The 56667-nt window shown below is 68.5% G+C and carries 50 protein-coding genes, 1 tRNA gene and 1 riboswitch (2 of these 52 cut by a window edge); of the genes, 28 read left to right on the top strand and 23 right to left on the bottom strand.

The window, feature by feature from the left end; genetic code table 11:
* A protein-coding gene (locus AB7M35_RS12645) for an aspartate-semialdehyde dehydrogenase (protein WP_453960724.1) crosses the window boundary here: on the bottom strand, positions 1-467 show its start. 568 nt of this gene lie to the left of the window's left edge; 467 of the gene's 1035 nt are visible here — the first part of the coding sequence; it begins with the start codon at positions 465-467; its stop codon lies beyond the left edge, outside the window.
* Between the two features lie 444 nt (positions 468-911).
* Between AB7M35_RS12645 and typA the strand changes: the two genes are divergently transcribed.
* From typA to AB7M35_RS12610, 7 genes are all read left to right on the top strand, one after another.
* Positions 912-2735 (top strand): translational GTPase TypA, encoded by a 1824-nt coding sequence (gene typA / locus AB7M35_RS12640; protein WP_453960722.1) that lies wholly within the window; start codon positions 912-914, stop codon positions 2733-2735.
* A gap of 182 nt (positions 2736-2917) precedes the next feature.
* Positions 2918-3463, top strand: a complete 546-nt coding sequence (locus tag AB7M35_RS12635; RefSeq protein WP_453960254.1) for an N-acetyltransferase family protein — start codon at positions 2918-2920, stop codon at positions 3461-3463.
* Between the two features lie 335 nt (positions 3464-3798).
* The gene (gene ppa, locus AB7M35_RS12630; protein ID WP_453960252.1) at positions 3799-4344 is read left to right on the top strand and encodes an inorganic diphosphatase; all 546 of its coding nucleotides are present in this window, start codon (positions 3799-3801) and stop codon (positions 4342-4344) included.
* 152 nt (positions 4345-4496) lie between these two features.
* Positions 4497-5084, top strand: coding sequence for a TetR/AcrR family transcriptional regulator (locus AB7M35_RS12625; protein WP_453960250.1), 588 nt, complete (start codon positions 4497-4499; stop codon positions 5082-5084).
* Between the two features lie 83 nt (positions 5085-5167).
* Positions 5168-6373: an efflux RND transporter periplasmic adaptor subunit gene (locus AB7M35_RS12620; RefSeq protein WP_453960248.1), complete on the top strand. Its 1206-nt coding sequence runs from the start codon at positions 5168-5170 to the stop codon at positions 6371-6373.
* Positions 6374-6386: 13 nt separating this feature from the next.
* The gene (locus AB7M35_RS12615; RefSeq protein ID WP_453960246.1) at positions 6387-9560 is read left to right on the top strand and encodes a multidrug efflux RND transporter permease subunit; all 3174 of its coding nucleotides are present in this window, start codon (positions 6387-6389) and stop codon (positions 9558-9560) included.
* A gap of 530 nt (positions 9561-10090) precedes the next feature.
* Entirely contained in the window at positions 10091-11017 is a 927-nt protein-coding gene (locus AB7M35_RS12610; protein WP_453960244.1) for a CHAD domain-containing protein, read from the top strand.
* 81 nt (positions 11018-11098) lie between these two features.
* Here the strand turns inward: AB7M35_RS12610 and AB7M35_RS12605 are convergent, their stop codons facing one another.
* From AB7M35_RS12605 to AB7M35_RS12590, 4 genes are all read right to left on the bottom strand, one after another.
* A complete protein-coding gene (locus tag AB7M35_RS12605) occupies positions 11099-11587 on the bottom strand; it encodes a copper chaperone PCu(A)C (protein WP_453960242.1) in 489 nt (162 codons plus the stop codon).
* A gap of 82 nt (positions 11588-11669) precedes the next feature.
* The gene (locus AB7M35_RS12600; protein WP_453960240.1) at positions 11670-12314 is read right to left on the bottom strand and encodes a cytochrome c oxidase assembly protein; all 645 of its coding nucleotides are present in this window, start codon (positions 12312-12314) and stop codon (positions 11670-11672) included.
* A 160-nt stretch (positions 12315-12474) separates the two neighbouring features.
* Complete coding sequence (locus AB7M35_RS12595) at positions 12475-12897, bottom strand: metallopeptidase family protein (RefSeq protein WP_453960239.1); 423 nt, start codon at positions 12895-12897, stop codon at positions 12475-12477.
* A 218-nt stretch (positions 12898-13115) separates the two neighbouring features.
* Positions 13116-13742, bottom strand: a complete 627-nt coding sequence (locus AB7M35_RS12590) for an N-acetyltransferase family protein (protein WP_453960237.1) — start codon at positions 13740-13742, stop codon at positions 13116-13118.
* A gap of 346 nt (positions 13743-14088) precedes the next feature.
* Between AB7M35_RS12590 and AB7M35_RS12585 the strand changes: the two genes are divergently transcribed.
* The 5 genes from AB7M35_RS12585 to serA all read left to right on the top strand — a co-directional run bounded on the left by AB7M35_RS12585 (position 14089) and on the right by serA (position 20856).
* Positions 14089-15516 carry an alanine/glycine:cation symporter family protein gene (locus tag AB7M35_RS12585; protein WP_453960235.1) on the top strand — a complete coding sequence of 476 codons (1428 nt, stop codon included), beginning with the start codon at positions 14089-14091 and terminating at the stop codon, positions 15514-15516.
* 145 nt (positions 15517-15661) lie between these two features.
* Positions 15662-17245, top strand: coding sequence for an arylsulfatase (locus AB7M35_RS12580; RefSeq protein ID WP_453960234.1), 1584 nt, complete (start codon positions 15662-15664; stop codon positions 17243-17245).
* A 256-nt stretch (positions 17246-17501) separates the two neighbouring features.
* Positions 17502-18680: a phosphoserine transaminase gene (locus tag AB7M35_RS12575; protein WP_453960232.1), complete on the top strand. Its 1179-nt coding sequence runs from the start codon at positions 17502-17504 to the stop codon at positions 18678-18680.
* Positions 18681-18709: 29 nt separating this feature from the next.
* Positions 18710-19162: an L-alanine exporter AlaE gene (gene alaE / locus AB7M35_RS12570; protein ID WP_453960230.1), complete on the top strand. Its 453-nt coding sequence runs from the start codon at positions 18710-18712 to the stop codon at positions 19160-19162.
* 107 nt (positions 19163-19269) lie between these two features.
* Complete coding sequence (gene serA / locus AB7M35_RS12565; RefSeq protein ID WP_453960228.1) at positions 19270-20856, top strand: phosphoglycerate dehydrogenase; 1587 nt, start codon at positions 19270-19272, stop codon at positions 20854-20856.
* 137 nt (positions 20857-20993) lie between these two features.
* Here serA and AB7M35_RS12560 read toward each other — a convergent pair whose 3' ends face one another.
* From AB7M35_RS12560 to AB7M35_RS12545, 4 genes are all read right to left on the bottom strand, one after another.
* Positions 20994-22334 carry a phophatidylserine decarboxylase associated domain-containing protein gene (locus AB7M35_RS12560; RefSeq protein ID WP_453960226.1) on the bottom strand — a complete coding sequence of 447 codons (1341 nt, stop codon included), beginning with the start codon at positions 22332-22334 and terminating at the stop codon, positions 20994-20996.
* Positions 22335-22495: 161 nt separating this feature from the next.
* On the bottom strand, positions 22496-23230 hold the full coding sequence (locus tag AB7M35_RS12555; protein ID WP_453960225.1) for a 2OG-Fe(II) oxygenase: 735 nt from the start codon (positions 23228-23230) through the stop codon (positions 22496-22498).
* Positions 23230-24183: a DMT family transporter gene (locus AB7M35_RS12550; RefSeq protein ID WP_453960223.1), complete on the bottom strand. Its 954-nt coding sequence runs from the start codon at positions 24181-24183 to the stop codon at positions 23230-23232. Before AB7M35_RS12550 ends, AB7M35_RS12555 begins: the two co-directional genes overlap by 1 nt.
* A 166-nt stretch (positions 24184-24349) precedes the next feature.
* Entirely contained in the window at positions 24350-25270 is a 921-nt protein-coding gene (locus tag AB7M35_RS12545; RefSeq protein ID WP_453960222.1) for a DMT family transporter, read from the bottom strand.
* A gap of 206 nt (positions 25271-25476) precedes the next feature.
* Between AB7M35_RS12545 and AB7M35_RS12540 the strand changes: the two genes are divergently transcribed.
* The 4 genes from AB7M35_RS12540 (at position 25477) to AB7M35_RS12525 (ending at position 30950) form a co-directional block, all read left to right on the top strand.
* Positions 25477-26769 carry an adenylosuccinate synthase gene (locus tag AB7M35_RS12540; protein ID WP_453960720.1) on the top strand — a complete coding sequence of 431 codons (1293 nt, stop codon included), beginning with the start codon at positions 25477-25479 and terminating at the stop codon, positions 26767-26769.
* Between the two features lie 81 nt (positions 26770-26850).
* Positions 26851-28770: a hypothetical protein gene (locus AB7M35_RS12535; protein ID WP_453960220.1), complete on the top strand. Its 1920-nt coding sequence runs from the start codon at positions 26851-26853 to the stop codon at positions 28768-28770.
* Positions 28771-28902: 132 nt separating this feature from the next.
* Positions 28903-29013: riboswitch (TPP riboswitch) on the top strand.
* Between the two features lie 200 nt (positions 29014-29213).
* On the top strand, positions 29214-29957 hold the full coding sequence (locus tag AB7M35_RS12530; RefSeq protein ID WP_453960219.1) for an ABC transporter permease: 744 nt from the start codon (positions 29214-29216) through the stop codon (positions 29955-29957).
* A gap of 51 nt (positions 29958-30008) precedes the next feature.
* Positions 30009-30950 carry an ABC transporter substrate-binding protein gene (locus AB7M35_RS12525; protein WP_453960218.1) on the top strand — a complete coding sequence of 314 codons (942 nt, stop codon included), beginning with the start codon at positions 30009-30011 and terminating at the stop codon, positions 30948-30950.
* A 107-nt stretch (positions 30951-31057) separates the two neighbouring features.
* Here AB7M35_RS12525 and AB7M35_RS12520 read toward each other — a convergent pair whose 3' ends face one another.
* Positions 31058-31591 (bottom strand): peroxiredoxin-like family protein, encoded by a 534-nt coding sequence (locus AB7M35_RS12520; RefSeq protein WP_453960217.1) that lies wholly within the window; start codon positions 31589-31591, stop codon positions 31058-31060.
* A gap of 377 nt (positions 31592-31968) precedes the next feature.
* Between AB7M35_RS12520 and AB7M35_RS12515 the strand changes: the two genes are divergently transcribed.
* Positions 31969-32604, top strand: coding sequence for a peroxiredoxin (locus tag AB7M35_RS12515; RefSeq protein ID WP_453960215.1), 636 nt, complete (start codon positions 31969-31971; stop codon positions 32602-32604).
* Between the two features lie 147 nt (positions 32605-32751).
* Here the strand turns inward: AB7M35_RS12515 and AB7M35_RS12510 are convergent, their stop codons facing one another.
* The 4 genes from AB7M35_RS12510 to AB7M35_RS12495 form a co-directional block, all read right to left on the bottom strand.
* Entirely contained in the window at positions 32752-33594 is an 843-nt protein-coding gene (locus tag AB7M35_RS12510; protein WP_453960214.1) for a class I SAM-dependent methyltransferase, read from the bottom strand.
* Between the two features lie 134 nt (positions 33595-33728).
* Positions 33729-34049, bottom strand: coding sequence for an ArsR/SmtB family transcription factor (locus tag AB7M35_RS12505; protein ID WP_453960213.1), 321 nt, complete (start codon positions 34047-34049; stop codon positions 33729-33731).
* Positions 34050-34206: 157 nt separating this feature from the next.
* Entirely contained in the window at positions 34207-35112 is a 906-nt protein-coding gene (gene rpoH / locus AB7M35_RS12500; protein WP_453960212.1) for an RNA polymerase sigma factor RpoH, read from the bottom strand.
* Between the two features lie 304 nt (positions 35113-35416).
* Positions 35417-36439: an RluA family pseudouridine synthase gene (locus AB7M35_RS12495; protein WP_453960718.1), complete on the bottom strand. Its 1023-nt coding sequence runs from the start codon at positions 36437-36439 to the stop codon at positions 35417-35419.
* Between AB7M35_RS12495 and AB7M35_RS12490 the strand changes: the two genes are divergently transcribed.
* From AB7M35_RS12490 to AB7M35_RS12450, 9 genes are all read left to right on the top strand, one after another.
* Positions 36438-36797, top strand: coding sequence for a DUF6476 family protein (locus AB7M35_RS12490; protein ID WP_453960210.1), 360 nt, complete (start codon positions 36438-36440; stop codon positions 36795-36797). The genes AB7M35_RS12495 and AB7M35_RS12490 overlap by 2 nt on opposite strands.
* A gap of 167 nt (positions 36798-36964) precedes the next feature.
* Positions 36965-37040, top strand: a tRNA-Glu gene (locus tag AB7M35_RS12485).
* 171 nt (positions 37041-37211) lie between these two features.
* Complete coding sequence (locus AB7M35_RS12480; protein ID WP_453960208.1) at positions 37212-37883, top strand: TetR/AcrR family transcriptional regulator; 672 nt, start codon at positions 37212-37214, stop codon at positions 37881-37883.
* 115 nt (positions 37884-37998) lie between these two features.
* The gene (locus AB7M35_RS12475) at positions 37999-39111 is read left to right on the top strand and encodes an ABC transporter ATP-binding protein (RefSeq protein ID WP_453960207.1); all 1113 of its coding nucleotides are present in this window, start codon (positions 37999-38001) and stop codon (positions 39109-39111) included.
* Entirely contained in the window at positions 39108-39944 is an 837-nt protein-coding gene (locus AB7M35_RS12470; protein WP_453960205.1) for a metallophosphoesterase, read from the top strand. The genes AB7M35_RS12475 and AB7M35_RS12470 overlap by 4 nt, the downstream gene beginning before the upstream one ends.
* A 31-nt stretch (positions 39945-39975) precedes the next feature.
* Complete coding sequence (locus AB7M35_RS12465; protein ID WP_453960204.1) at positions 39976-41274, top strand: ABC transporter substrate-binding protein; 1299 nt, start codon at positions 39976-39978, stop codon at positions 41272-41274.
* Between the two features lie 69 nt (positions 41275-41343).
* Complete coding sequence (locus AB7M35_RS12460; RefSeq protein WP_453960203.1) at positions 41344-42294, top strand: carbohydrate ABC transporter permease; 951 nt, start codon at positions 41344-41346, stop codon at positions 42292-42294.
* Complete coding sequence (locus AB7M35_RS12455) at positions 42284-43153, top strand: carbohydrate ABC transporter permease (protein ID WP_453960202.1); 870 nt, start codon at positions 42284-42286, stop codon at positions 43151-43153. The genes AB7M35_RS12460 and AB7M35_RS12455 overlap by 11 nt, the downstream gene beginning before the upstream one ends.
* Entirely contained in the window at positions 43153-43899 is a 747-nt protein-coding gene (locus tag AB7M35_RS12450) for a tyrosine-protein phosphatase (protein ID WP_453960200.1), read from the top strand. Before AB7M35_RS12455 ends, AB7M35_RS12450 begins: the two co-directional genes overlap by 1 nt.
* A 118-nt stretch (positions 43900-44017) precedes the next feature.
* Here the strand turns inward: AB7M35_RS12450 and AB7M35_RS12445 are convergent, their stop codons facing one another.
* The 5 genes from AB7M35_RS12445 to AB7M35_RS12425 form a co-directional block, all read right to left on the bottom strand.
* A complete protein-coding gene (locus tag AB7M35_RS12445) occupies positions 44018-45133 on the bottom strand; it encodes a TRAP transporter substrate-binding protein (RefSeq protein WP_453960198.1) in 1116 nt (371 codons plus the stop codon).
* A 91-nt stretch (positions 45134-45224) separates the two neighbouring features.
* Positions 45225-46541: a TRAP transporter large permease gene (locus AB7M35_RS12440; protein ID WP_453960196.1), complete on the bottom strand. Its 1317-nt coding sequence runs from the start codon at positions 46539-46541 to the stop codon at positions 45225-45227.
* The gene (locus tag AB7M35_RS12435) at positions 46538-47101 is read right to left on the bottom strand and encodes a TRAP transporter small permease subunit (RefSeq protein ID WP_453960195.1); all 564 of its coding nucleotides are present in this window, start codon (positions 47099-47101) and stop codon (positions 46538-46540) included. Before AB7M35_RS12435 ends, AB7M35_RS12440 begins: the two co-directional genes overlap by 4 nt.
* 290 nt (positions 47102-47391) lie before the next feature.
* Positions 47392-49161 (bottom strand): sulfoacetaldehyde acetyltransferase, encoded by a 1770-nt coding sequence (gene xsc, locus AB7M35_RS12430; RefSeq protein WP_453960194.1) that lies wholly within the window; start codon positions 49159-49161, stop codon positions 47392-47394.
* A gap of 44 nt (positions 49162-49205) precedes the next feature.
* Entirely contained in the window at positions 49206-50807 is a 1602-nt protein-coding gene (locus AB7M35_RS12425) for a GMC family oxidoreductase (protein WP_453960192.1), read from the bottom strand.
* A 231-nt stretch (positions 50808-51038) separates the two neighbouring features.
* On the opposite strand from AB7M35_RS12425, the gene AB7M35_RS12420 reads away from it, so the two are divergent.
* Both AB7M35_RS12420 and AB7M35_RS12415 read left to right on the top strand, forming a co-directional pair.
* Positions 51039-51812, top strand: a complete 774-nt coding sequence (locus AB7M35_RS12420) for an IclR family transcriptional regulator (RefSeq protein ID WP_453960191.1) — start codon at positions 51039-51041, stop codon at positions 51810-51812.
* A gap of 127 nt (positions 51813-51939) precedes the next feature.
* Positions 51940-53103: an acetate/propionate family kinase gene (locus tag AB7M35_RS12415; RefSeq protein ID WP_453960189.1), complete on the top strand. Its 1164-nt coding sequence runs from the start codon at positions 51940-51942 to the stop codon at positions 53101-53103.
* 21 nt (positions 53104-53124) lie between these two features.
* Here the strand turns inward: AB7M35_RS12415 and AB7M35_RS12410 are convergent, their stop codons facing one another.
* From AB7M35_RS12410 to AB7M35_RS12395, 4 genes are all read right to left on the bottom strand, one after another.
* Positions 53125-54777 carry an FAD-dependent oxidoreductase gene (locus tag AB7M35_RS12410; protein WP_453960188.1) on the bottom strand — a complete coding sequence of 551 codons (1653 nt, stop codon included), beginning with the start codon at positions 54775-54777 and terminating at the stop codon, positions 53125-53127.
* Between the two features lie 142 nt (positions 54778-54919).
* Positions 54920-55303, bottom strand: coding sequence for a YbaN family protein (locus tag AB7M35_RS12405; protein WP_453960187.1), 384 nt, complete (start codon positions 55301-55303; stop codon positions 54920-54922).
* A gap of 98 nt (positions 55304-55401) precedes the next feature.
* Positions 55402-56352 carry an MBL fold metallo-hydrolase gene (locus tag AB7M35_RS12400; RefSeq protein WP_453960185.1) on the bottom strand — a complete coding sequence of 317 codons (951 nt, stop codon included), beginning with the start codon at positions 56350-56352 and terminating at the stop codon, positions 55402-55404.
* An 88-nt stretch (positions 56353-56440) separates the two neighbouring features.
* Positions 56441-56667 carry the final stretch of a carboxymuconolactone decarboxylase family protein gene (locus AB7M35_RS12395; RefSeq protein WP_453960183.1) on the bottom strand. Its footprint extends 370 nt past the window's final position, so the window shows 227 of its 597 coding nt (coding positions 371-597); the start codon falls outside the window, past its right edge; it ends in the stop codon at positions 56441-56443.

The following is a 56667-nucleotide window of genomic DNA, read 5'->3' as shown; positions in this document are numbered from 1 at the left end:
TAGGTGGCGACGACGACGCGCTTGATGGTCGCCGCGTCGTGCAGCGGCTTCAGCGCGACCACCAGCTGCGCAGTCGAGCAGTTCGGGTTGGCGATGATGTTCTTCTTGGCAAAGCCCTCGATCGCGTCGGCGTTCACTTCCGGAACGATCAGCGGAACGTCCGGGTCGTTGCGCCAGCACGACGAGTTGTCGATGACCACGGCGCCGGCCTTGGCGATCTTCGGCGCCCATTCCTTCGAGATCTCGCCGCCTGCCGACATCAGGCACAGATCGATGGTCGAGAAGTCGACGAACTCCAGGGCTTCGACCTTGAGGGTTCGGTCGCCATAGGAGACCTCGGTGCCCTTGCTGCGACGCGAGGCGACAGCGAGAACGCTGTCGGCCGGAAAGCCGCGCTCGGAGAGGATATCGAGAATTTCCCGGCCGACATTGCCTGTCGCGCCGACGACTGCGATTGCGTAGCCCATTGTACTGCTCATCTTCGATCGTGTGCCCGTTCGCGCGGCAGTCGCCTCCACCAAGGGCGGGCCGGAACGGCAGACGCGCGTTTACCGCGTCTCACCGCCAGTGTCCATTGCCGCCGGGTGCGCCGCAGGTGCGCTTTCGGCAGCAAATCGCGAGAAAAACACCCGTTTGGAGGGTGCTCGGCCAAGAAACGCCCCGAATTGCCTTTTCGGGCCGCGTCCGATCCGCTATGGCTCTTGCGCTGCAGCACACGTGCGCCGACATGCGCGGTGCCGGCAAAACCCGCTCCTCTAGCCGCTGGATCGACACGACCCCGTTTTCGTCAAGGCGGCGGTTTCGCGTTCGGAGCCATGGGGCGAACCGGCTAGCGACACACGAACATCGATCATTCCGAGCGGTCCCGGGCGGTGCCCGCCAGGCTCCGGATGATCCAGACGGACATCTTCATGACCCTGCGCAACATCGCCATCATCGCCCACGTCGACCACGGCAAGACCACGCTCGTCGACCGGCTCCTGCAGCAGTCCGGCACCTTCCGCGACAACCAGCGGGTCGCCGAGCGGGCGATGGACTCCAACGACATCGAGCGTGAGCGCGGGATCACCATCCTCGCCAAGGTGACCGCGGTCATCTGGAAGGACACGCGGATCAACATCGTCGACACCCCCGGCCATGCCGACTTCGGCGGCGAGGTCGAGCGCATCCTGCAGATGGTGGACGGCGCGATCCTGCTCGTCGACGCCGCCGAGGGGCCGATGCCGCAGACCAAGTTCGTGCTCGGCAAGGCGCTCAAGGTCGGCCTGCGGCCGATCGTGGTGATCAACAAGATCGACCGCCACGACGAGCGCCACGAGGAAGTGCTGAACGAGATCTTCGACCTCTTCGCCTCGCTGGACGCCGACGAAAACCAGCTCGACTTCAAGGTTCTCTACGGCTCGGCCAAGGAAGCCTGGATGGCGGAAGAGCCGACCGGCCCGCAGGAATCCATCGGCCCGCTGCTGGATCTCGTGGTCTCCCACGTGCCGCCGCCGCCGGTGGACGACGGCCCGTTCCGGATGCTCGCCACCACCATCGAGGCGCATCCGTTCCTCGGCCGCATCCTGACCGGCCGCATCAGCTCCGGCGAGATCCGCCCGAACCAGGCCATCAAGGCCATGAACCGCGAAGGCAAGGTCGTCGAGACCGGCCGCGTCAGCCAGGTGCTGTCGTTCCGCGGCCTCGAGCGCCTGCCGGTCGAAAGCGCCAGCGCCGGCGACATCGTCGCGCTCGCGGGCATGCAGACGGCCACCGTGGCCGACACGCTCGCCGACTCCTCCGTCTCCGAGCCCATCGAGGCGCAGCCGATCGATCCGCCGACGGTGTCGGTCACCTTCCGCATCAACGACGGCCCGCTGGCTGGCCGCGAGGGCGACAAGGTGCAGAGCCGCGTCATCCGCGACCGCCTCATGAAGGAAGCCGCCGGCAACGTGGCGCTGAAGGTGGAGCAGGGCGAGGACGCCGACTCCATGATCGTGTCGGGCCGCGGCGAACTCCAGCTCGCCATCCTGATCGAGCAGATGCGCCGCGAAGGGTTCGAGCTGACCGTCAGCCGCCCGAAGGTCGTCTACCAGCGCGACGAGAGCGGCAACCTCCTGGAGCCGGTCGAGGAAGTCACCATCGACGTCGACGACGAGTTTTCCGGCGCGGTCGTCTCCAAGCTCTCCGAGCGCAAGGCGGAAATGCAGGAAATGCGTCCGTCGGGCGGCAACCGGGTGCGTCTCCTGTTCTTCGCGCCGACGCGCGGCCTGATCGGCTACCAGGCGGAGCTTCTCTCCGACACTCGCGGCACCGCCGTGATGAACCGCGTCTTCCGCGCCTACGAGCCCTACAAGGGCGAGGTGCCCACCCGTCACACCGGCGTGCTGATCTCCAATTCCGAGGGCGAGGCCGTCGCCTACGCGCTGTGGAACCTGGAAGACCGCGGCCCGATGATGATCGATCCGGGCTCCAAGGTGTACGAGGGCATGATCGTCGGCGAGCACACCCGGGGCAACGACCTCGAGGTGAACGTCATGAAGGGCAAGCAGCTCTCCAACGTGCGCTCGTCGGGCAAGGACGAGGCGATCAAGCTCACCCCGCCGATCCGCATGACGCTGGAAAAGGCGCTGGCCTTCATCGCCGAGGACGAGCGGGTGGAGATCACCCCGCAGTCGATTCGTCTGCGCAAGGCGATCCTCGACCCGAACGACCGCAAGAAGGCCGAGCGCAGCAAGCAGGCCGGCGTGGCCTGAGGGCCGCGGCTCCCGCGCAATTGAACGGCCGGCATTTCCGGCCGGATTTCCAGGCGGACCGGCCATTTCGGCCGGCTCCGACCCCGCCGTTCCCCGCCCGGTTGCGGCCGCGCTTGTGGGCGATCGCCCCGGCGCGGGCTTTCCTCTTTTCCCGCCGCGAAGGTCGAGCTACCTTTCTTCTCATGAAGACGGGTTCGATCGGCATAAGGCGGGCAAGGCTCACGGACGCTGCGGCGATCGCAGAGGTCCACGATGCGGCCTGGCGCTACGCCTACCGCGGCGTTCTGCCGGGGACCGACCTGGAGCGCATGATCGCGCGCCGGGGACCGGCATGGTGGGAGCGCGCCATCCAGCGGCGGGTCTCCATCATGGTGCTGGAAGTCGGCGACACCGTTCGTGGCTACATCACCTTCGGCGCCAGCCGCGCCCGCAGCCTGCCCTTCCGGGGCGAGGTCTACGAGCTCTACATCCAGCCCGAGTATTCCGGCCTCGGCTTCGGCACGCGGCTGTTCGACGCGGCGCGGACGGCGCTGTCCAACGACGGGCGCCGGTCGTTCGTCGTCTGGGCGCTGGCGGAGAACGAGGCGGCCTGCCGCTTCTACGAGCGCCTCGGGGGCAACGCGGTTGCCAACGCCGAGGAGACCATCGGCTCGGCGAACCTGCCCAAGATCGCGTTCGGCTTCGCGCCCCGTCACGCCCGCCAGCACGGCCCCGAAGACACCCACTGACGCCGGTCTGCGCGCGCGCAAATTCGCGCATGATCGCGCAAAATCGCGCACGTCCGGTGCGTGCGCACGGCACTGCGCCTTCCGGATCGCCCTGCGCGCGGCGCAACAAGGCGCGGGGCCGGAGATCGCCCGTCGGTTAGCCGGCTGACCGACCGTGCGCCCGGGCCCCGTTCCAGCCGTTCCGGGGTATCACTTCGTTCATATTGGAGCCAAAAAGCGCGCCCGCGCCCTTGTCCACGGCGGGGAGGCATGGTTGAACGCAGCACGCCGGTCGATTTTGCAGCGCGTCATGGCTGCGAGGCCCTCCCGGCAGAGAAAAACAAGGTGACATCAGCATGCGCATCGAGGCGATCCCGATCGGGACCAACCCGCCCAAGGATATCAACGTCATCATCGAAGTGCCGGTGGGTGGCGAGCCGATCAAGTACGAGCTCCACAAGGAGTCCGGAACGCTCTGGGTCGACCGCTTCCTGTACACGCCGATGCGCTACCCGGGGAACTACGGTTTCGTGCCGCACACGCTGGCCGACGACGGCGATCCGCTCGACGTGATCGTGGTCAACCAGCGGCCGATCGTCCCGGGCGCCGTGATGAACTGCCGCCCGATCGGCGTTCTCATGATGCAGGACGAGGCCGGCGCGGACGAGAAGATCCTCGCGGTGCCGACCACCAAGCTCACCCGCCGCTACGAATCGGTGCTGAGCTACGAGGACCTGCCGAAGATCACGCTCGAGCAGATCGTCCACTTCTTCGACCACTACAAGGACCTCGAGCCCAACAAGTGGGTCGAGGTGACCGGCTGGCAGGGTCCGCAGGAAGCCGAGGCGATCATCGAGCGCTCGATCCGGCAGGCGACCGCGGAAACCAAGCCCGTCGCGTGATCCGACACCGACCGGCCCGCGGCCCCGGAATCCGGGCGTGGGCCGGTCGATCACGGGTTTTGTGATTGTTGCGCCGCAGCAAGCGGATTGACGAATTGGACCCGACTAGATAGATAACCGTCCGGTTGGAAATAAACCGGACGGCGTGTGTTATGGGTCGCAAACGGACAATCGATCGCGAGGCGGTGCTCGACGCCGCCCAGAGCGTGGTGCAGCGGGACGGGACGGCGAGGCTGACCTTGGATGCCGTGGCTGCCGAAGCCGGCATCTCGAAGGCAAGCGTTCTCTACGATTACAAGACCAAGCCGGCCCTGATGCGGGCGATGGTCGAGCGCCGCATGTCGGCCGAACACGCGCGCCAGGATCGAATCCGCACCGCCCTGGGCGATATCCCGAACGCATTCATCCGCACCCGATTGACAGCAGCATCCGATCCCGCGACCGACGATGATCAAGCGATCACCCTCTGCATCGCGGCTTCCATGGCCCAGAACAACGAGATTCGGACGCCCATCTGCAGCAAGCTCGGCGACAGCATCTCCGAGGTCCTCGAGACCTCGGAGAACCCGGACGGCGCGCTTCTTGCTTTCGTGGCGCTGGAGGGGCTGCGGATGATGGAGCACTTCGGCGTCTACAACTTCGATCCGGCCGAGCGCCAGCGATTGATCGAGCACATCCGGTGGCTCGTCGAGCAGAAGCCGGAGCGCGTCCCGCTCGACGTCTCGACCGAGATCGCCTGACCGCACCCAATTCGACCATCCCAGATTCTAGTTGCACGCCCCGGGTCGCCGTTCGTCCCGTGCGTGGCATACGGAGAGCCGGAATGTCACGGACCCGCTTTTCTTTCGCACTGTTCGCCCTCGCCCTTCTCGTGCCGACGCTGGCTGCCTGCAACGACAGCACCGAGGGAAAAGACAAGGCTGCCGCGGCGCCGGCACGGCCGCCGTCGGCGGTGTCGGTGATCACCGTCGAGCCCGAGGTCATCCCGATCATCAACGAACTGCCCGGCCGGATCTCGCCGACGCGGATCGCCGAGGTGCGGCCGCGCGTCTCGGGTATCGTCACCGACCGGGTGTTCACCCAGGGCAGCCGGGTCGAGGCGGGCGACGTGCTCTACAAGATCGATCCGGCCAAGTTCAAGGTCGAGGTGGCCCGCACCCAGGCGAGCCTCGAGCGCGCCAAGGCCGAGCAGCTGCGCGCCCAGCAGGACACCGACCGGCAGAAGCAGCTCCTGGACCGCAAGGTCATCGCGACGCAGCAGCTGGAGACGTCGACCGCGACGCTCGCCCAGGCCAACGCCAACGTGGCGGCCGCCAAGGCCGAGCTCGATGCGGCCCAGCTCGATCTCCAGTACGCCGACGTGCGGGCGCCGATCTCCGGCCGGATCGGTCGCGCGCTGATCACCGAAGGCGCGCTGGTCAGCGCCAACAACGCGGAGCCGCTGGCGACGATCCTGCAGCTCGATCCCGTGTATGCCGACTTCACCCAGTCGGTGCGCGAGCTGATGGCACTGCGCAATTCGCTGCACATGGGCGCACTTGCCAAGGAGCCCGGCGAAGCGCCGGTGCGGCTGCTGCTCGACGACGGCACCGAGTACTCCCAGAAGGGGCGGCTGCTGTTCTCCGACACCACCGTCGACCGCACCACCGGCCAGGTCATCCTGCGCGCGGAGTTCCCCAATCCCGACGGCGACCTGCTGCCGGGTCTCTACGTGCGCGTGCTGATCGAGCAGGGCATCGAGGAGAATGCCCTCGCGGTGCCGCAGCAGGCGGTCCAGCACGACGCCGGCGGAAACGCGCAGGTCTACGTGATCAGCGCCGACTCCAAGGCCGAGCTGCGCCCGGTGGAAACCGGCCGGATCGTCGCCAACCGCTGGATCATCACGGACGGCCTGAAGGCCGGCGACAAGGTGATCGTCGAGGGCTTCCAGAAGATCCGCCCGGGCGCGCCCGTCAATCCGCAGCCGTGGAAATCCGAAGGCACGGCCGTGACGGAGCCGTCCACCGGCGCTCCCAAGAAAGCCGGGTAAAGGCGCACCAACGATGCCAAGATTCTTTATCGACCGCCCGATCTTTGCATGGGTGATCGCGATCTTCATCGTGATCGCCGGCGTGATCGCCATCCCGCAGCTGCCGATCTCGCAGTATCCGAAGGTCGCGCCGCCGCAGGTCTCGATCCAGACCAGCTATCCCGGCGCTTCGCCGGAAGACCTCTACCAGAGCGTCACGCGGCCGATCGAGGAAGAGCTGAACGGCGTCGACGGCCTCGTCTATTTCGAGTCGACGTCCGAGGCGTCGGGCCGGGTCTCCATCACGGCCACCTTCGAATCCGGCACCTCGATCGACCAGGCGTCCGTTGATGTCCAGAACCGGATCCGGCGGGTGGAATCCCGCCTTCCGGACGTCGTGAAACGCCAGGGCATCCAGGTCGACCAGGCCAACTCGGGCTTCCTGATGGTCGTGGCGCTGACCTCGACCGACGGCTCCGTCAGCCCGGTGGGGCTGGGCGACTACATCACCCGCAACGTCATCGGCGAAATCAGGCGCGTCGAAGGTGTCGGCAGCGCGCAGCTCTTCTCCACCCAGCGCGCCATGCGCGTCTGGATGGACCCGGACCGGATGGTCGGCCTCGACCTTACCGCCGATGATATCATCGCTGCCATCAGCGCCCAGAACGCGCAGGTCGCGGCCGGCAGCGTCGGCGCCGCGCCGGTGCCGGAATCCCAGCAGATTTCGGCGACGGTGCTGGTCGAAGGCCAGCTGAAGACCGTCGACGACTTCGGCGGGATCGTGCTGCGCGCGAACCCCGACGGCTCCACGGTGCGCCTGCGCGACGTGGCCCGGGTCGAACTCGGCAGCGAGAGCTACAACTTCTCGTCCCGGCTGAATGGCCAGCCGGCGGCGGCCATCGGCATTCAGCTGTCGCCGACCGCCAACGCCCTGTCGACCTCCGAGGCGGTGCGCGCCACGATGGAGGACCTCTCGCGCTATTTCCCGCAGGGCGTCTCCTACGACATCCCGTACGACACCTCTCCCTTCGTGGAGATCTCCATCGAGAAGGTGCTGCACACGCTGCTCGAGGCGGTCGGGCTCGTCTTCCTGGTGATGTTCCTGTTCCTGCAGAGCTTCCGCTACACGATCATCCCGGCGATCGTGGTGCCGATCGCGCTGCTCGGCACCTGTGCGGTGATGCTCGCCACCGGCTTCTCCATCAACGTGCTCACCATGTTCGCCATGGTGCTGGCGATCGGCATCCTCGTGGACGACGCCATCGTCGTCATCGAGAACGTCGAACGCATCATGGCGACGGAGGGGCTCGGGCCGCGCGAGGCGACGGTCAAGGCGATGGGGCAGATCTCCGGCGCCATCATCGGCATCACCCTGGTGCTGACGGCGGTGTTCGTCCCGATGGCGTTCTTCCCCGGGGCCGTCGGCGTCATCTACAAGCAGTTCTCGCTGACGATGGTGGTGTCGATCCTGTTCTCGGGATTCCTGGCGCTGTCGCTGACGCCGGCGCTCTGCGCCACGCTGCTGAAGCCCGTCAAGAACCACAACGAGCGCCGCGGTTTCTTCGGCTGGTTCAACCGCAACTTCGCGCGCACGACCCGCGGCTACGGCAAGACCGTGCGCGGCTCGATCCGCTATGCCGGCCTGTTCATGATCATCTATCTCGGCGTGGTGATCGGCCTCGGCTACCTGTTCCTCCGCCTGCCGACGGCCTTCCTGCCCAACGAGGACCAGGGCTTCCTGATCGTCGACATGCAGGCACCGCCGGACGCCAGCCTCAACCGCACGCTCGACGTCATTCGCCAGGTCGAGACGATCGCGAAAGCCGAGCCGGCCGTCGACAAGGTCATCTCGATCCTCGGCTTCTCGTTCTCGGGCTCCGGCCAGAACGCGGGCCTTGCCTTCGTGACGCTCAAGGACTGGAGCGAGCGCGGGCCCGAGGACTCGGCGCAGGCCATCGCCCAGCGGATGAACATGAAGATCTTCGGGATCAAGGACGCCATCGCCTTCGCGCTGTCGCCGCCGCCGATCCAGGGTCTCGGCACGACCAGCGGCTTCTCGTTCCGCCTGCAGGATCGCAGCGGCCTCGGCCAGGACGCGCTCATTGCCGCCCGCGATCAGCTCCTCGGCGCGGCGAGCCAGAGCAACATCGTGACCGGGCTGCGCGTGGAGGGCCTGCCGGACGCTCCGCAGGTCAGCCTGCTGATCGACCGCGAGAAGGCCAACGCCTTCGGGGTGCAGTTCGCCGACATCAACTCGGCCATCTCGGCCAACCTCGGCTCGTCCTACGTCAACGACTTCCCGAACGCAGGGCGCATGCAGCGGGTGACCGTCGAAGCCACCGACCGAAGCCGGATGCAGACGACCGACCTGCTGGACCTGCACGTGCGCAACGTCAACGGCGGCATGGTGCCCCTGTCGGCGTTCGCCACGGCCGAATGGACGCGTGGCCCGCTGCAGGTGGTCGGCTACAACGGCTATCCGGCGATCCGCATCTCCGGCCAGGCGGCGCCCGGCTACTCGTCCGGTGACGCGATCACCGAAATGGAGCGTCTGGTCGGCGAGCTGCCGCCTGGCTTCGGCTACGAGTGGACCGGCCAGTCGCTGCAGGAAATCGCCTCGGGGACCCAGGCGCCGCTGCTGATCGGGCTGTCGATCCTGTTCGTCTTCCTGCTGCTTGCCGCGCTCTACGAGAGCTGGGCCATCCCGCTGGCGGTCATGCTGGTGGTGCCGCTGGGCGCGCTCGGCGCGGTGCTGGCCGTGCTGATGCGCGACATGTCCAACGACGTGTACTTCAAGGTCGGCCTGATCACGATCATCGGCCTGTCGGCGAAGAACGCCATCCTGATCGTCGAGTTCGCCAAGGACCTCCGTGCCGAAGGCAAGGACCTGTTCGAGGCGACGTGGGAGGCGGCCGAGCTGCGCTTCCGGCCGATCCTGATGACGTCGCTCGCGTTCGCCCTTGGCGTGACGCCGCTCGCCATCGCGACCGGCGCCAGCGCCGCCAGCCAGAACGCCATCGGCACCGGCGTTCTCGGCGGCATGATCTCCGCCACCGTGCTGGCGCTGCTCTTCGTGCCGGTGTTCTTCGTGTTCGTCATGCGGGTGTTCGGTGCCCGCGCGAAGAAGGCGGAACTCCCCGCAGGCGATGGCAAATCCGACGAGGCGTCGCCGCCGCCGGCGGCGCCGGGCCCCGAGGCCGCGCACTAGGTTCGTTCTCCGATCGGGCTGCCCTGCGGCCTGATCGGGGGGCATAGGCGCGCGTCGAGTGTCCTCGCCGGCGGCACGCCGTGGACTCTTGCTGGCATTCGACCGGGTCGGTTTACCCGATCGAGAGGATACGGGCGCGGGACGAGTATCCGTCGGCGCCCGTCCGTGTCAGGGTCCCGGAATGCGCCGCTGACGGCCACCTCGCTCCTTGCCGGGTGTGCCCGTCGCGACTCGGGCGGTTGGCGTGAACGCGGATCGGGAACCAAACCCCGTGCGCACACGTTGCACATTCGAGCGGACGCGACTGGCTGGCTGCGATCGGCGACTCCAAGCGTCGATCGTGGCCGGCCGGGTTGCCGCCCCACCCAATCCCGTAGAAACATTCCCGGCACGACCGGAAGCGGCACATCGACCGGCGACGGGCAGGGTGACTGCGGTCTTCCGCCCGGACAGGGCGGGTCCGCACGGAACGCAAGTGGCTGCCATCGGCACCCGGGTGGCCGCGACAACGTCTGAAGGGGAGATCCGCAGTGTCCTACCGGTTCAAGTTCGACGACGCGACCGTTGCTGACGGGGTCCGCCGCATCGCGGTGGGCCAGATCGACAAGGCCATCGCCGAACTCGACGATCCCTCCATGGACGCCCGGCTGACGGTCCATCAGGTGCGCAAGCGCTGCAAGAAGGTTCGCGGTCTGGTGCGCCTCGTCCGGCCGGCCTTTCCCGCCTACCGCGAGGAGAACGACGCCTACCGTGACGCGGCGCGCACGCTTTCCTTCCTGCGCGACACCGAGGCGCTGATCGAGACCTACGACCGCATCACCGGGCTGTACGAGGACCAGATCGATCGGCAGGCGTTCGCCTCCATCCGGCGCCGGCTGACGCTGCGCCAGCAGGAGGCCGAGGCGCGCGCCGACATCGGCGAACGGCTGGAGGCGTTTCGCGAGGAGATGGTCGATGCGAAGGTGCGGGCGCTGCGCTGGACGCTGAAGGAGGACGGCGCCGATGCGCTCGAGGGCGGCGTCGCGGCCACGTACGGACGCGCGCGCAAGGCGATGAAGGCGGCGCGCCGGAAACGCTCCGCCGAGGCGTTTCACGCGTGGCGCAAGCACATCAAGTATCACGGCTTTCACGCCCGGCTGCTGGTCCCCGCCTGGGAGGGGCCGATGGCCGCCCACCACGCGGCGGCCGACGCGCTGGGCAAGACGCTCGGGGCCCACCACGATCTCGACGTGTTCGCCCAGGCCCTCGACGACGAACCCGACGCCTACGGCCGGCAGGCCGACATCGAGGTCTTCAAGGCGCTGATGGACCGCCAGCGGAAGGGCCTGGAGGCCGATGCGTTCGACATCGGCGCGCGGCTCCTGTGCGAACCGGCCGATACGCTGGCCGAACGATGGGCCGCCTACTGGCGCGCCTGGCGCAAGGGCGGCGACCTGCCGGCGTCGCTGGCCGCCTGACGCCGGCGAGGCCTGGCGACCTGAAGCCCCTTCCCAGATGATTTCCGATGAGGTCCGGGGTCGTCGACGTGCCGACGCGCGTCAGTGCTGCTGGCCGGGGGCCTCGACCTCGACTTCCACCTCGACCGTTCCGGACGGGCCGAAATCCAGGGTGAGCGGGAAGGCGTCGCCGACCTTCACCTCGCGGGTGAGCTCCGACAGCCAGATGTGCTCGCGCCAGGCGGCCAGCGACACCGGTTTCATCGACGGAATGGGAATGCTGTCGACGGTGGTGACGGTGCCGTCCTTGTCGCGCCGGAATCCGGCCGCGGCGGCGATCGGCGAGCGCACGCCCACCAGCGTGACGGCCTCCTCGCCGCGGTTGAGGATGGGCACGTAGACCGCCATTCCGTCCGCGCCGTCGGCCGGCGGGCTCGCCCAGATGTGTCCGACGGCGATGTCGCCGAGCTTGTAGCTGTGCGCCATGGCGGCACCGGCGCAGACGACGAGCGCCACGGCGGCGGCGGCCAGGCCGAGCGGCGCGCGGCGTCGGCGGGCGATTGGGGCGGGGCAGTCAGCGGGCACCGTCATCGGGCCTCCGGTGGTCGGTCACGGGAACGGGACATGCGGCAGCACGGGATGGGGCGGCGGAACGGGTCCGCCATCGGTCTCGCTACTGTCGCGGCGCGTCGTTGGCGAACGACGCCTTGCCCTCGATGTCGAGATTGGCGTCCAGCGTCTTGGATTCGCCGGCAAGATCGCGGGCGGCGGCGATCTGCTCGGGCGTCAGTCCGTCCTGCTTGAAGAAGGTGTAGGACAGCGTGACCGACGTGAGGTCCTTCGCGTCCTTGTCGTTCAGCATTTCCTCGTCGAGATAGAAGACCAGCGGCATCTTGGCGCTCTCGCCGGGGGCGAGGCGCTCCTCGGTGAAGCAGAAGCACTCGATCTTGAAGAAATACGGCGCCAGCTGGTAGGGCGTCACGTTGAAGCTGGCGTGCGCGACGATGGTCTCGTCGGAGACGTTGCGGGCGGTGTAATAGGCCTTCGTCGGCTCGCCGATGCGGGCCTCCACCGAGCGCTGGCCCGGCGCGAACTCCCACTCGAGCCCGGGCGCCACGTTGGCATCGAAGCGCACGGTCACCGTCCGGCCCGACGTGGTCGGAGCGATCGCGGCCTCGGCCCGGTTGACGGTTCCCCCGTAGCCGGTGGCGGCGCAGAACATCCGGTAGAGCGTTGGCGAATAGGAGACGAGGCCGACCATCACCGCGAGAACGGTGATCTGCACGGCGAGCAGAGGCAGGTTCCTGCCGGTGCGCATGACGAGCGTCTTCCCTGATGGTCCATGGTGGTCGCGGTCGGCCGCCGGTTGCCTCCATATCTAGCAACTGTGGCACGGTCGCGCCCGTCAGACAGAACGACGCACCTGCAGGGAAAGCGCCGATACCGGCCGGGCGCCGCGCGGTCGCGGGCGGGGCCGCTCAGTCGGAGGCGGCCTCGATGGCTTCCATGTCGGCGTCGGAGAGGCCGAAATGGTGGCCGATCTCGTGGATCAGCACATGGGTGACGATGTCGCCCAGGGTGTTGCCGGTGTCGGCCCAGAAATCGAGAATCGGGCGGCGGTAGAGCCAGATCTGGTTGGGCATCTGGCCGGTCTGGGCGAGGCCGCCCGACAGCGTCATGCCGACGCCTTCGAACAGGCCGAGCAGCTCGAACGGCGACTCCAGGCCGAGATCGTCGAGCGCGGCCTTTTCGGCGAAATCGGCGACGCGAATGACCAGATCGCCGGTCAGCGCCCGGAACGATTCGGGCAGGCGCTCGAATGCAGTGCGGCCCAGGATCTCGAACGCATCGAGGTCGGGGGCGGTCAGGGCGGGCCAGCGGTCAGGGTGCGTCGTTCTCATTTCGTCTCTAAGATGGGAGAACCGTCGTTGATTCTCAGTAGGTTAATCGAAATCTGCGTAGGGCAATCGGACGGGCAGCACCAGTCCCCCACCCAATCACTTTCCGTTTCGAAGTCCATGTCGCACCCCGGGGTGCGTCGTTCCCGTCCAGTGGGCGCGTTCGGCACGGACCTTGCCCACATACATATCGTGCCTATCGGTATGGCGCGGAGCGCGCATTAGCATATGACATGGCCAGACCCTGTAGCTTGCGGCGTGGTCGGGCTGCTGTCCCCGTCGGTGAGGGCATGTCCGTCGGCCAGGCGGTCGAGGGCGTTCCAGTGGTAGGCCACTTCCGAGAGAACCGTCAGTCCCAGCGTCTCTTCGCGCACCCCCGCCAGCGTCCCGCCAAGGCGCTTGTAGAAGCGCCGTGCGCCGTCGTTCTCGCGCAGCACCCACAGGCTCATGGCGCGGATGCCGTCGTCGAGGAGGGCGCCGGCCATGGCGCGCATCAGGTCCGAGCCGATGTGGCGGCGCTGAAAGGCGCGCAGGACGTACAGTGTGGAGACTTCGCCGGCGTGGCCCTTGGACTTCAGCGCAGCCGAGCGCTGCTGGCCGCATGATCCGAAGCCGGCGATGCCCTGTCCGGTTTCTGCCACGAACACGCCGATGGTGCCGTGCCGATTGGGCGCGCGCATGACCTTTTCCCAGAGCTGGCCGCGGCGCTCCTCCGACTGGCCCTCGATCACGGAGGGCGGCAGCAGGCCGTCATAGGTCTCGCGCCAGGCGGCAGCGTGGATCCGCCCGATCTCGGCGGCGTCCGTGACGGTCGCAGCCCGTATCGTGACGGCGCGCGAGGATCCCATGTGCCTTCCCCCCCGGAAAACCCAATGAGCAAGTGTGCAGCGCGGCGAGCGCCGCGTCGACAGGAATTCACCGACACGGTGAAGACCGAAAGTGTTCTGCACAGGCGTGCATTCCCGGTCCCCGCTGAGCACCCCCCGGGATGTCGTGTCCGGCGTTTTCCATGTCGCGCAAAGGACTTGGAAGCGGTCGCGCGACCGGGCTATGATTGCGGCGAAACTTTGTCGGGAGGACGGGCGAGGCTGGACGGACTTCCGAAGGATCGGGCCTCGGCCACCGAACGGAAGTCGCTCCGGCATCGCGCCTCCTCCGCGCCTTGTCGACGTTCCGCGCAATAGGAGGCGCCCCGTGTCCGCGATCATCGATTTCCTCAACACGATCTTCTGGGGCTATGTCCTGATCTACGGCCTGCTGGCGGTCGGCGCGTACTTCACGCTGCGCCTCGGCTTCCTGCAGTTCGCGCACTTCCCCGAGATGTTCCGGGCGGTGCTGGGCACCGGCGAAAGCGACAAGTCGGGCATCACGCCGTTCCAGGCGCTGTGCACCAGCCTCGCCTCGCGCGTGGGCACCGGCAATCTCGCCGGCGTCGCGGTCGCGCTCTATCTCGGCGGTCCCGGCGCGATCTTCTGGATGTGGATGGTCGCCCTCGTCGGCATGGCGACCGCCTACTCGGAATCGACGCTGGCCCAGCTCTACAAGGTGAAGAACGCGGAGGGCCAGTATCGCGGCGGCCCGGCCTTCTACCTGGCGCGCGGGCTCGGGGTGCCGTGGGCCGGCGCCATCTTCTCGGTCTGCCTGATCCTGTCGTTCGGGCTCATCTTCAACGCCGTCCAGGCCAACTCCATCGCCGACGCCATGCAGGGCGCCTACGGCATTCCGAAGGTGGCGGTCGGTCTGGCCGTTGCGGCCATCTCCGGCGTGGTGATCTTCGGCGGCATCCGGCAGATCGCCCGGGTGGCCGAGATCATCGTGCCGTTCATGGCCGGCGCCTACCTGTTGCTGGCGATCATCATCCTCATCATCAACATCGCCGAGGTTCCGGCCGTCCTCGGCACCATCGTCGGCAGCGCGTTCGGCTTGCAGGAGGCCGCCGGCGGCGTCACCGGCGGCGTGATGGCGGCGATGATGAACGGCGTGAAGCGCGGCCTGTTCTCCAACGAGGCGGGCATGGGCTCGGCGCCGAACATCGCCGCGGTCGCCACCCCCGATCCGCACCACCCGTCGTCCCAGGGGCTGGTGCAGGCGCTCGGCGTGTTCATCGACACGATCCTGATCTGCACCGCGACGGCCATCATGATCCTGCTGTCCGGCGTGCTCGATCCCGGCAACGGCGTCACCGGCACCCAGCTCACCCAGGACGCGCTGTCGGCGCAGATCGGCGGCTTCGGCGACGACTTCATCGCCATCGCGATCTTCTTCTTCGCCTTCACCTCGATCATCGGCAACTACTCCTACGCGGAGAACGCCATGACCTTCCTGGGCTTCGGCGGAAAGGTGCCGCTCAGCATTCTCCGCCTGGCGGTGCTGGCGATGGTCGTCTGGGGCGCGATCCAGACGGTGGCCACCGTGTTCAACGCGGCCGACGCCTCCATGGGCCTGATGGCGACCATCAACCTGATCGCCATCGTGCTGCTGTCGGGCACCGTCGCGAAGCTGACGCGCGACTACTTCGCCCAGAAAAAGGAGGGCAAGGTGCCCCGCTTCCATGCGGCGAACTATCCCGAGCTGGCCGGTCAGATCGACGAGAACATCTGGTCGGAAACCGATCCCGGTTGATCGAGACGACCCGGCGCTCTCGCGGGCGCCGGGTCGGACGGTCGGGTTCCGGGGCGGCAGAGATGATGTAACCTAGAATTGTGCGGTGGGGGTCGCAGCCCTGCGGTAGGATGGAGGCCAAGACAACAAGACCGGGAGGGTGACAATGGTTCGCGTCCTTGTTCTGGCGGGGGCCGCTCTGGCGTTGGCGCTGTCCCATCCCGCTGCCGCGCAGGAGGCCGATCGGCCCAACATCCTGGTCATCTGGGGCGACGATATCGGCTGGCAGAACGTCTCGGCCTACGGCATGGGGACGATGGGCTACACCACGCCCAACATCGACCGGATCGGTCTCGAGGGCATCCGGTTCACCGATCACTACGCCCAGCCGAGCTGTACCGCCGGGCGCGCAGCCTTCATCACGGGCCAGTATCCGATCCGCTCCGGCATGACGACGGTCGGCCAGCCGGGATCCGCGCTCGGCCTCCGGGCGGCCTCTCCGAGCCTCGCGGAGGAGCTCAAGCGGGTCGGCTACCGCACCGGCCAGTTCGGCAAGAACCATCTCGGCGACCGCAACGAGCATCTGCCGACGGTGCACGGCTTCGACGAGTTCTTCGGCAACCTCTATCACCTGAACACGCAGGAAGAGGCCGAGCAGCGCGACTACCAGCGCTTCGGCGAGGCCTTCTCAGGCAGCCTGGAGGACTACGAGGCCCGCTTCGGCACGCGGGGAGTGCTGCACACCTATGCCACCGACATCGACGATCCCACGGTCGACGAACGGTTCGGCCGCGTCGGCAAGCAGACGATCGAGGACACCGGCCCCCTCACGCAGGAGCGGATGAAGGAGTTCGACGCGGAGGAGGTCATTCCGAAGGCGGAGGACTTCATGGCCGCCGCGAAGGAGGCGGGCGAGCCGTTCTTCGTGTGGCTCAACACCAGCCGGATGCACCTCTACACGCGCCTGAACGACGAATGGCGCTATGCCGCGGAGACCTATACATCCGAGGCCGATCTCCATGGGTCCGGAATGCTGCAGCATGACCACGACATCGGCGCGGTGCTCGACTGGCTCGATCGGCAGGGCCTCGCCGAAAACACCATCGTCTGGTACTCGACCGACAACGGCCCGGAACACTCCTCATGGCCGCATGGCGCCACCACCCCCTTCCGCGGCGAGAAGATGACCACCTACGAGGGCGGGGTCCGGGTCGTCTCGATGATCCGCTGGCCGGGTGCCCTCCCGGGAGGGCGGATCCTCAACGGGATCCAGGCGCACCAGGACATGTTCACCAGTCTCGCCGCGGCTGCCGGCATCGGCGACGTCGCTGCGGAGGTGATGGGGCGCAAGCAGCAATATATCGACGGCCTCAACAACCTGCCGTACTGGCAGGGCGAGGCCCGGGATTCCGCCCGGACGTCGATATTCTACTATTACGAAAGCATCCTGATGGCGGTCCGGATGGGCCCCTGGAAGTTCCACTTCTCCACCAAGGAAGACTATTATGCCAACGTGGTCGCGAGGACGGTTCCGCTGGTCTTCAATATCCGGATGGATCCGTTCGAGAGCTACTACACCTCCGACAGCTACGGGCACCTGATGCAGAAGGTCTCGTGGCTCATCCAGCCAATGAGCGTGCTGATGCAGGAGCACCTCCAGACCCTGGCGGAGTACCCGCCGGTCCAGGGCGGGACGTCGTTCAACATGTCGAACGTGGTCGAGGAGTTCCTGCAGAAGGGACTGCAGTAGGCGAAGGACGGGTTTCCGGCGGGCACCCGGATGCGGCAGAACGCCGCAGGCTCGCGCGCCTCGGTAGGCTTCCGCCCAAGACCCCGGCCCGCAACGGCTTCCCGGCCCCGGCAAGGCCCGCGCGGGACGGCCCCCGTCGCGGCGATGTGAGCGGACTCACCGCGAGATCCGCTTGATTACGAACCGGCTCAGGACTATCCCCATCGGCGGGACACCCTTCCCCAACGAAGGGCAGACTATCTGAGAGGATAGCTCCATGAGCACGACTGCCACGAAGCCGGACGTGCGTCCGGCCAATCCCAATTTCTCGTCCGGTCCCTGCGCCAAGCGACCAGGCTGGTCGCTCGAAGCGCTTGCAGATGCAGCCCTCGGCCGCTCGCATCGCGCCAAGATCGGAAAATCCAAGCTCCTGCAGGCCATCGAAGACACGCGCGACGTTCTCGGCGTGCCGGCTGACTACAAGATCGGCATCGTGCCAGCGTCCGACACCGGCGCCGTCGAGATGGCCATGTGGTCGATGCTGGGCGCCCGCGGCGTCGACATGGTCGCCTGGGAATCCTTCGGCGAAGGCTGGGTCACCGACGTCCAGAAGCAGCTGAAGCTCGCCGACTGCCGCATCCTCAAGGCCGGCTACGGCGAGATCGTCGACTTCTCCGAGATCGATTTCGACCGCGACGTGGTGTTCACCTGGAACGGCACCACCTCCGGCGTGCGCGTGCCGAACGGCGACGCGATCCCGGCCGACCGCGCAGGTCTCACCATCTGCGACGCGACCTCGGCGGCGTTCGCCCAGGACCTGCCCTTCGACAAGCTCGATGTGGTGACCTTCTCCTGGCAGAAGGTGCTCGGCGGCGAGGCCGCGCACGGCATGCTGATCCTGTCGCCGCGCGCGGTTGAGCGGCTGGAGAGCTTCTCCCCCGACCGGCCGCTGCCGAAGATCTTCCGCATGACCAAGGGCGGCAAGCTCAACGAGGGCATCTTCAAGGGCGAGACCATCAACACGCCCTCGATGCTGTGCGTCGAGGACTATCTCGATGCGCTCGCCTGGTCGAAGTCGCTCGGCGGCAAGACGGGCCTGTTCGCCCGCGCCGACAAGAACTTCGCGGTTCTGGACGCCTGGGTCGAGCGGACCCCGTGGGTCGCGAACCTCGCGGTTGACCCGAAGACGCGCTCCAACACCAGCGTCTGCCTGATCATCGTCGACCCGACCGTCGCCAACCTTCCGGCGGACGCCCAGGCGGCCTTCGCCAAGGCGCTGGTCTCCCGGCTCGACAAGGAAGGCGTCGCATACGACATCGGCGCCTACCGTGACGCGCCCGCGGGTCTGCGGATCTGGGCCGGTGCCACCGTCGAGGCCTCCGATCTCGAGGCGCTGACGACCTGGCTCGACTGGGCGTTCGAGGTCGAGAAGGCGGAGCTCTCCAAGGCGGCGTAACCTCCGGTCAAGGCCCGGGAGGTCCGACGATGAAGCTGTCTCTCACCACCCGCAGCTTCATCGCCGACACGCTGGCCCTCGTCGTCTTCTTCACCATCGCGAGCGGCGCCAACGAGCGCTTCGTCGCGGGGCTGAACTGGCACGAGGTCGCCACCTCCCGACTGATCGGAGCACCGCTGATGGTGCTGACGGCCCGGCCCTACGGGCTGTGGCGTGACTGGGTTCTGGCGAGGGTTCACCCCCGCCGGCGCTGGAGCGAGCTTCTGACGGACAGCGTCGCGCTGCTCGTGTTCCAGGTCCCGATCTACGTCGCCATCATCATCGCCGGCGGTGCCGAGGGCGACGCCATCCTCCGCGGTGCCCTCGGATTTGCGCTGCTGATGTTCCTTCTCGGCCGCCCCTACGGCGCGTTCCTGGAATTCGTCCGCCGCCGCTTCGGTCTCCACGGACCCGGCCAGAAGCCGATGTCCCTCGGGGGCTGACCCAACCCGATTTTCCGAACCGGACCCGGCTCAGGGGCCCGGATCATTCCATCCCGAAGTTGAAGCAGCGGTCCACCGATCGCGCTCCGTCTCACAAGGAGGCCGAAATGGCACCCAAGGTTCTGATTTCCGACCAGCTTTCGCCGACCGCCGTCGACATCTTCCGCAACCGCGGCATCGAGGTGACCTACGAGCCGGACCTCGGCAAGGACAAGGAAAAGCTCGCCGAGATGATCGGCCAGTTCGACGGCCTCGCCATCCGCTCGGCGACTAAGGTCACCGAGAAGCTGCTGGAGAACGCCACCAACCTGAAGGTGATCGGCCGCGCCGGCATCGGCGTCGACAACGTCGACGTGCCGACCGCCACCAAGAAGGGCGTGATCGTCATGAACACGCCGTTCGGCAACTCGATCACCACCGCCGAACACGCCATCGCGATGATGTTCGCGGCCGCCCGCCAGATCCCCGCCGCCGACGCCTCCACCCAGGCCGGCAAGTGGGAGAAGAACAAGTTCATGGGCACCGAGATCACCGGCAAGACGCTGGGCGTGATCGGCTGCGGCAACATCGGCTCGATCGTGGCGTCGCGCGGCATCGGCCTGTCCATGCGCGTCATCGCGTTCGACCCGTTCCTGTCGGTCGACCGGGCGCTGGAACTGGGCGTCGAGAAGGTCGAGCTCGAGGACCTCTTCAAGCGCGCCGACGTCATCACCCTGCACACGCCGCTCACCGACAAGACCCGCAACATCATCGATGCCGCGGCGATCGCGACGATGAAGGACGGGGTGATCATCATCAACTGCGCCCGCGGCGGTCTCATCGTCGAGGCGGACCTGCGCGCCGGGCTCGACTCGGGCAAGGTCGCGGCGGCCGGCGTTGACGTGTTCTCCGAGGAACCGGCCAAGGAGAACGTGCTGTTCGGCGCGCCGAACCTGGTCTGCACGCCGCATCTGGGCGCCGCCACCACCGAGGCGCAGGAGAACGTCGCGCTGCAGGTCGCCGAACAGATGGCCGACTACCTGCTCACCGGCGCCGTCACCAACGCCCTCAACATGCCGTCGATCTCGGCGGAAGAGGCGCCGCGGCTGATCCCGTTCGCCAAGCTCGCCGAGCAGCTGGGCTCGTTCGCCGGCCAGCTCACCGAGAGCGGCCTGCGCGGTATCCGCATCGAGTACGAGGGCGACGTGGCGGAGATGAACACCCGCGCGCTGACCTCGGCCGCGCTCACCGGGCTGATGCGGCCGCTGCTGCAGGACGTCAACGCGGTGTCGGCGCCGGCGATCGCGCGCGATCGCGGCATCAACGTCGAGGAAGTCCGCCGCGAGCAGCGGGGCGCCTACGAGAACTACATCCGCCTGACGGTGGTGACCGAACGGCAGGAGCGCTCGGTGGCCGGCACCGTCTTCACCGACGGCAAGCCGCGCGTCATCCAGGTGAAGGGCATCAACATGGAAGCCGAGCTCGGCAGCCACATGCTCTACGTCACCAACGAGGACAAGCCGGGCTTCATCGGCCGCCTCGGGTCGACGCTGGGCGATGCGGGCGTGAACATCGCCACCTTCAACCTCGGCCGCGACTCGCGCGGCGGCGAGGCGATCTGCCTGGTGGAGATCGACGAGCCGGTGACCGCCGAGGTGCTCAAGGCGGTCAACGCGCTGCCGATGGTGACCCAGGTGAAGCAGCTCGCCTTCTGATTATCCGTCTCTCCCAAGGCCTGCGAAGGCCGACTGCACGGCGGGCCCGCATGGGCCCGCCTTTTTTTGTCGCGGAGACGGGGGCGATCGGGGGGAGGCGCGGCTTCCGCCGCGCGCCGCGAGCGGACGGTGCGCCTTTACTTAAGGCTGGCGAGGTTGGACCGGACCGCGACGTTGGTGGCGTCGAGATTGGGCTTGTCGGTGACCGGCACGTGGAAGTCGAGCGCGACGCCCTTGCGGAACACCAGGCAGTGGGTGGAGCCGCCGAAGTGGAACATGCCGACCTGGTCGCCGCGCTTCACGCGGTCGCCGGCCTTCACCGTGACCTCGCAGCTCGACACCTCGGCCATGCCGACCGGCACCATCGCCATCAGGCCGATGGCCGGGTCGTCGGCGCGGATGAAGATGACGGCGCGGGCGGCGACCGAGGTGATGAAGGGTTGCGAGGCGTTGGGCGCCGACGGGTCGGGCTCGTCGGAGTAGATGCCCTCCCACGGGCTTTCCAGATAGTAGGTGCCGTCGACGTTCGAGACGGCCTCGATCGTCCCGTCCACCGGGCTGTGCCAGCGGTGGTAGCTGAGCGCACTCAGGAACGCCTGGTAGACCGTGCCGCCGGCGAACTCCGACGCCCGCGGGTCGCCGTTCAGCATATCGTTCAGCGAATAGGGCTGGCCCTTGGCCCAGATGTTGTCTTCCAGCTCCACGCCGGTCTGCACCTGGAGCGGGGCGGATTCGCAGGCATTGACGAGCACCGTGTCGCCGACCGGGCGCTGGCCCTCCTTGAACACCCGGGTGAAGAAGTCGTCCCAGGAGGTGTAGCCGAGATATTTCGGGTCTGACGGATCGGGCACCGCGAAGATGTCCTCGAGCGTCTGGCCCTTCGGCGGGTTCGGGAAGGGCTGCTGGGCGACCGCCACCATCTGCGCGCGCGCCGGGGCGCTCAGCCAGGCGATGATCGCCGGGTCGCTGGTGGGATCGTTTTCGGCGAGCACGTAGCGTGACGGCTCGCTCGTCAGGAACTGCGACCAGTAGGTCAGCACCGCCTTCATGCCGGCGTTGAAACTTTTGTCCTGGAAGACGGTGATGCCGGAGGCCGTTCCCATCGGCCAGTCGAGGATCGCGTTGATCGGGAAGCCGACCAGCCCCTGCGCCTCGTCGCTGCCCTTGTCCACGATGAACTCCGGCGCGACGGTCATGATGGCGTTGAGGAGCTGCAGGAACTCGTGCCAGCCGGTGACGGCGGGCGCGCCGGTGGGTTGATCCTTCGCGTACGCGATCGCCTCGACGAACATCGCCTCGGTGGCGGCCCTGAGGATCGGGTTCTCCTCGACCAGCGTCTGCAGCTCGCGGATCGGGACGACATAGTCGTCCGGCCCGGTCCCGGCCGCGCGGGCCTTGAGGCCGAGGACCCATTTTCGGAGGGACTCCGCGTCGGCGGTCAGCCAGTCGCCCGGCCGATTTCTGTTGGGTCGCGACATGAATCCCCCCTGTCCTCGACGGGTCCCGGCGGATCGAAGCGAGCTGACCCGAAGGGACCTGCCCGGGCGTCCGGCCCGGAGCCTTCTCTTTCCTTCATCCTACGCCGCGTGCCTGCGGATGACCACAAAGCCACGCGGCCCGACGGTTTCGGCGCCGGCGCTCAGGCCGCGTCGTGGAAGATGACGCCCAGCGTCATGCGGTCGCCGCGGGTGATGCGGCTGACGCCGTGCCGCATGACCAGCCGGTGCGCCCCGCGGGCGCCGAAGCCCGGCCGGTCGTTGACGGCGAAGACGACCGCCTCGCCCTGGCCGAGTGCGATCGCCTCGGCCCGCGACTGGTGGCGCGGCTTCTGTTCGGTGAGCACCAGCGTCCCGCCATCGAAATCGATCCCGGGCCGGCTGAGCAGCACCACCATCTGCAGCGGGAAATGGACGGCGCCGTAGAGGTCCTGGTGCAGGCGGTTGTAGTCGCCGGCCCCGTATTTCAGCAGCAGCGGGGTCGGCCGCTCCTGACCGGCCGCGTGGCACGTCTTGAGGAAGTCGCCGTGCCTGTCGGGATAGCGATCGCCGCGGCCGAGCGCCTCGGCCCAGGCGTCGGCGGTCGGCACCAGATGCGGATAGACGGCGGTGCGCAGCGCCTCGACGGGCTCCGGCAGCGGCCGGGCGAAATACTGGTACTCGCCCTCGCCGAAGCCGTGGCGCCGCATCACCACCTTCGAGCGGAAGCGGTGGGCGTCGTCGTAGAGCGCGGCGATGGCGGAGCAGTCATCCGGCGACAGCAGCGTTCCGATCGAGGCGGCGCCGACCGCATCGAGGGTGGCGCGTACCTCGTCCCAGTCGACGGCGGCGATACGGTCGGCGATCGGGCCGCGCGGCGTGGAGGTCGTATCGGGCATCACGGCGTGCCTTTCCCGTCGGGGCGGACCGGCGCGCGGGCGGGCTTCTTCAGCCTGCCCTGGGCGAGCGCGATCCCGCCGATGATCAGCACCATTCCGGCGTAGTCGGCGAGGCCGAGCCGCTCGCCCAGGAACAGGGTGCCGAGGAGGATGGCGGTCATCGGCACCAGATAGGTGACGAGCGAGGTGTTGGTGGCGCCGGCCGAGCGCAGCACCGCGAAATAGAGCAGGTAGCCGAAGGCGGTGGACGCCAGCGCGATCGCGGCGACCGCGCCGATGGCGGCGGCGCTGGGCATCGCCATGGTCCAGGGCGCCTCGGTCACCAGCGCGAGCGGGATCATGATCAGGGTGCTGCCGGTGAGCTGCCCGGTCGCCAGCAGGACCGGCGGAGCGGCGGTGAGGCGCCGGGCCAACATCCCTGAGATCCCGTAGGAGAGCGCCGCCCCGAGGCACGCGAGCTCCGCCAGCAGGCTGCCGCTGTCGCCGGACGGCGCGGTTCCCAGCATCACCACGACGCCGATGAAGCCGAGCGCGATGCCGCCGATCTTCAGCGGTGTCGCCCGGTCGTCGGCCGTCAGCATCGTCGCCAGCACCATGGTGAAGATCGGCGTGGTCGCGTTGAGAATCGCCGCGAGCCCCGACGGGATCGTCAACTGTGCCCAGAACAGCAGTGAGAACGGGATCACGTTGTTGAAGATGCCGAGCACGACGAAGGCCGGGAAGCGGGCATCGACGAGCGGCGAGGGGCGCCCCGTCGCAAACAGGAAGACGTGCAGCGCCACGGCCGCGATCGCAACGCGCGCGGCGACGAGGGTCAGCGGCGGGATCTCGGCGACCGCGATCTTGGCGAAGAAGAACGAGCCGCCCCACAGCACCGAGAGCAGGACGAGCATCGCCCAGTCGCGGGGCGTCAGCACGAGGGGGCGCGGGCCGGGGGTAACGGATGGCGTCATGCGCGGACCATGTCTGGGGCCGGTTCGTGCGGCCACCCGATTTCGAACGTGAACCTCAGGCAAGTCGTCAGGTCGCCCCAGCGCCGAACGGCCGGGACGCGGTGGGACGGTCCCGATGGCGCGGCGCGAGCGTGCCCCGGCCGGGCGGCCTTCCGGCGGCGGAGTGTCAGCCGGCCGGCGGGCGGCCGAACCCGCGGGTGCGCTGGGAGACGACGATGCCGCCGGCGATCAGGATCCATCCGACGCCGTGGTACCACGCAGGGCGTTCGCCCAGGAACAGGATGGCCGCCAGCGAGCCGAACACCGGGATCAGCTGGAAGAACGGCCCGGCCCGGTTCGGGCCCACAAGCTCGACGCCGCGGTTGAAGCAGAAGTTGGCGACCAGCGAGGGGAAGATCGCCACGTAGAGGCAGGCGAACCAGGCGCCGGGCGTGTTCACCGCCCGCGCGCCGCTGGCCCACTCCAGGATGAAGGCGGGCAGCAGCATCACCGAGCCGAGGAAGAAGAGGGCGGCCAGGAACGACATCGGGTGCATCGCCGGCCTGGACTTCAGGAACGCCGAATAGAAGCCGTAGATCACCACCGCCCCCAGGATGATCGCGTCGCCGGGGTTGATCTCCAGCTCCAGCAGCGTGACGGGGTTGCCGGACGAGACGATGAGGATCACGCCGACGAAGGAGACCGCGATGCCCGAGATCTGGAAGCGGTTGAGCCGGTCGCCATACAGAATCAGCGCGAACAGCGCGATGATCAGCGGCTGGGCCGACTGCAGCAGCGCGCCGTTGAGCGCCTCGGTCCACTTCAGCCCGTAATAGATGAGGGCGTTGTAGATGGTGACGCCGGTCAGCGAGAGCAGGATCAGGATCGGCAGGTGGCGCTTGATCCGCGGCCAGTCCTGGCGAATCGCATGCAGCGCGAACGGCAGCAGGATCAGGAACGCCCCCGTCCAGCGAAACTGCGCGAGCGCGATGGGCGGCACCTTGCCCGCGGCGAAGCGGCCGACGACGATGTTGCCTCCCCACAGCATCGCGGTGACGGTCAGGAGCAGATAGGGCTGCCCGTAGATGATCCGGCCCAGCGCGCGCATGGTTCAGTGCCTTCCTGACCAGGGTCGGCGGTTTCGCCGCGCCGATGGTGCGCTTTTCCACCGTCGACATCCTTGCAACCGGCCGCTTCGCCAGCCATGAATGCCGTGGCTATCATTCGGCTCGCCTGCATGCACGGCTCGGCATCGTCCGGTCGGGCAGGCGGCCTTGTTGTGCAACATCGAACGTCCAGGGATTTTTTCAGCCAATGGCCAATGTCGTCGTGGTCGGGTCGCAGTGGGGCGACGAAGGCAAGGGCAAGATCGTCGATTGGCTCTCGGAGCGTGCCGACATCGTGGTCCGATTCCAGGGCGGGCACAATGCCGGGCATACGCTGGTGGTCAACGGGAAGACCTACAAGCTCAGCCTGCTGCCGTCCGGCGTCGTGCGCTCGGGCAAGCTCTCCATCATCGGCAACGGCGTGGTCCTCGATCCCCATGCGCTGATGGAGGAGATCGACCGGCTGCGCGGACAGGGCGTCGAGATCGGTCCCGACAGCCTCAAGGTCGCGGAGAACGCCGCGCTGATCCTGTCGCTGCACCGCGAACTGGACAAGCACCGGGAAGAAGCCAGCGGCGCCGGCAAGATCGGCACCACCGGGCGCGGCATCGGCCCGGCCTACGAGGACAAGGTTGGCCGCCGGGCGATCCGGGTGCTCGATCTCGCCGAGCCGGACACCCTGCCGGACAAGATCGACCGCCTGCTCACCCATCACAATGCGTTGCGCGCCGGCCTGGGCGTGGAGCAGATCGATCCGCAGACGCTGCTGGACGAGCTGACCTCCGTGGCGCCGAAGATCCTGCCGTACGTGGACGCCACCTGGCGCTGCCTCGACGAGGCGCGCAAGGACGGCAAGCGGGTGCTGTTCGAGGGCGCGCAGGGCACGCTGCTGGACATCGACCACGGCACCTATCCGTTCGTGACGTCGTCCAACACGGTCGCCGGCCAGGCGGCCGCGGGCGCGGGCATCGGCCCGTCCAGCCTGGGCTACGTGCTCGGCATCACCAAGGCCTACACCACCCGCGTCGGCTCCGGTCCGTTCCCGACCGAGCAGGACAACGACGTCGGCGCCTTCCTCGGCGAGCGCGGCCACGAGTTCGGCACGGTGACCGGGCGCAAGCGGCGCTGCGGCTGGTTCGACGCGGTTCTGGTGCGCCAGGCGGTGGCCACGGGCGGCATCACCGGCCTCGCGTTGACCAAGCTCGACGTGCTCGACGGCCTTGACGAGTTGAAGATTTGTGTCCGCTATCGCCTCGATGGCAAGGAAATCGACCATCTTCCTGCCTCACAGGCGGCGCAATCGCGTGTCGAACCAGTGTATGAAACAATAGAAGGCTGGAAGGCGACCACCGCGGGTGCGCGGAAATGGGCCGACCTTCCGGCACAGGCGGTCAAGTACGTTCGCCACGTCGAAGAACTGGTGGGCGCACCGATCGCACTTTTGTCGACCAGTCCTGAACGGGACGACACAATCCTTGTGGAAGACCCGTTTCGGGGCTAAGTCTCCGCAAACTCACAGCAATAGGGCCCTTCTCGCGCGATGGCGGATTTCCACACGGTCCTGAAACGAGCGGTTTCGGCATTGCCGGACAAGAGCGGCCCCAACCGGCGGGCCGTCTACGACAAGGCGCGCAAGGCGCTGCTCAAGCAGCTGCAGAGCCTCGACCCGCCGTTGCCGGCTCAAGAGGTGACCCAGCAGCGGCTGGCGCTCGAAGACGCCATCCGCAAGCTCGAGGCGGAAATCGCCCGCGCCGGTCGCACGCAGACGCCCGGTGCGCCGATCTCGTCGAACACGCCGGCCGCGGCCAGGACCGCGGCACCCGCGGCGCCGCCCCGGCCGACCCCCCCGGCCCCTCCCGCGCCGCCGGCCCCCCAGGCCGCCGATGCGCGGCCGGAAGCCCCGCGCGCAACGCCGCAGCGCCCCAATTTCCCGACCGCGCCCCGCGCCGGTGCCGAAGAGCGCCCGGCCCAGCGTCCGGTGGCGACGCCTAGGGCGCCGACCAACGTTCCGCCGCGTCCTGGCGCGTCCGCGGCGACCCGCGTTCCGCCGCCGGAAGGCGGCGAGGCTGCCGACGCCCAGCGGCGGCGCGAGCCGAGCCTCGGACGTCCGGCCCCGCCGATTCCCGATGTCGCCGACGTGGACGAGATCGACGCGGCGCCGGCCGAGACGACCCCGCCGGAGACAACCCCGGCACGCGGCGCGTTCCGTCGCCCCTTCGGCCGTGGCGACGCGACCGCTCGCGCGCCCGTGGCGCCGCCCGAGGCCGGGCCGCAGGACGACCTGAGCGAGGAAGAGATCGAGGCCGCCGCCGCCGAGGCGGAAACGCCGGCGATCGCGCCGACCGCCGATCGGCGTGGCTGGCTGCGCCGCCGTGGTGGTGCCGCACCGGACCCGGCCGTCGACGAGGCTGATGAGGCGCCGCGCGCCGCGGATGCCGTGGACGACGACGGCTACGACGACGAGCCCTACGAAGACGACGGCTACGAGGGCGAGTACGACGAGGAGCCCTACGAGGACGGCACCTATCCGCCGGTCGCGGCGGAGGCGGGCCGCCGGCGCAGCATGCGCTGGCTGATCGCGCCCCTCGTGATCCTGCTGGTGCTCGTCGTGGGCGGCTACCTGGTCTACAGCCAGCGCGACGCGATCATGGCGATGATGTCGCCCTCGGGCGACACGACGCAGACATCGTCCAGCACACCGGACACCACCCAGCCGGATTCGGAATCCAGCAAGATCTCCGACCGGATCGGCTCCCCGACCGACGAGGCCGCCGCCCCGATCGTGGCTCCGGACGCCCGGACGGTGAAGACCACGCGCGTGGTGACGCCCCGCAACGGCGATGCCGCCCAGGAAGCGCCGCTGCCCGGCACGACGCCCGCGGCGCCGGCCGAGACCACGCCGGCCCAGGCGGAGGCTCCGGCTCCGGCGGTCCAGCCGCAGCAGTCGACGGCGACCAGCGGCGACTTCGACGTGGTGCTGTACGAGGAAGGCGCCAGCGCCGCCGAGGGCGGCAACGCCCAGCGCGGCACGATCAGCTGGAACTTCGCGCAGGAAGCGATCGGCGGTCAGCCGCCCGAGCCGGTGGTCCGGGCCACGCTGGAGATCCCGGCGCGGGACATGACCGTCACGCTGCTGTTCCGCAAGAACGGTGATTCGGCGCTGCCGGCGAGCCACCTGATCGAGGTTCAGTTCGAGCTTCCCTCCGACTTCCCGGGCGGCAGCATCGCCAACGTGCCGGGCCTGATCATGAAGCAGACCGAGGCGGCCCAGGGCAACGCGCTGCTCGGGGCTTCGGCGAAGGTGTCGGACAACCTGTTCTGGATCGCGCTGTCGGCCACCGAGGCCGACCAGAAGCAAAACCTCGAGCTGTTGAAGACGCGCAGCTGGATCGACATCCCGCTCCTCTACACCAGCGGCGGTCGCGCCATCCTGACCCTCAACAAGGGAGCGGATGGCACCAAGGCGATCGACGAGGCGCTTGCCGCCTGGGGCGGCAGCTGATCGGGTGACGCCCGCCTGCATGGGCTTGGAGAGACAGAGCCGGTCCCGTTCTGCGGGGCCGGCTTTTCGTGGCGCGGGGAACGCTCGGCGGGCCGGGCTCTTGCACCGCCGCGCCGCTTGGGGCAACAATGACCGCGTTCCGAGGGGAGCTCGTACGGCGAGCTGAGATGGCACGACAGGTGTGCCGAACCCTTTGAACCTGATCCGGGTCATACCGGCGAAGGGACGGACACGACCGACCGCTCGTCATCCCCGGATCTCCCGATTCCGACTCTTTTGGACGGTAGATCCCATGTTGCACTCCTCAAAGACCATCAGCCGACCGCCAAACCCGCGCGTCCCGCTCGGGACTTTCGGCATGTCTGCGCGCATGCGCACCGGGTCCGGCCGTGCCGGATGCGGTCGAGACGTGATCTAGGCCCAGCGCGTTTCGCGATCCGGCGATGTCCGTCCTCCGTGCCGTCCTGGTGGCCGTCGGCCTCCTCCTGATCTGGGAGGCGGTGGTGCGCGTCTTCGCGCTGCCCCCCTTCATCCTGCCGCCGCCGCTGACGGTTGCGGAGGCGTTCGTGGAGCGCGGCCGCTACCTCCTGACCAACACCCTGGTGACGCTGAGCGAGATCCTGCTCGGCTTCGTCATCGGCTCGCTCGCGGGCGTCGCCACGGCGCTGTCGATGAGCCTGATGCCGGTGGCGCGGCGGCTGATCCTGCCGGTGGTGATCGTCACCCAGGCGCTGCCGGTGTTCGCCATCGCGCCGCTGCTGGTGCTGTGGTTCGGCTACGGCATGGCCTCGAAGATCGTGATGGCGACGCTGATCATCTATTTCCCGGTCGCCTCCGCCTACTATGACGGCCTCAGCCGGACCGACTCCGGCCTCGTCGAGCTGGCCCTGCTCAACCGGGCCGGACGCCTGCAGACGCTCGTCCATTTCCGGATGCCGGCGGCGCTGCCGAGCCTGCTGTCCGGCCTGAAGGTGGCCGCCGCGGTGGCGCCGATCGGGGCGGTGGTGGGCGAATGGGTGGGCTCGTCCGCCGGCCTCGGCTTCGTGATGCTGCAGGCCAACGCCCGCCTCCAGTCCGACGTCCTGTTCGCCGCCCTGTTCTGCCTCGCCGCCATGGCTGTCGCGCTGCGCCTCGGCGTCGACGCGGCGGCCCGCCGGCTCGCGCCCTGGGCGCCGGAGAATCTCTGACGACCCGAGCCCGTTCGACCGTTCACCAAGCCCTGGAAGGGAGACCACTTGATGCTGCGCCTTGCCATTGCCTGCCTTGCCGCCACTCTCGCATTCGCCGCTCCGGCGGCGGCCGACACCACGAAGCTCACCGTGCTGCTCGACTGGTACATGAACCCGGACCACGCGCCGCTGGTGATCGCCGGCGAGAAGGGCTTCTTCGCCGAGGAGGGGCTGGACGTGGAGCTGATCGCGCCGTCCGATCCGAGCGCGCCGCCGCGTCTGGTGGCGGCCGGGCAGGGCGATATCGCCGTCACCTACCAGCCGAACCTCTACCAGCAGGTCGAGGAAGGCCTGCCGCTCACCCGCATCGGCACGCTGGTGGCGACGCCGCTGAACACGCTGGTGGTTCTGGAGGACGGGCCGATCAAGACGCTGGAGGACCTCAAGGGCAAGACCGTCGGCTTCTCGGTGGCGGGCTTCGAGGACGCGCTGCTGGCGGCGATGCTGTCGTCGGTCGGCATGAGCCTCGACGACGTGACGCTGGTCAACGTCAACTTCTCGCTGTCGCCGGCGCTGCTGTCGAAGCAGGTCGACGCGGTGATCGGCGCCTACCGCAACTTCGAGCTGACCCAGCTCAGGCTGGAAGGGGCCGCCGGCCGCGCCTTCTTCCCCGAGGAGCACGGCGTGCCGGCCTACGACGAGCTGATCTTCGTGACCAAGAACGACCGCCTGTCGGACCCGGCGCTGGTCGCGTTCATGCGGGCGGTCGAGAAGGCCGTCACCTGGCAGACCAATCACCCGGAAGAGGCGCTCGACGTGTTTCTGAAGGCGGAGCCGGACCTGGACGACGAGTTGAACCGGCAGGCCTTCGTCGAGACGCTGCGCCGCTTCGCGCTGCGGCCTTCGGCGCTGGACACCGGCCGCTACGCGCGCTTCGGCGCCTTCATGAAGGCCCAGGGGCTGGTGAAGACCACCCCGCCGGTGGAGAGCTTCGCGGTCGAGCTGCAGTAGAGCTGTGGGAGACGGCGCCGGTCCGGAATCGCCGGACCGGCGCTGCCTCCCGGTCAGGCCGCCCCGCGGAGCCGGTCGCCGTGGCGACCGGCGCGAGCGCGGATGGCTCAGAGCGCCTTCTCGACCTCGCCGCGGGCCGGATAGTCGTTCTTGATGACGAAGTCGATCGCGCCCGGCAGGTCGGCCAGCGGCGGGCGCGCGAACGGCATGGTCTGCACCGAGCCGAAATAGAGCGTTCCGTCCGGCTTGACGAGGAACAGGCCCGGCTCGGCGAACAGCTTCGGCTCCTGGTTGCGGCCCGAGGAGATGTAGAGGCCCCACTTGCGGGCGCTGGCGAGGTCGAGGCCGTAGGCAATCGCGAGATCGGCTAGGCCCCAGTCGGCCTTGGCCTTCTCCGCCTTCTCCTGGTCGTCGGTGGAGATGGCGATCACGCTGACGCCGCGCTTCTCGAATTCCGGCAGCAGCGACTGGAGCTGGCCGAGATAGCGCTTGCAGATCGGGCAGTGGAGGCCGCGGTAGACGACCACCAGCGCGAAGGTCTCTCCCATCCCGCCGTCGAGCGACCAGGTGCCGCCACCGGCAAGCGGGAGCGACAGGTCCGGCACCGGCTGGCGCGGCATGAGGGGGGTGATTTCGGACATCGGGCGGTTCCCTTTGCTGATCGTGGTTGCGGCATGTCGCCGGGTCTTCCAGTCGATATGTGCCGTACCACGTTTCCGCCGGATCGGGAGCGCCGCCCGCCGAGCGGCGCCGTCAATCCGGCGTGAACGGGCGAGGCCCGAACGGGAGCGGGAAGTATCCTCGCTGCGGTGCTTCGCCCGCCAGCGGAGGCTCCGCCGGGCCGGCTGCGACAGCCGCGACCGTGTCGTCCTCCCCCGATTCCCGGTAGAGTTGCGCCGTCTGGGGAGGCGGGGGAATGGCATTTCGAATTTCCCGGCACGGCCGGCGCGTTCATTCCTCGACGTTTGCGCGATCGAGGACCACATAGACGACACCTGCAATGAAGGAGGTTTCAGCCATGGCATTGCTCATCGGGGATACGGCGCCAGATTTCGAGGTCGATTCGACCGAAGGCCCGATCAAGTTTCACGACTACATCGACGGATCCTGGGCGGTGCTGTTCTCGCACCCGGCCGACTTCACGCCGGTCTGCACCACCGAGCTCGGCTACACCGCGAAGCTCAAGTCCGAGTTCGCCAAGCGCAACGTGAAGGTGCTCGGCGTCTCCGTCGATCCGCTCGACGACCACGAGCGCTGGTCGAAGGACATCGAGGAGACCCAGGGCACCGCCCTGAACTTCCCGCTGATCGCCGATCCGAGCCGGGTCGTCGCCTCGCTCTACGACATGATCCATCCGAACGCGGACAACACCTTCACCGTCCGCTCGGTGTTCATCATCGGCCCGGACAAGAAGATCAAGGCGACCTTCGCCTATCCGGCCTCGACGGGGCGCAACTTCGACGAGATCATCCGGCTGATCGACAGCCTGCAGCTCACCGCCAAGCACCAGGTCGCGACCCCGGTGAACTGGAAGAGCGGCGAGGACGTCATCATCGTCCCGGCGGTGTCCGACGAGGAAGCGAAGAAGAAGTACCCGGGCGGCTGGAAGGCCGTGAAGCCGTACCTGCGCCTGGTGCCGCAGCCGAAGGACTGAGGCGGGTCGCCCGCGCGCCATCCTGCGCCGGGCGGAACCACCTGATGATCATCCGACGGCCGCCCTCCGGGGCGGCCGTTTCCGTTTCCGGGCCATGATCCGCGCCAGGTGCCAACGGCAACCAGCTCCGCGTCCGCCCGGCGCGCGTCAGCGCTTGCGGAGCAGGATCAGGGATTCCCGGGCGCCCTCCTGGATCGGCAGGCGGCCGATCACGGTGCGCTGCACCTCGTCGGCCAGCGCCTCCAGCACATAGGCGCTGGAGAAGACGAGGTCGTAGCCGCCCTGCAGGAGGGCGGCGACGCCGAGCTGCTCGTTGTAGGAGGTGAACGGCCATGCCGCGGGATAGGGCGCCGGAAGGAAGATGTCGTGGAAGCCGACGAAGACGCCCGACGGCAGGCCCGGCATGATCCGGTTCAGCACGATGTCCACGTCGGTGCCGGGCATCAGCACGTGGCTGGAATCGCACATCAGCAGGTCGCCGGCCGCGAGCTCCTTGCCGACCGCGCCGCCGGCCTCCTGCAGGGCGCGCAGATCGAGCGCGACCGGCAGCTTCGAGATGTCGGCCCGGGGCCTGGGATCGATCGCGGCGATCTGCGTGGAGAGTCCGCCGTCGCGCACGGCACGGGCGAGGAACCGCGTCGAATGGCCCGACCCGATCTCCAGGATGCGCGCGGGCCGCTCGGTGCGGACCAGGGTGTAGAGGGCGGCCGCGTCGAGACGCGGGAACCAGTCCTGCTCGAAGCGCGGCTCCGGCGGCGGCGCGCCGCCGATGGCGGCCAGGTCGTCGGCGAACCCGTCGATGGCGGCGAGAAACGCCCGCAGCTCCGGCAGGCGGGATTCGAAGGCCGGGACCAGCGTGTCGTAGCGCTCGTGCTCGGCAAGCTTGGCGAGGCCCGCGTGACGGTGCGGGATGAAGAAGCCCGCCTCGGACAGCCCGAGCACGGTCCTCAGCCCGAAGTTGATGGTGCGCCAGCGGCCCCGTGCGGTCACGTGATGTCCTCCATGCGGCAAGCCCGCAACCCGGCGTTAAGCACATCGCGGCCGGATCGGCCAGATCGGAATGGTGCGAGATGGTCCGGGCCGCCCGAGTGGAACGGTCTCCGACGGGGTCATACCCGGTCCGTTCAGGAGTTGCCGGAGGCCACCGCCGGATCGGGCGGGCAATAGATCTCGGCGAGCGTCCGCATCACCTGGCGGAGTTCGTCGGATGCGATGTGATAGTAGATCGTCTGGGCGTCCCGGCGTCCGGCGACGAGGCCGAGGGCGCGCATCTTGGCCAGGTGCTGGGACATGGCCGACTGGCTCAGCCCGACCTCGTCGGCCAGTGTCGTCACCGAAAGCTCGCCCCCCAGGAGGAGACACAACACCAGAAGTCGCTTCTCGTTGGCCAGTGCGGCCAGCAGGGTAGCGACATCGGCTGCTTTCTCGGCGAGCGATCTATCCATCTGGCTTCAATAGTGCATCCGGCACCGTGGAGGGAATACCGTTCGTCCGATATCGCCGCCCGGAGCGCCTCAACCCCCGAAAATCAGGTGGGCACTTCCCGAAAAAAACCCCGCGGCGGGCCGCGGGGTCGGGGTCTTCGTCTGCCGTGCGGCAGGATCAGGAGGCGGACAGCGCCAGCCGCGGCCGTTCCAGCTCGCGCGACGCCTTCTGGACGGCCTTCTGCACCTTCTCGAAGGCGCGCACCTCGATCTGGCGCACGCGCTCGCGGGAGACGCCGAATTCCTCCGACAGGGTCTCCAGGGTGATCGGGTCCTCCGACAGGCGGCGCGCCTCGAAGATGCGCCGTTCGCGCTCGTTGAGCACGCCGAGGGCGTCCTTCAGGAGCTGGCGGCGGTTGTCGAACTCCTCCGACTCCGCGAGCGTCTGCTCCTGGGTGTCGCTGTCGTCGACGAGCCAGTCCTGCCACTCGCCGCCGGCGTCCGCTTCCTGGCGGATCGGGGCGTTGAGCGAGGAATCGCCCGACAGGCGGCGGTTCATCGAGATGACGTCTTCCTCCGGCACGCCGAGGCGCTTGGAGATCGCCGCCACGTGCTCGGGCTTCAGGTCGCCTTCGTCGAGGGCCTGGATCTGCCCCTTCACCTTGCGCAGGTTGAAGAACAGCCGCTTCTGGTTCGCGGTGGTGCCCATCTTCACGAGGCTCCACGAGCGCAGGATGTATTCCTGGATCGCGGCCTTGATCCACCACATGGCATAGGTGGCGAGGCGGAAGCCCTTTTCGGGATCGAAGCGCTTCACCGCCTGCATCAGGCCCACGTTGCCCTCGGAGATCACCTCTCCGACGGGCAGGCCGTAGCCGCGGTAGCCCATGGCGATCTTCGCCACCAGGCGCAGATGGGACGTGACGAGGCGGTGCGCCGCGTCGGGATCGTCATGCTCCAGGTACCGCTTGGCGAGCATGTACTCTTCCTGCGGCTGCAGCATGGGGAAGCGCCGGATCTCGTCGAGATAGCGCGACAGTCCGGCGTCGCCGGATGAGATGGCTGGAAGACTGGATCGGGCCATGAGTATGCGCCCTCCTTTTCAGTGATCGGACCGCCGGGTCTCCTCCCCGAGGTGCGGTCGATCGGTCGAACCAATCCGGATATGCCCGTCTGAAATCGGGGCAGGTCCGAGTGTCTTACCGTTTCCCGTATCGGCGAAACGGAACTGGCGTCCTTTGATCTGGTGGGTCCGCGGCTGCAGCCGACGGACCGGCATCGGCACGCACGACCGGAGTGTAACCCGAAATGGGTCAAAACGGGGGCTCGTCAAAGGTTCCCCGCCGCGATCCGCCACGGCGCGCTCGGGCCCGTGGCGGCGCCGGTCGTCAGGCGTCGTTCAGGGCCTCGGCGAGGGCCGCGAGCGCGGGTGGCATCGGGCTCTCGAAGCGCATCGTTTCGCCCGTCACCGGGTGCGCGAAGCCCAGAACGCCTGCGTGCAGCGCCTGTCCGCGCAGGGCGGCGAGCTTTTCCTGGGCCGCTTCCGGAAGCCGCTTCGCCTTGGTCCGAAAGCCGGCGCCGTAGAGCGTGTCGCCCAGGAGCGGGTGTCCCCGGTGGGCCATGTGCACGCGAATTTGATGGGTGCGGCCCGTCTCCAGCCGGCACGAAACCAGGCTGGCGATCGGATCGGCGGCTGGATATCCGCGTTCGGTCACGTAATGGGTGATGGCCTCCTTGCCGTTCGAGACCACCGCGAATCGCTGGCGATGGTGGGGGTCGCGGCCGAGCGGCGCGTCGATGCGACCCTGGGGCGGAAACGGCGCCCCCCACACGAGGGCGCGGTAAATGCGCTCGAGCGGACCCGTCCGGCCGTGGTCGGCGAACTGGGCGGCCAGCCCCTGATGCGCCGCGTCGGACTTCGCCGCGACCATCAGTCCGGAAGTTTCCTTGTCGAGGCGATGGACGATGCCCGGCCGCGCGACGCCGCCAATACCCGACAGCTCCGACCCGCAATGCGCGATGAGCGCGTTGACGAGTGTTCCGTCGGCATGTCCGGCTGCGGGGTGGACGACAAGCCCGGTGGGTTTGTCGATGACGATCAGATGGGCATCTTCGTAAATGATTTCAAGGGGGATAGGCTGTCCCTGGGCCTTCGCAGGCTCCGGCGGGGGCACGTCGATCTCGATGCGCATGCCCGGCGCGATCCGGCGCTTCGTCTCGGTGGCCGGCGCGCCGTCGACACGCACCTGACCTGCCCGTATAAGCGCTTGCAGCCGTGCCCGGCTCAGATCCGGGACGTGGGCGGCAAGATACACATCGAGCCGCTGGGCGGATGCGTCGTCGTCGACGACGAGATCCAATCGGTCGGACTCGGGCAAATCGGCCTCGGGAAGAAAAGCAGTACTGGTCATGACTTCATCCGCGCTCGACGACAAGCCGGACCAGGAACTCGATCCGGCGATGGAGCGCGTTCAGCGCAAGCTCCGTCGGCTCCTGGCTGTGTCCGGCCTCATCATGGTGGCCGGGCTCGTTGCCGTGTTCGCCGCCATCTTCTATCGCCTGTCTGTTGCCGACAAAGCAATGCCCAAGGCGGCCTCGGACCTTGAGGTGGCGCTGCCGGCAGGGGCGGACCTCCAGTCCGCGTCGGCCACCGGCGACCGGCTGACGCTGGTGATCACCGCCCCGGACGGCGCCACCGAGATCCGCGTCATAGACCTCGTCACCGGCCGCGTCGTGTCGACGGTGAGCCTGACCACGGGCGGCAACTAGGGCGTCTGTCGCCCGGATCGCGTCCGCCCTCGGCAAATGCGGGCGCCGGGGCGAGCCGCCCGCGCATTTGTCCCCGGCAGATGCGCGATCGGGTGCACGAGGCGCTTGCGTCGCAATCCGGGGTTCGCTATATCCGCGGTCTGTTTCGAGCGGCCCGCCGCTTCGAAGCCCCCATCGTCTAGTGGTCCAGGACGCCGCCCTCTCACGGCGGAAACAGGGGTTCGAGTCCCCTTGGGGGTACCAATCTTCCGGTATCCGACTGACTCTCCTCACATTTTCGGCTGAATGCCCCGCCCGTTCCGCGCGCGGGGTTTTTCGTGCGCGCGCCCGGCCGACCGTCACGAGGATGTCAGAGGAGTGGGGCACTGTTCTGCGGGGCAAGTTCGACCCGCTTTCCGGGCGGCGCGGGTCACCATGGAGGCTGCCACGGCGATCCAGTCCACCGGCGCACGCGCCCAGTCGTGCCATACCGGGCAGAAGCTGCTCGATGCCTGCGAAGCGGTGCTCTGCGAGGCGGCGAACGTCCAGGACGTCACCGTCCGGCGCATCGCGCTGAAGGCCCACGCGACCCCGTCCGCCATCAGCTATCATTTTGGATCGCTCGAAGAGCTGATCATCGCCACCGGGCGCCGGGCGTATCTGCGGCTCAATGCCGAGCGCCTGTCGCTCCTGCAGGCGGCCGTTGCCCGCCGCGCGCCCGAGCCGGCCGATCCGCGCGAGCTGATCGAGGCGCTGGTCGGTCCGTCGGTCCGCTGGAGCCTCGATCCGAATTCCAGCTACCGGGTGCTCCACCACATGACGGTGATGGAGCAGACTTCGCGCGATCGCGAACGCTACCAGCCGATCATCGAGGACATCGACCACCATCGCGCCTTCGTGCCGCATCTGAAGCGCATCGCCCCGTGGCTGGACGAGGCGGAGATCGGCTTCCGGCTGAGCTGCGCGCTGGGCGTCCGCTCCCAGGTCATCCGCAGCCGCGGGCGCACCGCCGCCCTCTCCAACCACGCGATCGATCTTTCCGATCCGGACGTGGTGATCGCCCGGATGGTCGACGCCATCGTGCCGATGTTCGTGGCGCGGGGCTGAGCGCGTCGCCGCATCGCGGCGGCGGTTCGAACACGGTTCGAAAACCGTCACAGAGAGGTTATCGCCTACGCCTACCGGTGAAGCCCGATCACGAACGAAGTGAGGGTTCAACCGGATGGCGGGTATCAGCCTCTCCAAGGTGCACAAGCGCTACGGCGCCACCGTGGCCGTCGCCGGCGTCGATCTGGAGATCCGCTCGGGCGAGTTCCTGGTGATCCTCGGGCCGTCCGGCTGCGGCAAGTCGAGCCTCCTGCGCATGATCGCGGGGCTGGAGGACATTTCCGACGGCACCATCGCCATCGATGGCGAGATCGTCAACGCGGTCGCCCCGGGCGAGCGCGGCTGCGCGATGGTCTTCCAGAGCTACGCCCTCTATCCGCACATGACGGTGGCCGAGAACATCGGCTACGCCCTGAAGGTCGCGGGCGTCCCGAAGCAGGCCCGCGCCGAGCGCGTCGGCGCCATCGCCGGCATGCTCGGGCTGCAGGACCTGCTCGATCGCAAGCCGGGCCAGCTTTCCGGTGGCCAGCGCCAGCGCGTCGCCATGGGCCGGGCGATGATCCGCTCGCCCAAGGTGTTCCTGTTCGACGAGCCGCTGTCGAACCTCGATGCCAAGCTCCGACTGCAGATGCGGCTGGAGATCAAGCGCCTGCACCGCGACCTGCGCACGACGAGCGTCTTCGTCACCCACGACCAGATCGAGGCGATGACGCTGGCCGACCGGCTGGTGGTGATGAGCGCCGGGCGCATCGAGCAGGCGGGCACGCCCACCGAGATCTACGCCCGTCCGGCGAGCCTCTTCGTCGCCGACTTCATCGGGTCGCCGCCGATGAACCTGATGCCTGCCCGCATCGACCGGGACGGCCGGGCGGTGACCCGGGAGGCGCCGGTCTGCCCGGAGCTGCGCTTCGACCTGCCTGCCGGGTCCGAGGTCGTCGTCGGCGCGCGTCCCGCCGCCGTCTCCTTCACCGCGCCCGCCGCGCCCGGCGCGCTCCGCTTCGAGCTGGAGATGGTCGAGGACCTCGGCGGCGAGCTGCATTTCCACGGCCTGAGCGACGGCCGGCGCCTCACCGTCTCGAAGGCACCCGGCACGGTGCCGCCGGCGGCTCCGCTCGGCGTCTCGTTCCCGCCCGATGCGCTGCATCTCTTCCGCGCCGACGACGGCCGCCGGGTGGAGGCGAGCGCGCGGATCCCATTCGAAACCGCCGCTGAAGGAGTTCACCGATGACCGGCGAGACGACGTTCATTCACCTGACCGACCTGCACGTCGGCACGCCGGACGACCCGCACCTGTTCAGCGACACCCTCACCACGCTGCAGGCGGTGCTCGACCTGGTGGCCACCGTCGAGCCGAAGCCCAGCTTCGTCGTCGCCAGCGGCGACCTCACCAACCGTGGCGATGCGGCGAGCTTCCGCGTCCTCAGGGAAGTGATGGCCCAGGTAGACGTGCCGGTCGTCTACGCGCTCGGCAACCACGACACCCGCCCCGGCTTCTACGCCGGGATGCTGGACCGTGACGTCGACCTCGACGCGCCCTACGACCACGACACGGTGATCGACGGCATCCACATCGTCACCCTCGATTCCTCCACGCCGGGCCAGATCCCGGGCAGCATCACCCCGGACCAGTTCGCCTGGCTTTCCGAGGCCCTCGACCGTCATCCCGAGCTGCCGAAGCTGATCGTCTCCCATCATCCCCCGGCGCTCGGCGACGAGGCCGACTGGGCGCACTGGCGGTCGATCGACTTCGATCAGTCGCAGGAGCTCGCGCGGCTGCTGCGCGGCCGCAACGTCGTCGGCATCCTGAGTGGCCACATCCACCACGACCGCGTGTCGGTCTGGCACGGCATCCCCGTCATCGTCGGCACCGGCCAGCACGCCGCCACCGACATCCTGCGCACCGACGTGCTGCGCATGGTGCGCGGCGCCTCGTTCGGCCTCGGCACGATCCGGCGCTCGGGCCTCACCATGGCCTTCGTGCCGATGCCGTCCGACCGGGCCGAGCTCAACGTCTACCCGCTGGAACTGCTGCGCGCCCGGGCGATGCCCGCCGCCAGCTGACGCACACGCCGCCCAACCCCAGGAGACTTCGATGATCCGCCGAACGACCCTCAAACTGATGCTTGCCGCCGGCACGGCGCTCGCCCTGCCGTTCGTCCCGGCCCACGCCGAGATGGCCGCCTCGATCGACGAGCCCGTGACGATCACCTTCTACAACTACAACCTGGCGCACGCGAACGCTGGCGCCACCGCGACCAAGGAGTTGATTCAGGAGTTCGAGGCCGCCAATCCGAACATCAAGGTGGAGGCGATCCCGGCCCCCTCCAACGAGATCGGCGCGCGCGTCCAGGCCGACATGGTGGCCGGCCGGCAGCCGGACGTCGCCCAGCTGGTCTTCCGCGACCTGATCTACATTTCGTCCGACCTCGGCGCCAACGCGCTGGAGGAGATGGTGCCGGCCGACGAGCTCGCCGCGCACCTGGACGGCATGAGCCCGAACGGGCTGGAACTCGGCAAGGTCGACGGCAAGACCTACGGCCTCGCCTACACCTTCTCCACGCCGGTGCTCTTCTACAACGCCGACCTGTTCCGCGCCGCCGGCCTCGACCCCGACGCCCCGCCCCGGACCTGGGAGGAGGTCGACGAGTACGGCCGCGCCATCCACGAGAAGACCGGCAAGCACGGCTTCTTCCCCGGCGCCTACGGCCCGGTCGACGGCACCTTCGTCTACCAGTCGCTGGTGATGTCGGACGGCGGCAACGTGCGTGACGGCAACACGCTGACCTTCGCCGACGGCGGCGCCGCCGACGCGGTCGTGACCATGCGCCAGATGGTCGAGGACGGCTCCCACGCGCGGATCGATCCGGGCAGCCACACCGACAGCTTCTCCAGCGGCAACCTCGGCATGTTCCTCTACACGAGCGCCGTGCTCACCAGCTTCAAGAAGGCCTCCGCCGGCAACTTCGAGCTGCGCGTCGCGGCGATGCCGGCCTTCGGCGAGAAGCCGACCGCGCCGACGAATTCCGGCAGCGCGCTGTACGTCTTCTCCACCGATCCGGTGAAGCAGCGGGCCGCCTGGGAGCTGATGAAGTTCCTCACCTCCAAGCACGCCTACACGGTCATCACCACCAAGATCGGCTACCTGCCGCTGCGGCTCGATATCGTGGATGACCCGGCCTACCTGGGCGGCTGGATGAAGGAAAACCCGATGTTCCAGCCGAACATCGACCAGCTCGACCACCTGACCCCGAACGTCGCCTTCCCGGGTCCGAACTATCGTCAGATCGAGAGCATGATGATGGACGCGGTGCGCGAGGCGGTGTTCGGCCAGGGCGATCCGGTCGAGGTGCTGAAGGCCGCCCAGGACCGTGCCCAGACGCTGATGCCGTAAGGCCAGCGGCCAAGGGGGCGGCGCGGTCGCGGGCCGCCCCTTTATCCTTCCTCTTCCGGAACAGAGACGATGACCGACATCCAGGCCGACATGCTCGACGTGGGCCGCATGGCGACCGTCCGGCCCGCGCGTGCCGCGCGCTTCCGCTCCGGTGCGGTCCCGTGGCTCTATCTGGCGCCGGCGCTCGCCGTGCTGATCGTGTGGATCTACGCCCCGCTGGTGGAGGCCTTCCAGCTCTCCTTCCATCAGTGGAACATGCTGCCGACGGCGCCGAAGCGGTTCGTCGGCCTGCAGAACTACGAGCGAATCCTGTCGCTGCCGGAAATGCGTCAGGCGCTGGTCAACACCGTCTTCTACATCGTCGGCCTGTTCCCGATGTCGGTGATCATTCCGCTCGCCGTCGCGATCCTCACCCAGGACATGAAGGGCCCGCTGCGCAACCTCTACCGGGCGCTGATCTTCGTGCCGATGATCGTCGCGCCGGTGGTGGCCGCGGTGCTCTGGCGCTGGCTCCTGAACCCCGACCACGGGCTGGTGAACCACGGGCTCGCCGCCCTCGGCTTCGGCCGGGTCGGCTTCCTGGAGGATCCGCGCTTCGCGCTCGCGACGCTTGTCTGGATCACCGGCTGGAAGCTGATCGGCTTCTCCACGCTGCTGTTTTCCGCGGCGAACGCCGTGATCAACCCGGCCTACATCGAGGCGGCGCGCATGGACGGGGCGAGCGGCTGGCAGATCGTGCGCGACATCCGGCTGCCGCTGCTGTCGCCGACGATCCTGCTGCTGTCGATGATGACCGTCCTGTTCGGCGCCCAGTGGAGCTTCGTCTACATCAACGTGCTCACCCACGGCGGGCCGCTGAAGTCGACCACCAACATCTTCTACCTGCTGTGGGAGTACGGCTTCGAGACTCTGTCGGCGGGCTGGAGCTCGTCCGCGGGCATGATCACCTTCGCCGGCTTCGCGCTCGTCGCCTTCGTCTGCCTGAAGCTCATGCGGAGGTATGCCGTCTATGACGACTGAGATCGACATGCGCGCCCCGCGCGGGGCCGCCGTGGCCCGTCCGGCGCGACACGCCTGGGCGCGCCCCGCCGCGCTCAACGCGGTGATGGTGCTGCTCGTCGTGGTGGCGCTGTTCCCGGTCTACTGGATGCTGGTCACCTCGCTGAAGCCGGAGAACCAGATCTTCTCGCTCGACCTGTGGCCGCGCGCGCCGTCGCTGGAGAACTACCGCTTCGTGCTCGACCACATCCCGCTGGTGCGGATGCTCGTCAACACGATGGTGGTGGCCACCGGCACCGCGCTGCTCCAGGTCCTCACCGGGCTGCTGGCCGCCTACGCGCTGGTGCGCTGGCGGTTCCGCTTCTCCGGCCTCGTGCACGGCCTGATCGCGCTGTCCTGGCTGGTGCCGTTCCAGGTGACGATGATCCCGAACTACGTGCTCGCCTCGCGCCTCGGGCTTCTCGACACGCTGCCCGGCCTGATCATCCCGAACGCCGCCGCCGCCTTCGCCATGCTGCTCCTCTACCACGCGATGCGGTCGTTCCCGCGCGAGGTGCTGGAAGCGGCGCGGATGGACAATGCCGGCCACTGGCGGACGCTGTGGGAGATCGTCGTGCCCAACATGCGGGCACCGATCGCTTCGCTCGGCGTGCTCGCCTTCATCTCCGCCTGGAACGAGTATTTCTGGCCGCTGCTGCTCACCCGGCGGATCGAGGATACGGTCATCCAGATCGGGCTGCAGATGTTCATGACCCAGGAGGGCAATCTCTGGGGTCCGCTGATGGCGGCGGCCACCATGGCCAGCCTGCCGATCCTGCTCGTCTACGTCGTCCTGCAGCGGCAGGTGATCGAGTCCTTCATGAAGTCGGGATTGCGTTGATGTCGGATGTGAACAGTCGGGTGATCGCCCTCGAAGGCGCCCACAACGTGCGCGACCTCGGGGGCTACGAGACGGCCGGCGGCGGCGTGACCCGCTGGCGCAGCGTCCTGCGGGCGGGCGTCCTCACCCATCTCACCGCCGACGCGCGCACCGCGCTGGTCGACATGGGGCTTGCGACCGTCATCGACCTCAGGGGCGCCGACGAGCTGGCGACCCAGCCCAACCCGTTCCGCGACGACGCGCGCGTGGCCTACCGCAACGTGCCGCTCTTCCACGCCCTCGCGCCGATCGAGATGCTCGATCCGGACGGCCGGCCGTTCGACATGGGGAACCGCTACCGCCAGGGGCTGGACGGATGCCAGGAGCGGTTCGCCGAGGTGTTCCGGACCATCCTCGAGGCGGAGCCGGGCGCGGTGCTGTTCCACTGCAGCGCGGGCAAGGACCGGACCGGGCTGATCGCGGCGCTGCTGCTGTCGGTCGCGGGCGTCTCCGACGAGACCATCGTCGACGACTACGCGCTCACCGCCACAGTCGCGCAGCCTCTGCTGGCGATCCTGCGGGAGGGCGCGCTTGCCCGCGGCGCCGCCCCGGAGCTGGTCGACCGCACGCTCGCCTCGCCGCCGGAGACGATGCGCCGGACCCTCGACCATCTGCAGGCGGGCTACGGCGGGGCGACGCGGTACGTCTCCGCGATCGGGCTCGGCGACGACGAGGTCGCGCGGCTGCGCGCCCGCCTCGCCGACTGAGGCCGTCCGGCCCGGCCCGTCCGCCGTATCCGATCTCCAACCCCAAACGACTGCGGCCGCCGGCTGATCGCCGGCGGCCGCTTGCTGTCGCGCCCTGGCAGGTGCCGGTTGGCGCGCTCTAGTTGGCGCCCTTCTTCACCTCGTGCGCACCGTTCACCACCTCGCTCTGCAGCTTCTGCACGCGCGAGTGATAGGGGTGGACGAGGTCGGCGAAGTCGGCCTGCGACTTGTAGACCTCGGCGAAGAAGTCGTCGTCGGCGATGTACTTCTTCACCACGTCGTTCTGCGCCTTGATGAACAGCGTGTAGTACTCGTCCGGCGTGTCGAGCATCTCGATGCCTTCGTCGGCATACTCCTTCACGGCCTTGGAGTTCTCATAGAGGTTGATCGCCTGGGTCTTGGCCGAGTTGGCCATGATGGCGGTCTCCACGATCGCCCGCAGGTCCTCCGGCAGGTCGTCCCAGAAGCTCTTGCAGATCATCAGCTCGCCGACGTCGGTCTGCTGGTGAAGGCCCTGCAGGTAGTAGTACTTCCAGATCTTGCTCAGGCCGAGATTGCGGTCGTCGGCCGGGCCGATCCACTCGGCGGCGTCGATGGTGCCGCGCTGGGCGGCCGGCACGATTTCGCCGCCCGGCATGGCGACGGCGGGCACGCCCATGGCCGTGTAGGTCTGGCCGGCGATGCCCGGGGGCGAGCGGTACTTGATCGACCGGAACTCATCCATGTTGTTGAACGGCTTGGAGAACCATCCGAGCGGATCCGGCCCCATCGGCTGCATCAGGAAGGGCATCACGTTCAGGCCCATGATCTCCTGGGTGAGCTTGGTGTAGAGCTTCTGGCCCTCGCCGCTGTAGTACCAGGACATCAGGGTTTCCTGGTCCATGCCGGTGCTCGCCGGCACGTTGGAGAACAGCACGTACGCCGGGTGCTTGCCGGACCAGTAGTGCGGCCAGGCGTAGCCGGCCTCGACAAGGCAGCTGTCGACGGCATCGAGGATCTCGAAGGCCTTCACCTCGGCGCCGTCGGGCAGCACTTCCACTTCCAACCGGCCGCCGGACATCGTCTCGACCTGGTCGGCGAAGTCCTCGATCAGCTTGAAATAGAGGCTGGAGTTCGGGATCGCGGTCTGGATCCGCATCTCGTAGGTGTCGTTCTGGGCGCTGGCGGCGCCGGCGTACAGGCACAGCGCCCCGAGCGCTCCGCCCGCCACATAGGCCAACCTGGAAATGGTCATCGATAGTTCCTCCCTTTGATGTGCTTTTGCTTGGTCAGTCGACGGCTGGGTGCGGCGCAGTCTCCTTTCTGTCCCTGGATCGGCGTTGGCGTCACTTGAGGGCGTTCGGAAGCCAGAGGACGATTTCGGGGAAGATGACCAGCAGCGCCACGACGAGCAGCTGCAGGCCGACGAACTGGGTCATGCCGAGATAGATGTCCCCCATCTTCCATTGGGGGACGACGCCCTTGAGGAAGTAGGCCGACAGGGCCATCGGCGGCGTCAGCCACGACGTCTGCAGCGTCACCGCGATCAGGATGGAGAACCACAGCGGGTCGTATCCCATCTGCACCATGGTCGGCAGGAAGATGGGCACGATGACCAGGACGATCGGGATCCACTCGAGCGGCGAGCCGAGCACGAAGACGATCGCCAGGATGATCACCAGCATGACGGTTGGCGAGAACGGCAGGCTCAGCAGGAACTCGGTGAGCAGGTTGGCGCTGCCCAGCCGCGAGAACACGGCGCCGAAGAAGTTGGCCGAGCCGAGCAGGAACATGATCATCGCCGACAGCACGAGGGTGCTGTAGACGCAGCGCTTGAACGAGGCCCACGGCATTCGGCGGTAGAGCAGCGCCAGGACGAGCGAGGCCAGCGCCCCGCACGCCGCCGCGTCGGTCGGCGTCGCGATGCCGGCGATGATGACGCCGAGCGTGAACGCGATGACCACCGTGACCGGAATGATGCCGAGCAGCAGCTCGCGCATCTTCTCCGCCGTCGAGGTTTCGGCGATCTCCTCCAGGGTGAGAGGCGGGCCGAGCTCCGGATTGAAGTAGCTGCGGATCAGCGTGTAGGCGATGTAGACGACCGACAGCATCAGGCCGGGGATGATCGCCGCGGTGAAGAGGTCCGACACCGGCACGCCCACCACCGGGCCCATGACGATGAGCAGGATGCTCGGCGGGATCAGGATGCCGAGCGTTCCGCCGGCCGCGATGGCGCCGGCCGACAGGCGGGTGTCGTACTTCGACGACATCATGATCGGCGCCGCCATGACGCCCAGCACCGTCACCGAGGCGCCGACGATGCCGGTCGCCGCCGCGAACACCGTCGCGACGAGCAGCACGATCAGGTAGAGCGAGCCGCGCAGGCGGCCGAGCAACAGCCGCAGCGCCTTGAACATGCGCTCCATCAGGCCGGACTGTTCCAGCACGAAGCCCATGAACAGGAACAGCGGGATGGCGGCCAGCGTGGTGTCCCGCATCAGCGCGAAGAACTGGTACTGCATCAGCGTGATGACGCGGTCGCCGATGCCCAGCCAGCCGAAAACCAGCGAGATGAAGATGAAGGTGAAGGCCATCGGGTAGCCGGTCAGGATGCCGACGAAGATGAGGCCGAGGGAGACGAGTCCGAGAGCAGCGTCGGTCATGCGCCTGCCTCCTCAGTCGGAGTGCGGAAGCGGCGGTTGGTGACGATGCTGAAGTAGCTCTTCAGAAGCTCCGACACGCCCTGGATCAGAAGCAGCGCGCCGGTGATCGGCATCACCGTCTTCAGCGGGTAGATGATGGGCATCATCGGGCTGGTGGGGATGCGCTCGCCCCGGTACCAGGACACCAGCGCGTAGTCGAAGGTGGCGACGGTGAAGAAGTACATCGCCGGAAAGAACAGGCAGAGCGTGAACAGGAAGTCGATCAGCCCCTGCAGGCGCGGCGACATGATGTTGAACAGGAAGTCGGCCCGCACGTGGGAGTCGAGCCCGAGGGTGTAGGCCGCCCCCAGCATGAACAGGGCGCCGTAGAACATGAAGGTGGCGTCGTAGGCCCACATCGTCGGGCTGTTGAAGCCGAACCGGGCGATCACCTCGTAGACCAGCGCGCCGATCATCGGAACGATCAGCCAGGCGGCCGCCTTTCCCACCAGCATTCCCGGAAGATCCAGTATCCGCGTGAGGCGGCGGAGCCGTTCTTCGGCCTCCGGACTCATTGTCATCGCGTCCTCCCTTCTTTGGCGTTCGTTGGAGGAGGCGGCTGGAGGCCCTGCAATGTCGAACGGCGGTCAGCGCGGCGAGGCGCGCGACGGCCCGTGGCGGCGGTCGGCCGGGTCACGTTTCACACTGGAACGACGCAACTCTCATCTTCCCTCCCCAGTGAAAATGAGACTGTTAGCCTCAATAAGACATCATCCTTGCAGGCGGTTCAATCTTCGATTGGACGTGGCCGGCGCCGGCCACGTCCGTTTTCCGCAGCATCTCCCCTGCTGCGATGCAAGGCTGACGGCCCTCAGGCGGGCCGGCGCATGTCGCTCGCATCGACGCCGGCGACCGGCACGGGCTTCTTCATGGCGTCGCGCCGGAAGGGCTCGCCGAGTTCCTGGTTGATGAACGCCTCGATCAGCGTGGTTCGGCCGTTTTCCATCTGGTCGCGGATGGCCTTGTCGAGGGCGGCGGTGAGCTCGTCCATCGTCTTCGCGGCGACGCCCTCCAGCCCGCAGGCGCGCGCGATGCCGGCGTAGCTCACCTGCTCGTCGAGCTCGGTGCCGACGAAGTTGTCGTCGAACCACAGCGTCGAGTTCCGCTTCTCCGCGCCCCACTGGTAGTTGCGGAACACGACCATGGTGATGGCCGGCCATTCCTTGCGGCCGATGGCGGTCAGCTCGGTCACCGCGATGCCGAACGCGCCGTCGCCGGCAAAGCCCACCACGGGCGTGTCCGGGCAACCGATCTTGGCGCCGACGATGGCCGGCAGGCCGTAGCCGCAGGGGCCGAACAGGCCCGGCGCGAGGTACTTCCGGCCCGCCTCGAACGACGGATAGGCGTTGCCGATGGCGCAGTTGTTGCCGATGTCGGAGGAGATGATCGCCTCGCGCGGCAGCGCCGCCTGGATCGCCCGCCACGCCATCCGGGGGCTCATCCAGTCGGGCTTGGCGGCGCGGGCGCGCTCGTTCCAGGTGGTGCCCGGATCGTCTTCCTCGTGGTCCATCGAGCTCAGCTGCTGGGCCCAGGCGGACTTCTTGGTGGCGATCAGGTCGCGGCGCTCGCGGCCGGCGGCGGCGTCGGCCTCCGGCAGCAGCTCCAGCAGCCGCCGCGCCACCTTGCCGGCGTCGCCAACGATGCCGACGCTCACCGCCTTGGTCAGCCCGATGCGCTCCGGCTTGATGTCGACCTGGATCACCTTGGCGTTCTTCGGCCAGTAGTCGATGCCGTAGCCCGGCAGCGTGGAGAAGGGGTTCAGCCGGGTGCCGAGCGCCAGCACCACGTCGGCCCCGGAGATCAGCTCCATGCCCGCCTTCGAGCCGTTGTAGCCGAGCGGGCCGGCGAACAGCGGGTGCGAGCCCGGGAAGGCGTCGTTGTGCTGGTAGCCGACGCAGACCGGCGCGGAGAGCCGCTCGGCCAGCGCCACGGTGTCGCCGATGGCGTCCGCGAGCACCACGCCGGCGCCGTTCAGGATCACCGGGAACTTCGCCGCGGCCAGCAGCTTCGCCGCCTCCGCCAGCGCGGCCTCGCCGCCCGCCGGCCGCTCGAACTCGACGATCTGCGGCAGGGTGATGTCGATCACCTGGGTCCAGAAGTCGCGCGGCACGTTGATCTGCGCCGGCCCGGTGGCGCGCTTCGCCTCCAGGATCACCCGGTTGAGCACTTCCGCGATCCGCGACGGGTCGCGCACCTCTTCCTGGTAGGCGACCATGTCCTCGAACAGCTTCATCTGCTCGACTTCCTGGAAGCCGCCCTGGCCCATGGTCTTGTTGGCCGCCTGGGGCGTCACCAGCAGCAGCGGCGTGTGGTTCCAGTAGGCGGTCTTCACCGCCGTCACGAAGTTGGTGATGCCCGGCCCGTTCTGGGCGATCATCATCGACATCCGGCCGGTGGCGCGGCTGTAGCCGTCGGCCATCATGCCGCCGGAGCCCTCGTGCGCGCAGTCCCAGAAGTGGATGCCGGCCCGGCCGAACAGGTCCGAGATCGGCATCATTGCCGATCCGATGATCCCGAAGGCGTGCTCGATGCCGTGCATCTGGAGCACCTTCACGAAGGCTTCTTCGGTCGTCATGCGCATGGCGCGTCTCCCAATTGGTCGTCCCGAACCCGTCGTTCCGGAGGCTATCCCCGGTCAGCGACGATCAGGTCACTCGCTTTTTCGCCGATCATGATGGCCGGCGCGTTGGTGTTGCCGGACACGATCTCCGGCATGATAGAACAGTCCGCGACCCGCAATCCCCGCACCCCGCGCACGCGGAGCCGGGCATCCACCACCGCGTCGGTGCCGGTGCCCATCTTGCAGGTCCCGGTCGGGTGATAGATCGTCGTGGCGGTGTTGCGGGCCCAGTCCAGCAGGCCCGCGTCGTCGACGACGTCCGGCGTGGGGCGATATTCCGAGGCGATCTTTTCGGCAAGCGGCGAGGCGGCGGCGATGCGGCGCGCGATCTTGATGCCGGCGACCACCGTCTGCCGGTCGGTCTCGGTGGCCAGATAGTTCGGGCGGATCACCGGGTGCGCTGCGGGATCGGCCGAGCGCAGGCGGATCTCGCCGCGGCTCTCCGGCCGGAGCTGGCACACCGACATCGTGAACGCGGAGAACGGGTGCACGCCCTCGCCGGGGCTGTCGGCGGACCAGGGCTGGACGTGGAACTGGATGTCCGGCGTCTCCAGCCGCGCGTCGGTGCGCAGGAACGCGGTGGCGAGGCTGGCCGCCATGGTCATCGGGCCGGTGCGGAAGAGCGCGTATTCCACGGCGATGCGGGCGCGCCCGACGAGGCTGCGCACCTCGTCGTTGAGGGTCGGCTCGTTGCACTTGTAGACGAGCCGCGCCTGCAGGTGGTCCTGCAGGTTCCGTCCGACGCCCGGCAGGTCGGCGACCGGCGCGATGCCGTGCTCGGCCAGGTGCGCCGCCTCGCCGATCCCCGACAGCATCAGGATCTGCGGCGAGCCGATGGCGCCGGCAGACAGGATCACCTCGCCCTCGGCGACGGCCAGCCGGGTGGTGCCGTCGGGGTCCTTGAACTCGACGCCGGTGGCCCAGCCGTCCTCCACGACGACGCGGCAGACGTGGGCGCGGGTCACCACCTGCAGGTTCGGGCGGTTCAGCACCGGCCGCAGGAACGCCACGGCGGCCGAGCAGCGCCGGCCGTTGCGGGCGGTGAGCTGGAAGTAGCCGACGCCCTCCTGGGTGGCGCCGTTGTAGTCGGGGTTGAAGGGATAGCCGAGGGATTCCGCCGCCGCGATCCAGGCGTCGCAGATCGGCCGCACCAGCCGCATGTTCGACACCGCGAGCGGCCCGTCGGTGCCGTGAAAGTCGTCGCCGCCGCGCTCCTGGTTCTCCGAGCGCTTGAACAGCGGCAGCACGTCCGACCACGCCCAGCCCTCCAGCCCCATCTGGCGCCAGCGGTCGTAGTCCTGGGGCTGGCCGCGCACGTAGAGCAGGCCGTTGAGGGAGGAGGAGCCGCCGAGCACCTTGCCGCGCGGCCATTCCAGGCTGCGCCCGTTGAGGCCGGGGTCGGGCTCGGTCCGGTAGCACCAGTCGACCGAGGGGTTGTGCATCGTCTTGAAGTAGCCGACCGGCACGTGGATCCACGGGTTGCTGTCGCGGCCGCCGGCCTCGATCAGGATCACCCGCACCGACGGGTCGGCGCTCAGACGGTTGGCGATCACGCAGCCGGCCGATCCAGCGCCGACAATGACGTAATCAGCCCTCAGCTGCTCCATGCCGTCCCCACGTCCCGTCCCTGGATCACCTGTTAGCCGGTGTGTGCCCACAATCAACTCATGATAATGAGACTTCAAGTATCAAAATTATAAAAAATGTGATGTGGTGCGGTCGGGCCGTCCGGGATTGCCCCGGCGGCGTGCAATCCACGATCGAATTGATGCGGATTCCGGCTTCTTCTAAGGTCGTCTCGTTTCGGATGGATCTTTCTCGGTTTTGGGCGGTGGTGCATGGAGGCTCTCGACGAGGGCAAGGACACGATTCCGACGAATCTGCGTCTGCTTCTGGTGATGGAGGCGGTCGCGGCCGCGGGCGTTCCGATCACGCCGACCCAGGTCAACCTGGCGCTCGGCTTGCCCAAGCCGACCATCCACCGGCTGTTCGCCACGCTGGAGGAGGAGGGCTTCCTGCAGCGCGACATCGACGGGCGGAGCTATGCGCCGGGCCGGCGGGCGCGCGAGATGTCGGGGGGCATCCTGTCGTCGCTCCGCCTGCGCACGGCGCGGCTGGCGATCCTGACCCGGCTCGCCACCGGCATCGGCGAGACCTGCAACATCTCGCTGCCCGAGCGCGACTCGATGATCTACCTGGAACGGGTGGAGACCGACTGGCCCCTGCGCATCCAGCTTCCGGTCGGCACGCGGGTGCCGTTCTACTGCACGTCGTCCGGCAAGATGTACCTGAGCTCGCTGCCCACCCGGCACCTCGACCGCTATCTCGCCGCCGCCACGCTGGAGCAGCGCACCCCGCGCAGCCTGACCGATCCGGCGAAGCTTCGCGAGGAGCTCCTGAAGACCCGCGCCTTCGGCTACGCCGTCGACGACGAGGAGTTCATGGAGGGCATGATCGCGCTGGCGGTGCCGATCCGCGACACCAACGGGCGCCTGTTCGCCACGCTGTCCTTCCACGCGCCGACCCAGCGCTTCGACATCCCGCGGGCGAAGGCCTTCCTGCCGCATCTCGACGCCGCCGCGCTCGAGCTGTCGCGGCTTTCCTTCGACTGAGGCGGGACCGGGCCGCAACCGGACCGGGCGCCCGGCGCGCGGGCATCCACGACACAGATCAGCCAACGACCAGAGCCCGGCATGCGCGCCTGCGCGCGGAAGCCGGGCCGCACACTCCGGGGGAGCCATGATCCTGACCGTCAACGCGGGCTCGTCGAGCCTGAAGGTCGCCGTCTTCGATCCGTCCGAAGCCCTGGCCGAGGTCGCCTCGGGCACCGTGTCCCGGATCGGCGGCGCGGCGGCGATGAAGACCGTCGACCGGCTGCACGGCGAGAGGGCGTCGGTCGTCGAGGCCGCCGATCACGACGAGGCGCTCGCGCGCCTCATCGCGGCGCTGGCACCCGTCTGGGCGGACCAGCCGCTCACGGCGGTCGGCCACCGCATCGTCCACGGCGGCAGCGCGCTCACCGAGCCGAGGGTGCTCGACGATGCGACGATGGCCGAGCTCGCGCGGCTGGAACCGCTGGCGCCGCTGCACGTGCCCATCAACCTGGCCTGCGTGCGCGCCGCGCGGGCGGCCGCGCCCTCGGTGGTCCAGGTCGGCTGCTTCGACACCGGCTTCCACCAGACGATGCCGTGGGTCCAGTCGGCGTTCGCCCTGCCGGCGCGCTTCTACGACGAGGGCCTGCGCCGCTACGGCTTCCACGGCCTCAGCTACACCAGCGTCTCGCGCCGGCTGAAGGCGATGCACCCGGAGCTTCACGCCGGCCGGGTGATCGTCGCCCACCTCGGCAACGGCGCCTCCATGTGCGCGGTGGCCGGCGGCGAGAGCCGGGCCACCACCATGGGGTTCTCGACCCTCGACGGCCTGGCGATGGGCACCCGCTGCGGCCAGATCGATCCCGGCGCGCTCCTTCACCTGATGCGGTTCGAGGGGATGGGCCTGGAGGAGCTGGAGCGGCTGCTCTACCGCGAGAGCGGCCTGCTCGGCCTCTCCGGCGTGAGCGCCGACATGCGCGACGTGGAGGCGGCGGGCACACCGGCGGCGGAAGCGGCGATCGCCTATTTCGTCGCCCGCGCTCAGCGCGAGATCGGCGGGCTGACGGCGGTCCTCGGCGGGCTCGACGCGCTGGTCTTCTGCGGCGGCATCGGCGAGAACTCGCGCCGCGTCCGGGCCGACATCGTCGCCGGGCTGGGCTACCTGGGCCTGGCGATCGACGCCGACGCCAACGCCCGAAACGCGACCGACATGTCCGCCGGCCCGACGCCTGTGCTGGTGATCCCCACCAGCGAGGAAGAGGTGATCGCCGAGGCCGCGGCCCGGCTCGCCGGCGGCCCGACGACCGCCTGACCCTCCGGATCGGGTGCCGGCCTAGGCGTGCGCCGCGCCGCGCACCCGGTCGACCAGGACCGCCGGATCGGCCGGGAGGTGATCACCGCGCCAGGCGACGTGCTGGTCGGGCCGCATTAGCGTCAGCGCGGTGGTGTAGGCCGCGGCCAGCGGATCGGTGGTGTCCACGTCGAGCACCGTCAGCGGCAGGCCGACGGCCGCGGCCGCGTCGACCAGCGGGCCGGCGTCGACGGCGGGATCGAAGCGCAGCAGCGCGAAGTCCGGGCCCATGGCGTCGTAGAGCGAGCGCCCGTCGGCGAGCCACAGATGGGGCGCCCGGCAGCCCGGAACGGTCGACGAAGTGAACGTCTCCATGGTGTAGCCGGGGGCCATCTCGCCGTCATAGGCGATGATCGGCGAGGCGTCGTAGTAGTAGCCGAAGTTCAGTCCGCCGCAGCAGTACTGCTGCACGTTCAGCCGGTAGACCTCTGCGCCGAAGCGGGCGCGGATGGCGTCGGCGTCCGGCCCGGCGTCGTCGATCTCGGCCGGGATGGCGCTGCGCTGCTTGGCCATCGAGGCGCAGTGGTCCATGGCGAACCGGCTCACCTGGTCGGTGATCGGCAGCCGCTCGGCCTGGTGGGCGTCGAGGATCGCCTCGGGCGCCCAGCCGTTGAGGCGGCCGGCCAGCATCCAGGCGAGGTTGGCGGCATCGGCGATGCCGGCGTTCATTCCATAGCCGGCATAGGGCACCCAGAGGTGGGCGGCGTCGCCACAGATGAACACCCGGCCCTCGCGCATCTTGTCGGTCACCAGACGCCGCCCGTACCAGTCCTCGTTGGCGAGGATCTCGTAGGACACGTCGTCGGGGATGCCGAGGATGGCGCGGATGCAGGCGTCGCGGTCGACGGAGTCGAAGTCGGGTTCGTCGTCGCGCAGGTAGTTGTGCACCAGCCAGGTCGAGCGGCCGTCGATGGAATAGACGTTGCCGCTGCGCGTCGGGTTCATGGAGAACATCGCCCAGGTCGGCGGCACCGTCATGCAGCCGATGAGGTCGGGGCAGCGGATGTAGGTGGACTGGACGCGCTGGATGACCGCGTCGCCTGACAGCGATGCGCCGATCGCCTTGCGGGTCGGCGATCGCCCGCCGTCGCAGCCGACGAGATACTGCGCCTCGATGGTGCGGACCTCGCCGCTGTCGAGGTCGCGGATGGAGACGCGGACGCCGTCGCCGTCGGTCTCGAAGCCGGTCGCCTCGTGACGGTGGAACGCGGTGATCCGCTCCGAGCGCGCCACGTGGCGGGCGAGGATCGGCTCCAGGAAGATCTGGTTGATCCGGTGCGGCGGCTCAGGCGTCGGCCAGGATCCGTCGGGGCCGGTATCGGCCGGCGTGAAGCGGTCGTTGCGCGAGGCGATCGGCACCCGCGCGATCTCGCGCCCGGTGGTGGTCGTCCGGTAGGTCACGTCGTGGGGATAGTCGCCCGGCAGGCCCGCCTCGCGGACGTCGGCGGCGATGCCAAGCCGGCGAAAGATCTCCATCGTGCGGGCCGAAACGTGGTTGCACTTCACGCTCGGCGCCTCGTCGGCGCGGCGGGTCTCGACCGTCACGACACGCACGCCGCGCGCTGCCAGGTCCAGCGCAAGGGTCATGCCCACGGGTCCGGCTCCGATGACGACGACGTCCGATTTCAACTGCACGGAACAAGGTCTCCACTCGATGGGAACTGGCTGGCGTGCGCAAGGGTCCGCGCGGCCGCCCGGACGATAGGGGATATCAGGGAGGCTGAAAACAGACTCCTGGTGGCGGCCGCGGCCGGCGTTCGCGGGCAGGCTCCGGCGGTCACGGCGCGGGCGGCGGTGGCGGGGAGGGCGGCAGCGGACGCGTCGCCACATAGGCGGCGCCGCCGGCCATCAGCGCGGCGACGGCGGCGGCCAGCGGCCAGCCCGGCCGCACCATCATCCAGAAGAACGCGTAGCCGGCCGCCATGCCGGAATAGGCGAACAGCTTGGCGCGGAGGGGGATGGCGCCGTGGCTGCGCCAGTCCCGCAGCACCGGCCCGAAGCGGCGGTGCGACAGCAGCCACGCCTCCAGCCGGGGCGAGGAGCGGGCGAAGCAGCCAACCGCGACGATCAGGAACGGGGTGGTGGGCAGCACAGGCAGGACCACGCCCGCGAAGGCGAGCGCGACGAACAGCCAGCCAAGGATCAGATAGACCAGCCGCACGTGCGCGCCCCTGTTCCCGCCGGGAGATATCCCATGCCAACGCCCGAAGGGGGCCGGCGGTTGCCGGCTCCCCTCGGAGGGGCATCGGTCGAGTGGGCTCAGCCCTGCAGGTCTTCCCACATCTGCTTGTCGCGCTCGGCGGTCCAGACGCGCGGGGTGTCGATGCCGCGGGCCTCGTCGAAGGCGCGGGCCACGTTGAACGGCAGGCAGTGCTCGTAGATCGCGTAGTCGGAAAACTTCGGATCGCAGACTTGGCGGCAGGCGTCCCAGGCTTCCTTCAGCGTGCCGCCGCGCGCCGCCACCTTGGCGATCGGCCGGTAGGTGGAATCGAGGAAGTCGCGGGTGAGCTCGATCGCCTCTTCCACCTTCGCCTCGCCCATCAGTGCGTCGCCGCGGCCCGGCGCGATGGCGGTGGGCTCGAACGACTTCACCGCGTCCAGCGTGTCGCCCCAGTCGGAGAAGTGCCCGTCGCCGCAGTAGCAGGCGGATTTGTATTCCACGAGGTCGCCGGTGAACATGACGGCGGCGTCCGGCACCCAGGCGACGATGTCGCCGGCGGTGTGGCCGCGGCCGAGGTGCATGAGGTCGACGCGGCGGTTGCCGAGATAGACGCTCATCGAGGTCTCGAAGGTCATCGTCGGCCAGGTCAGGCCGGGGATCGACTCATGGCCCTGGAACAGGCGCGGGAAGCGGCCGAACTCGGAGTCCCAGTCCTCCTTGCCGCGCTCGTAGACCATCGAGCGGCAGACGTCGGAGGCGATGATCTCGTCGGCGTTGTAGGCCGAGGCGCCGAGCACGCGGACGGCGTGATAGTGGCTGAGCGTCACGTAGCGGATCGGCTTGTCAGTGACCGAGCGCACCTTCTCGATGACCAGATTGGCCAGCCTCGGCGTCGCCTGGGCGTCGAAGATCATGACGGAATCGTCGCCGATGATGACGCCGGTGTTCGGATCGCCCTCCGCGGTGAAGGCGTAGAGATCCGGTCCGACCTCCTCGAAGGAGATCTTCTTGTCGCTCATGTCGCCGGTGGAGGCGAATTGTTTTGCCATAGGTCGAGTCCCTTGGTTTCGGTCGGGCGCCGCAGCGGCGCCGGTTGGTGCAGGCCGCGCGCGGGGCGCGGCGTCGGTCAGGGGTCGGTCAGGCGGTCGCGCCGTGCTTGCCGGCGGTCCAGCCGACGGGTCCGATGGCGCGCTCGGCCAGCCGGCCGGGGGCCGCTTCCATCTCGGTCGCCATGGTGTCGTTCCAGCGGTTCAGATAGCCGAACAGGGCAATCGAGGCGACGATCTCGACGATCTCGTCGTCGTTGAAATGCCGCCTCAGCTCGTCGAAGTGCGCCGCCTCGGCGGTGTTGGGAACGCCGCCGG

It is taken from the genome of Amorphus suaedae (assembly GCF_053629675.1).
Note: the sequence above shows the minus strand (reverse complement) of the source record. Positions and strands in the feature narration are given on the sequence as shown.

What these genes read in the sequence shown, in the direction of transcription:
- AB7M35_RS12480 (WP_453960208.1), top strand. Translation starts at nt 37,212, where the DNA reads ATGGAGGCTGCCACGGCGATCCAGTCCACCGGCGCACGCGCCCAGTCG.
- AB7M35_RS12470 (WP_453960205.1), top strand. Translation starts at nt 39,108, where the DNA reads ATGACCGGCGAGACGACGTTCATTCACCTGACCGACCTGCACGTCGGC.
- AB7M35_RS12490 (WP_453960210.1), top strand. Translation starts at nt 36,438, where the DNA reads ATGACTTCATCCGCGCTCGACGACAAGCCGGACCAGGAACTCGATCCG.
- AB7M35_RS12575 (WP_453960232.1), top strand. Translation starts at nt 17,502, where the DNA reads ATGAGCACGACTGCCACGAAGCCGGACGTGCGTCCGGCCAATCCCAAT.
- AB7M35_RS12520 (WP_453960217.1), bottom strand. Translation starts at nt 31,591, where the DNA reads ATGTCCGAAATCACCCCCCTCATGCCGCGCCAGCCGGTGCCGGACCTG.
- AB7M35_RS12550 (WP_453960223.1), bottom strand. Translation starts at nt 24,183, where the DNA reads ATGACGCCATCCGTTACCCCCGGCCCGCGCCCCCTCGTGCTGACGCCC.
- AB7M35_RS12555 (WP_453960225.1), bottom strand. Translation starts at nt 23,230, where the DNA reads ATGCCCGATACGACCTCCACGCCGCGCGGCCCGATCGCCGACCGTATC.
- AB7M35_RS12505 (WP_453960213.1), bottom strand. Translation starts at nt 34,049, where the DNA reads ATGGATAGATCGCTCGCCGAGAAAGCAGCCGATGTCGCTACCCTGCTG.
- AB7M35_RS12400 (WP_453960185.1), bottom strand. Translation starts at nt 56,352, where the DNA reads ATGGCAAAACAATTCGCCTCCACCGGCGACATGAGCGACAAGAAGATC.
- AB7M35_RS12460 (WP_453960203.1), top strand. Translation starts at nt 41,344, where the DNA reads ATGACCGACATCCAGGCCGACATGCTCGACGTGGGCCGCATGGCGACC.
- AB7M35_RS12450 (WP_453960200.1), top strand. Translation starts at nt 43,153, where the DNA reads ATGTCGGATGTGAACAGTCGGGTGATCGCCCTCGAAGGCGCCCACAAC.
- AB7M35_RS12440 (WP_453960196.1), bottom strand. Translation starts at nt 46,541, where the DNA reads ATGACCGACGCTGCTCTCGGACTCGTCTCCCTCGGCCTCATCTTCGTC.
- AB7M35_RS12415 (WP_453960189.1), top strand. Translation starts at nt 51,940, where the DNA reads ATGATCCTGACCGTCAACGCGGGCTCGTCGAGCCTGAAGGTCGCCGTC.
- AB7M35_RS12475 (WP_453960207.1), top strand. Translation starts at nt 37,999, where the DNA reads ATGGCGGGTATCAGCCTCTCCAAGGTGCACAAGCGCTACGGCGCCACC.
- AB7M35_RS12495 (WP_453960718.1), bottom strand. Translation starts at nt 36,439, where the DNA reads ATGACCAGTACTGCTTTTCTTCCCGAGGCCGATTTGCCCGAGTCCGAC.
- AB7M35_RS12540 (WP_453960720.1), top strand. Translation starts at nt 25,477, where the DNA reads ATGGCCAATGTCGTCGTGGTCGGGTCGCAGTGGGGCGACGAAGGCAAG.
- AB7M35_RS12425 (WP_453960192.1), bottom strand. Translation starts at nt 50,807, where the DNA reads ATGGAGCAGCTGAGGGCTGATTACGTCATTGTCGGCGCTGGATCGGCC.
- AB7M35_RS12455 (WP_453960202.1), top strand. Translation starts at nt 42,284, where the DNA reads ATGACGACTGAGATCGACATGCGCGCCCCGCGCGGGGCCGCCGTGGCC.
- AB7M35_RS12435 (WP_453960195.1), bottom strand. Translation starts at nt 47,101, where the DNA reads ATGACAATGAGTCCGGAGGCCGAAGAACGGCTCCGCCGCCTCACGCGG.
- AB7M35_RS12420 (WP_453960191.1), top strand. Translation starts at nt 51,039, where the DNA reads ATGGAGGCTCTCGACGAGGGCAAGGACACGATTCCGACGAATCTGCGT.
- AB7M35_RS12620 (WP_453960248.1), top strand. Translation starts at nt 5,168, where the DNA reads ATGTCACGGACCCGCTTTTCTTTCGCACTGTTCGCCCTCGCCCTTCTC.
- AB7M35_RS12635 (WP_453960254.1), top strand. Translation starts at nt 2,918, where the DNA reads ATGAAGACGGGTTCGATCGGCATAAGGCGGGCAAGGCTCACGGACGCT.
- AB7M35_RS12545 (WP_453960222.1), bottom strand. Translation starts at nt 25,270, where the DNA reads ATGCGCGCGCTGGGCCGGATCATCTACGGGCAGCCCTATCTGCTCCTG.
- AB7M35_RS12465 (WP_453960204.1), top strand. Translation starts at nt 39,976, where the DNA reads ATGATCCGCCGAACGACCCTCAAACTGATGCTTGCCGCCGGCACGGCG.
- AB7M35_RS12525 (WP_453960218.1), top strand. Translation starts at nt 30,009, where the DNA reads ATGCTGCGCCTTGCCATTGCCTGCCTTGCCGCCACTCTCGCATTCGCC.
- AB7M35_RS12445 (WP_453960198.1), bottom strand. Translation starts at nt 45,133, where the DNA reads ATGACCATTTCCAGGTTGGCCTATGTGGCGGGCGGAGCGCTCGGGGCG.
- AB7M35_RS12615 (WP_453960246.1), top strand. Translation starts at nt 6,387, where the DNA reads ATGCCAAGATTCTTTATCGACCGCCCGATCTTTGCATGGGTGATCGCG.
- AB7M35_RS12625 (WP_453960250.1), top strand. Translation starts at nt 4,497, where the DNA reads ATGGGTCGCAAACGGACAATCGATCGCGAGGCGGTGCTCGACGCCGCC.
- AB7M35_RS12595 (WP_453960239.1), bottom strand. Translation starts at nt 12,897, where the DNA reads ATGAGAACGACGCACCCTGACCGCTGGCCCGCCCTGACCGCCCCCGAC.
- AB7M35_RS12515 (WP_453960215.1), top strand. Translation starts at nt 31,969, where the DNA reads ATGGCATTGCTCATCGGGGATACGGCGCCAGATTTCGAGGTCGATTCG.
- rpoH (WP_453960212.1), bottom strand. Translation starts at nt 35,112, where the DNA reads ATGGCCCGATCCAGTCTTCCAGCCATCTCATCCGGCGACGCCGGACTG.
- AB7M35_RS12530 (WP_453960219.1), top strand. Translation starts at nt 29,214, where the DNA reads ATGTCCGTCCTCCGTGCCGTCCTGGTGGCCGTCGGCCTCCTCCTGATC.
- alaE (WP_453960230.1), top strand. Translation starts at nt 18,710, where the DNA reads ATGAAGCTGTCTCTCACCACCCGCAGCTTCATCGCCGACACGCTGGCC.
- AB7M35_RS12560 (WP_453960226.1), bottom strand. Translation starts at nt 22,334, where the DNA reads ATGTCGCGACCCAACAGAAATCGGCCGGGCGACTGGCTGACCGCCGAC.
- AB7M35_RS12605 (WP_453960242.1), bottom strand. Translation starts at nt 11,587, where the DNA reads ATGACGGTGCCCGCTGACTGCCCCGCCCCAATCGCCCGCCGACGCCGC.
- ppa (WP_453960252.1), top strand. Translation starts at nt 3,799, where the DNA reads ATGCGCATCGAGGCGATCCCGATCGGGACCAACCCGCCCAAGGATATC.
- serA (WP_453960228.1), top strand. Translation starts at nt 19,270, where the DNA reads ATGGCACCCAAGGTTCTGATTTCCGACCAGCTTTCGCCGACCGCCGTC.
- AB7M35_RS12600 (WP_453960240.1), bottom strand. Translation starts at nt 12,314, where the DNA reads ATGCGCACCGGCAGGAACCTGCCTCTGCTCGCCGTGCAGATCACCGTT.
- xsc (WP_453960194.1), bottom strand. Translation starts at nt 49,161, where the DNA reads ATGCGCATGACGACCGAAGAAGCCTTCGTGAAGGTGCTCCAGATGCAC.
- AB7M35_RS12580 (WP_453960234.1), top strand. Translation starts at nt 15,662, where the DNA reads ATGGTTCGCGTCCTTGTTCTGGCGGGGGCCGCTCTGGCGTTGGCGCTG.
- typA (WP_453960722.1), top strand. Translation starts at nt 912, where the DNA reads ATGACCCTGCGCAACATCGCCATCATCGCCCACGTCGACCACGGCAAG.
- AB7M35_RS12590 (WP_453960237.1), bottom strand. Translation starts at nt 13,742, where the DNA reads ATGGGATCCTCGCGCGCCGTCACGATACGGGCTGCGACCGTCACGGAC.